58 protein-coding genes and 1 riboswitch (2 of these 59 running past the window's edge) are annotated in these 56,578 nt (G+C 58.4%); of the genes, 28 read left to right on the top strand and 30 right to left on the bottom strand.

Translation table 11 applies throughout. From position 1 onward, the window contains the following. Nucleotides 1-373, bottom strand: the 5' portion of a protein-coding gene (locus MUY35_RS16320) for a DUF938 domain-containing protein (RefSeq protein ID WP_248370248.1). The gene continues 272 nt to the left of window position 1, outside the view; the window shows 373 of its 645 coding nt (coding positions 1-373); the start codon lies at nt 371-373; the stop codon falls past the left edge of the window. Between the two features lie 78 nt (nt 374-451). Between MUY35_RS16320 and gloB the strand changes: the two genes are divergently transcribed. Both gloB and clpA read left to right on the top strand, forming a co-directional pair. Further along, a complete protein-coding gene (gene gloB / locus MUY35_RS16315) occupies nt 452-1,216 on the top strand; it encodes a hydroxyacylglutathione hydrolase (RefSeq protein WP_248370247.1) in 765 nt (254 codons plus the stop codon). A 158-nt stretch (nt 1,217-1,374) separates the two neighbouring features. Beyond that, nucleotides 1,375-3,699, top strand: coding sequence for an ATP-dependent Clp protease ATP-binding subunit ClpA (gene clpA, locus MUY35_RS16310; protein ID WP_248370246.1), 2,325 nt, complete (start codon nt 1,375-1,377; stop codon nt 3,697-3,699). Nucleotides 3,700-3,778: 79 nt separating this feature from the next. Here clpA and MUY35_RS16305 read toward each other — a convergent pair whose 3' ends face one another. The 3 genes from MUY35_RS16305 to MUY35_RS16295 form a co-directional block, all read right to left on the bottom strand. Beyond that, nucleotides 3,779-5,515 carry a peptidoglycan -binding protein gene (locus MUY35_RS16305; protein ID WP_248370245.1) on the bottom strand — a complete coding sequence of 579 codons (1,737 nt, stop codon included), beginning with the start codon at nt 5,513-5,515 and terminating at the stop codon, nt 3,779-3,781. A 3-nt stretch (nt 5,516-5,518) separates the two neighbouring features. Then, a complete protein-coding gene (locus MUY35_RS16300) occupies nt 5,519-6,718 on the bottom strand; it encodes a biopolymer transporter ExbB (protein WP_248370244.1) in 1,200 nt (399 codons plus the stop codon). 78 nt (nt 6,719-6,796) lie between these two features. Next, nucleotides 6,797-7,336, bottom strand: coding sequence for a gamma-glutamylcyclotransferase (locus tag MUY35_RS16295; protein WP_248370243.1), 540 nt, complete (start codon nt 7,334-7,336; stop codon nt 6,797-6,799). Between the two features lie 71 nt (nt 7,337-7,407). Here MUY35_RS16295 and MUY35_RS16290 point away from each other — a divergent pair, with 71 nt between their 5' ends. Then, a complete protein-coding gene (locus MUY35_RS16290; RefSeq protein WP_248370242.1) occupies nt 7,408-8,409 on the top strand; it encodes a DUF2125 domain-containing protein in 1,002 nt (333 codons plus the stop codon). 3 nt (nt 8,410-8,412) lie between these two features. Here the strand turns inward: MUY35_RS16290 and MUY35_RS16285 are convergent, their stop codons facing one another. The 5 genes from MUY35_RS16285 to MUY35_RS16265 form a co-directional block, all read right to left on the bottom strand. Then, a complete protein-coding gene (locus MUY35_RS16285; RefSeq protein ID WP_248370241.1) occupies nt 8,413-9,216 on the bottom strand; it encodes an extensin family protein in 804 nt (267 codons plus the stop codon). A gap of 34 nt (nt 9,217-9,250) precedes the next feature. After that, nucleotides 9,251-10,168, bottom strand: coding sequence for a prephenate/arogenate dehydrogenase family protein (locus MUY35_RS16280; RefSeq protein WP_248370240.1), 918 nt, complete (start codon nt 10,166-10,168; stop codon nt 9,251-9,253). Continuing rightward, nucleotides 10,165-11,304 (bottom strand): histidinol-phosphate transaminase, encoded by a 1,140-nt coding sequence (gene hisC / locus MUY35_RS16275; RefSeq protein ID WP_248370239.1) that lies wholly within the window; start codon nt 11,302-11,304, stop codon nt 10,165-10,167. The genes MUY35_RS16280 and hisC overlap by 4 nt, the downstream gene beginning before the upstream one ends. Before the next feature lie 181 nt (nt 11,305-11,485). Beyond that, nucleotides 11,486-12,106, bottom strand: a complete 621-nt coding sequence (gene rpsD / locus MUY35_RS16270; RefSeq protein ID WP_248370238.1) for a 30S ribosomal protein S4 — start codon at nt 12,104-12,106, stop codon at nt 11,486-11,488. Between the two features lie 166 nt (nt 12,107-12,272). Then, the gene (locus MUY35_RS16265) at nt 12,273-13,334 is read right to left on the bottom strand and encodes a Hint domain-containing protein (RefSeq protein ID WP_248370237.1); all 1,062 of its coding nucleotides are present in this window, start codon (nt 13,332-13,334) and stop codon (nt 12,273-12,275) included. A gap of 255 nt (nt 13,335-13,589) precedes the next feature. Here MUY35_RS16265 and MUY35_RS16260 point away from each other — a divergent pair, with 255 nt between their 5' ends. Beyond that, on the top strand, nt 13,590-14,756 hold the full coding sequence (locus MUY35_RS16260) for an alpha-hydroxy acid oxidase (protein ID WP_248370236.1): 1,167 nt from the start codon (nt 13,590-13,592) through the stop codon (nt 14,754-14,756). Nucleotides 14,757-14,771: 15 nt separating this feature from the next. Here the strand turns inward: MUY35_RS16260 and fliP are convergent, their stop codons facing one another. The 4 genes from fliP to fliF are packed head-to-tail and all read right to left on the bottom strand — an operon-like array spanning nt 14,772 to nt 18,043. Further along, entirely contained in the window at nt 14,772-15,533 is a 762-nt protein-coding gene (fliP, locus tag MUY35_RS16255) for a flagellar type III secretion system pore protein FliP (protein WP_248370235.1), read from the bottom strand. After that, on the bottom strand, nt 15,530-15,820 hold the full coding sequence (locus MUY35_RS16250; protein WP_248370234.1) for a FliM/FliN family flagellar motor switch protein: 291 nt from the start codon (nt 15,818-15,820) through the stop codon (nt 15,530-15,532). The genes fliP and MUY35_RS16250 overlap by 4 nt, the downstream gene beginning before the upstream one ends. After that, nucleotides 15,813-16,418, bottom strand: a complete 606-nt coding sequence (locus MUY35_RS16245) for a flagellar biosynthesis protein (RefSeq protein WP_248370233.1) — start codon at nt 16,416-16,418, stop codon at nt 15,813-15,815. Before MUY35_RS16245 ends, MUY35_RS16250 begins: the two co-directional genes overlap by 8 nt. Further along, nucleotides 16,415-18,043: a flagellar basal-body MS-ring/collar protein FliF gene (fliF, locus tag MUY35_RS16240; protein WP_248370232.1), complete on the bottom strand. Its 1,629-nt coding sequence runs from the start codon at nt 18,041-18,043 to the stop codon at nt 16,415-16,417. Before fliF ends, MUY35_RS16245 begins: the two co-directional genes overlap by 4 nt. A gap of 128 nt (nt 18,044-18,171) precedes the next feature. On the opposite strand from fliF, the gene MUY35_RS16235 reads away from it, so the two are divergent. The 11 genes from MUY35_RS16235 (at nt 18,172) to MUY35_RS16185 (ending at nt 28,801) form a co-directional block, all read left to right on the top strand. Next, nucleotides 18,172-18,669 carry a flagellar basal body-associated FliL family protein gene (locus MUY35_RS16235; protein ID WP_248370231.1) on the top strand — a complete coding sequence of 166 codons (498 nt, stop codon included), beginning with the start codon at nt 18,172-18,174 and terminating at the stop codon, nt 18,667-18,669. Between the two features lie 15 nt (nt 18,670-18,684). Then, nucleotides 18,685-19,095, top strand: coding sequence for a hypothetical protein (locus tag MUY35_RS16230; protein ID WP_248370230.1), 411 nt, complete (start codon nt 18,685-18,687; stop codon nt 19,093-19,095). Continuing rightward, nucleotides 19,092-19,700 (top strand): hypothetical protein, encoded by a 609-nt coding sequence (locus tag MUY35_RS16225; RefSeq protein ID WP_248370229.1) that lies wholly within the window; start codon nt 19,092-19,094, stop codon nt 19,698-19,700. Before MUY35_RS16230 ends, MUY35_RS16225 begins: the two co-directional genes overlap by 4 nt. Before the next feature lie 75 nt (nt 19,701-19,775). Next, complete coding sequence (motA, locus tag MUY35_RS16220; protein ID WP_248370228.1) at nt 19,776-20,642, top strand: flagellar motor stator protein MotA; 867 nt, start codon at nt 19,776-19,778, stop codon at nt 20,640-20,642. Next, nucleotides 20,642-22,804 (top strand): hypothetical protein, encoded by a 2,163-nt coding sequence (locus MUY35_RS16215; RefSeq protein WP_248370227.1) that lies wholly within the window; start codon nt 20,642-20,644, stop codon nt 22,802-22,804. Before motA ends, MUY35_RS16215 begins: the two co-directional genes overlap by 1 nt. A gap of 74 nt (nt 22,805-22,878) precedes the next feature. Continuing rightward, nucleotides 22,879-23,691, top strand: coding sequence for a transglycosylase SLT domain-containing protein (locus tag MUY35_RS16210; protein WP_248370226.1), 813 nt, complete (start codon nt 22,879-22,881; stop codon nt 23,689-23,691). Continuing rightward, nucleotides 23,691-25,772 (top strand): flagellar biosynthesis protein FlhA, encoded by a 2,082-nt coding sequence (gene flhA, locus MUY35_RS16205; protein WP_248370225.1) that lies wholly within the window; start codon nt 23,691-23,693, stop codon nt 25,770-25,772. Before MUY35_RS16210 ends, flhA begins: the two co-directional genes overlap by 1 nt. Next, nucleotides 25,769-26,542 carry a flagellar biosynthetic protein FliR gene (locus MUY35_RS16200; protein ID WP_248370224.1) on the top strand — a complete coding sequence of 258 codons (774 nt, stop codon included), beginning with the start codon at nt 25,769-25,771 and terminating at the stop codon, nt 26,540-26,542. Before flhA ends, MUY35_RS16200 begins: the two co-directional genes overlap by 4 nt. Beyond that, a complete protein-coding gene (locus MUY35_RS16195) occupies nt 26,542-27,636 on the top strand; it encodes a flagellar type III secretion system protein FlhB (protein ID WP_248370223.1) in 1,095 nt (364 codons plus the stop codon). The genes MUY35_RS16200 and MUY35_RS16195 overlap by 1 nt, the downstream gene beginning before the upstream one ends. Further along, complete coding sequence (locus MUY35_RS16190) at nt 27,633-28,061, top strand: hypothetical protein (protein ID WP_248370222.1); 429 nt, start codon at nt 27,633-27,635, stop codon at nt 28,059-28,061. The genes MUY35_RS16195 and MUY35_RS16190 overlap by 4 nt, the downstream gene beginning before the upstream one ends. Nucleotides 28,062-28,144: 83 nt before the next feature. Then, nucleotides 28,145-28,801, top strand: coding sequence for a 50S ribosomal protein L25/general stress protein Ctc (locus tag MUY35_RS16185; RefSeq protein WP_248370221.1), 657 nt, complete (start codon nt 28,145-28,147; stop codon nt 28,799-28,801). 57 nt (nt 28,802-28,858) lie between these two features. Here MUY35_RS16185 and MUY35_RS16180 read toward each other — a convergent pair whose 3' ends face one another. Further along, nucleotides 28,859-29,542 carry an FkbM family methyltransferase gene (locus MUY35_RS16180; RefSeq protein ID WP_248370220.1) on the bottom strand — a complete coding sequence of 228 codons (684 nt, stop codon included), beginning with the start codon at nt 29,540-29,542 and terminating at the stop codon, nt 28,859-28,861. A gap of 120 nt (nt 29,543-29,662) precedes the next feature. On the opposite strand from MUY35_RS16180, the gene pth reads away from it, so the two are divergent. From pth to MUY35_RS16165, 3 genes are read left to right on the top strand one after another with little or no spacing between them, the layout of a single operon-like run. Beyond that, the gene (gene pth, locus MUY35_RS16175; RefSeq protein ID WP_248370219.1) at nt 29,663-30,361 is read left to right on the top strand and encodes an aminoacyl-tRNA hydrolase; all 699 of its coding nucleotides are present in this window, start codon (nt 29,663-29,665) and stop codon (nt 30,359-30,361) included. Further along, nucleotides 30,358-31,380, top strand: coding sequence for a DUF2332 family protein (locus tag MUY35_RS16170; RefSeq protein ID WP_248370218.1), 1,023 nt, complete (start codon nt 30,358-30,360; stop codon nt 31,378-31,380). Before pth ends, MUY35_RS16170 begins: the two co-directional genes overlap by 4 nt. A 21-nt stretch (nt 31,381-31,401) precedes the next feature. Then, complete coding sequence (locus tag MUY35_RS16165; protein ID WP_248370217.1) at nt 31,402-32,568, top strand: serine hydrolase; 1,167 nt, start codon at nt 31,402-31,404, stop codon at nt 32,566-32,568. Between the two features lie 6 nt (nt 32,569-32,574). Here the strand turns inward: MUY35_RS16165 and trpB are convergent, their stop codons facing one another. The 15 genes from trpB to miaB all read right to left on the bottom strand — a co-directional run bounded on the left by trpB (nt 32,575) and on the right by miaB (nt 47,604). Further along, nucleotides 32,575-33,822, bottom strand: a complete 1,248-nt coding sequence (gene trpB, locus MUY35_RS16160) for a tryptophan synthase subunit beta (protein ID WP_248370216.1) — start codon at nt 33,820-33,822, stop codon at nt 32,575-32,577. Nucleotides 33,823-33,835: 13 nt separating this feature from the next. Beyond that, on the bottom strand, nt 33,836-34,480 hold the full coding sequence (locus MUY35_RS16155) for a phosphoribosylanthranilate isomerase (RefSeq protein WP_248370215.1): 645 nt from the start codon (nt 34,478-34,480) through the stop codon (nt 33,836-33,838). 5 nt (nt 34,481-34,485) lie between these two features. Further along, nucleotides 34,486-34,839: a LapA family protein gene (locus tag MUY35_RS16150; RefSeq protein ID WP_248370214.1), complete on the bottom strand. Its 354-nt coding sequence runs from the start codon at nt 34,837-34,839 to the stop codon at nt 34,486-34,488. 9 nt (nt 34,840-34,848) lie between these two features. Then, the gene (gene ihfB / locus MUY35_RS16145; RefSeq protein ID WP_091428481.1) at nt 34,849-35,130 is read right to left on the bottom strand and encodes an integration host factor subunit beta; all 282 of its coding nucleotides are present in this window, start codon (nt 35,128-35,130) and stop codon (nt 34,849-34,851) included. 280 nt (nt 35,131-35,410) lie between these two features. Beyond that, nucleotides 35,411-37,090 carry a 30S ribosomal protein S1 gene (gene rpsA / locus MUY35_RS16140; RefSeq protein ID WP_282569328.1) on the bottom strand — a complete coding sequence of 560 codons (1,680 nt, stop codon included), beginning with the start codon at nt 37,088-37,090 and terminating at the stop codon, nt 35,411-35,413. A gap of 239 nt (nt 37,091-37,329) precedes the next feature. Beyond that, nucleotides 37,330-37,959, bottom strand: a complete 630-nt coding sequence (locus MUY35_RS16135; RefSeq protein WP_248370213.1) for an NAD(P)H-dependent oxidoreductase — start codon at nt 37,957-37,959, stop codon at nt 37,330-37,332. A 103-nt stretch (nt 37,960-38,062) separates the two neighbouring features. Beyond that, complete coding sequence (locus tag MUY35_RS16130; protein ID WP_248370212.1) at nt 38,063-38,668, bottom strand: d(CMP) kinase; 606 nt, start codon at nt 38,666-38,668, stop codon at nt 38,063-38,065. Continuing rightward, the gene (gene aroA, locus MUY35_RS16125) at nt 38,665-40,017 is read right to left on the bottom strand and encodes a 3-phosphoshikimate 1-carboxyvinyltransferase (RefSeq protein WP_248370211.1); all 1,353 of its coding nucleotides are present in this window, start codon (nt 40,015-40,017) and stop codon (nt 38,665-38,667) included. Before aroA ends, MUY35_RS16130 begins: the two co-directional genes overlap by 4 nt. A 67-nt stretch (nt 40,018-40,084) precedes the next feature. After that, the gene (locus tag MUY35_RS16120; RefSeq protein ID WP_248370210.1) at nt 40,085-40,813 is read right to left on the bottom strand and encodes a tRNA (guanine(46)-N(7))-methyltransferase TrmB; all 729 of its coding nucleotides are present in this window, start codon (nt 40,811-40,813) and stop codon (nt 40,085-40,087) included. Nucleotides 40,814-40,895: 82 nt separating this feature from the next. After that, nucleotides 40,896-42,062 carry a methionine adenosyltransferase gene (gene metK, locus MUY35_RS16115; RefSeq protein WP_248370209.1) on the bottom strand — a complete coding sequence of 389 codons (1,167 nt, stop codon included), beginning with the start codon at nt 42,060-42,062 and terminating at the stop codon, nt 40,896-40,898. 5 nt (nt 42,063-42,067) lie between these two features. Beyond that, nucleotides 42,068-42,117: riboswitch (SAM-SAH riboswitch) on the bottom strand. 33 nt (nt 42,118-42,150) lie between these two features. Continuing rightward, a complete protein-coding gene (gene lnt, locus MUY35_RS16110; protein WP_248370208.1) occupies nt 42,151-43,677 on the bottom strand; it encodes an apolipoprotein N-acyltransferase in 1,527 nt (508 codons plus the stop codon). After that, nucleotides 43,670-44,572, bottom strand: coding sequence for a hemolysin family protein (locus MUY35_RS16105; protein WP_248370207.1), 903 nt, complete (start codon nt 44,570-44,572; stop codon nt 43,670-43,672). Before MUY35_RS16105 ends, lnt begins: the two co-directional genes overlap by 8 nt. A gap of 35 nt (nt 44,573-44,607) precedes the next feature. Beyond that, nucleotides 44,608-45,102 (bottom strand): rRNA maturation RNase YbeY, encoded by a 495-nt coding sequence (gene ybeY, locus MUY35_RS16100; protein ID WP_248370206.1) that lies wholly within the window; start codon nt 45,100-45,102, stop codon nt 44,608-44,610. Nucleotide 45,103: 1 nt separating this feature from the next. Beyond that, nucleotides 45,104-46,156, bottom strand: a complete 1,053-nt coding sequence (locus tag MUY35_RS16095) for a PhoH family protein (RefSeq protein ID WP_248370205.1) — start codon at nt 46,154-46,156, stop codon at nt 45,104-45,106. 116 nt (nt 46,157-46,272) lie between these two features. Beyond that, on the bottom strand, nt 46,273-47,604 hold the full coding sequence (gene miaB / locus MUY35_RS16090) for a tRNA (N6-isopentenyl adenosine(37)-C2)-methylthiotransferase MiaB (RefSeq protein ID WP_248370204.1): 1,332 nt from the start codon (nt 47,602-47,604) through the stop codon (nt 46,273-46,275). A 147-nt stretch (nt 47,605-47,751) separates the two neighbouring features. On the opposite strand from miaB, the gene MUY35_RS16085 reads away from it, so the two are divergent. Together MUY35_RS16085 and MUY35_RS16080 are read left to right on the top strand one after the other, a co-directional pair. Continuing rightward, nucleotides 47,752-48,615, top strand: a complete 864-nt coding sequence (locus MUY35_RS16085) for a glycosyltransferase family 2 protein (protein ID WP_248370203.1) — start codon at nt 47,752-47,754, stop codon at nt 48,613-48,615. A gap of 131 nt (nt 48,616-48,746) precedes the next feature. Further along, complete coding sequence (locus tag MUY35_RS16080) at nt 48,747-49,175, top strand: peptidylprolyl isomerase (protein ID WP_248370202.1); 429 nt, start codon at nt 48,747-48,749, stop codon at nt 49,173-49,175. Nucleotides 49,176-49,286: 111 nt separating this feature from the next. Here MUY35_RS16080 and irrA read toward each other — a convergent pair whose 3' ends face one another. Further along, nucleotides 49,287-49,703, bottom strand: a complete 417-nt coding sequence (irrA, locus tag MUY35_RS16075; protein ID WP_248370201.1) for an iron response transcriptional regulator IrrA — start codon at nt 49,701-49,703, stop codon at nt 49,287-49,289. Nucleotides 49,704-49,895: 192 nt separating this feature from the next. Between irrA and fabA the strand changes: the two genes are divergently transcribed. The 8 genes from fabA to MUY35_RS16035 form a co-directional block, all read left to right on the top strand. Beyond that, on the top strand, nt 49,896-50,405 hold the full coding sequence (gene fabA, locus MUY35_RS16070) for a bifunctional 3-hydroxydecanoyl-ACP dehydratase/trans-2-decenoyl-ACP isomerase (protein WP_248370200.1): 510 nt from the start codon (nt 49,896-49,898) through the stop codon (nt 50,403-50,405). A 56-nt stretch (nt 50,406-50,461) separates the two neighbouring features. Further along, nucleotides 50,462-51,691, top strand: a complete 1,230-nt coding sequence (gene fabB / locus MUY35_RS16065; RefSeq protein ID WP_248370199.1) for a beta-ketoacyl-ACP synthase I — start codon at nt 50,462-50,464, stop codon at nt 51,689-51,691. Between the two features lie 27 nt (nt 51,692-51,718). Then, the gene (locus MUY35_RS16060; RefSeq protein WP_248370198.1) at nt 51,719-52,507 is read left to right on the top strand and encodes an enoyl-ACP reductase; all 789 of its coding nucleotides are present in this window, start codon (nt 51,719-51,721) and stop codon (nt 52,505-52,507) included. 147 nt (nt 52,508-52,654) lie between these two features. Further along, entirely contained in the window at nt 52,655-53,482 is an 828-nt protein-coding gene (locus MUY35_RS16055) for an alpha/beta hydrolase (protein WP_248370197.1), read from the top strand. Next, nucleotides 53,479-54,450: a threonine/serine dehydratase gene (locus MUY35_RS16050; RefSeq protein WP_248370196.1), complete on the top strand. Its 972-nt coding sequence runs from the start codon at nt 53,479-53,481 to the stop codon at nt 54,448-54,450. Before MUY35_RS16055 ends, MUY35_RS16050 begins: the two co-directional genes overlap by 4 nt. A 12-nt stretch (nt 54,451-54,462) precedes the next feature. Continuing rightward, complete coding sequence (locus tag MUY35_RS16045; protein ID WP_248370195.1) at nt 54,463-55,668, top strand: endonuclease/exonuclease/phosphatase family protein; 1,206 nt, start codon at nt 54,463-54,465, stop codon at nt 55,666-55,668. Beyond that, the gene (gene pcaD, locus MUY35_RS16040) at nt 55,665-56,462 is read left to right on the top strand and encodes a 3-oxoadipate enol-lactonase (RefSeq protein WP_248370194.1); all 798 of its coding nucleotides are present in this window, start codon (nt 55,665-55,667) and stop codon (nt 56,460-56,462) included. Before MUY35_RS16045 ends, pcaD begins: the two co-directional genes overlap by 4 nt. Before the next feature lie 100 nt (nt 56,463-56,562). Next, nucleotides 56,563-56,578, top strand: partial view of a zinc-binding dehydrogenase gene (locus MUY35_RS16035; RefSeq protein WP_248370193.1) — the beginning only. 1,076 nt of this gene lie beyond the right edge of the window; the window shows 16 of its 1,092 coding nt (coding positions 1-16); it begins with the start codon at nt 56,563-56,565; its stop codon lies off the right edge, out of view.

Here is a 56,578-nt window from a genome sequence, read left to right as displayed (position 1 = left end):
GGGCTTTGATAAGATGCATCAGGTTCACCGTCACCGCCATCTCAAACGGCCCGGTGCGCCAGCTTGGCGCTGTGGCGTCCAGAACCTGCGCGACCCGCATGTTCAAAACCCCGTTCTTGGCGCGCCACGCATCAATGCTGATCAAACGCTGCGCATCAATATCGGTTGGTTGCCAGATCGTGTCTGGAAACGCCTGCGCATAGGCCACGGCATGTTCGCCTGTGCCCGACGCTATCTCCAGCGCCACGCCACCGGACGGCACAAAAGGTTCAATTGCGGCTAGAATCGGGGCAATGTTACGTGCAGCTGATGGCGCAGACAAACGTCCGTCATCGCGTTCCTCCGCGATTGAATGCGGCTTTTCTTCGGCCATTTCAGCCCCCCAGTGTACGAGCAGTATTGAGCCTTGCTCGCCTTTGGGCAAGAGTAGAGATGCAAACCGGAGAAACACATGCTTACGCTGGTCACAATCCCCTGTCTCGCCGACAATTACGCCTTTCTGTTGCATGACAATGCCACAGCCGAAACCGCCGTGATTGATGCCCCCGAGGCCGGACCAATCATCGCTGAGTTGACGACGCGCGGCTGGCAATTGTCCGAAATCTGGCTGACCCACCACCATTCGGACCATATTGGCGGGGTGGCAGATTTAGTGAAGGCCACGGGCGCACAGGTTGTTGGCGCAAAAGCCGACGCACACCGCCTGCCCGGCCTTGATCGCGCCTATGACGACGGCGACCGGTTCCAATTCGCGGGCCATGACGTGCAGGTGATGGACGTGTCGGGCCACACGGTCGGTCACATCGCCTTGCATGTTCCCGATGCGGGCGCTGTGTTCACCGGCGACAGCTTGATGGCGCTGGGATGTGGGCGACTGTTTGAAGGCACACCTGATCAGATGTGGGCCAGCCTGTCGCATCTGGCGAATCTTCCGCCGGAAACGCTGGTCTGCTCTGGCCATGAATACACAGCCTCGAACGCGGCCTTCGCCGCGACAATTGAGCCCGACAATCGGGCGCTAAAACAGCGGACCGAAGACATCGCAACCCTGCGCGCAGCAGACCAACCCACCGTGCCTTCGCGCCTGTCGGACGAACTGGCAACCAATCCTTTTCTACGCGCGCACTTGTCCGAGGTTAAAGCCGCCCTACATATGAAAGCCGTCCCAGACGCAGAGGTTTTCGCCGAAATTCGGCGGCGCAAAGACAGTTTTTGATCCCTAAATGCGCCTAATCACACCTTCGAGAGTGAAAATTGACAAGAAAAAGCTTGAAGACGCGCCAAGAAAACCGAACTTTAAACATATGAGGCGACGGTAAAGGCGGGATAACCGCCACGCGGAAGATCCCGCATTAGATACGAGGAGTGTTCAACGTGCCATCCTTTTCAAAACCGCTCGAAGAAGCCATTCACCACGCGCTTGCGCTGGCGAATGAACGAAAACACGAGCTGGCGACGCTGGAACACCTGCTTCTCGCGTTGTTGGACGAACCAGATGCCGCCCGCGTAATGCAAGCCTGCACAGTCGATCTGGATGTGCTGCGCAAGGTCCTGATCGAATTTGTCGATGAAGAACTGACAACCCTGATCACCGATGTCGAAGGCAGCGAGGCTGTGCCAACCGCCGCCTTCCAACGCGTTATCCAACGCGCCGCCATTCACGTGCAAAGCTCGGGCCGCACAGAAGTCACCGGCGCGAATGTGTTGGTCGCCATCTTCGCCGAACGCGAATCGAATGCGGCCTTCTTCCTGCAAGAACAGGACATGACGCGCTATGATGCGGTGAACTACATCGCGCATGGTGTTGCGAAGGATTCAAACTTCGGCGAAGCACGCCCTGTGTCGGGTGCACCGGAATTCGACGATGATGTGCAGGACGCCCAGCCCGCCGAAGAAAACGACAGCGCGCTTGCGAAATACTGTGTCGATCTGAACGCCAAGGCACGTGAAGGCGACATTGACCCCCTGATCGGCCGCGAATCCGAGGTTGAGCGCTGCATTCAGGTGTTGTGCCGCCGCCGCAAGAACAACCCGCTTCTGGTGGGCGACCCCGGCGTGGGCAAGACCGCGATTGCTGAAGGTCTGGCAGCCAAGGTTGTCGGCGGCGAAACCCCTGCAATCCTGTCCGAGACGACGATTTATTCGCTCGATATGGGCGCGCTTCTGGCAGGCACCCGCTATCGCGGCGACTTTGAAGAGCGTCTGAAAGCGGTGATGAAAGAGTTGGAAGACCACCCGGACGCGGTTTTGTTCATAGACGAAATCCACACCGTGATCGGTGCGGGCGCAACGTCGGGCGGGGCGATGGATGCGTCGAACCTTTTGAAGCCTGCGCTTCAGGGCGGCAAGCTGCGCTGCATGGGATCGACCACCTATAAGGAATTTCGCCAGCATTTCGAAAAGGACCGCGCGCTCAGCCGCCGGTTCCAGAAAATCGACGTCAGCGAACCCACGGTAGATGATGCGGTGAAAATCCTGCGCGGTCTGAAACCGTATTTCGAGGAACATCACGGCGTAAAATACACCGCCGAAGCGATCAAGTCGGCGGTGGAACTGTCGGATCGCTATGTGAACGACCGCAAGCTGCCCGACAAGGCGATCGACGTCATTGACGAAGCCGGGGCCGCGCAGCATCTGCTGATCGAAAGCAAGCGGCGCAAAACCATTGGTGTGAAGGAAATCGAAGCCGTAGTGGCCAAGATCGCCCGTATCCCACCGAAAAGCGTCTCGAAAGACGACGCTGAAACGCTGCGCGATCTTGAAAGGTCGCTCAAGCGGGTGGTGTTTGGACAGGACAACGCGATCGAATCGCTCGCCTCTGCCATCAAGCTGGCGCGGGCTGGATTGCGCGAACCTGAAAAGCCCATCGGCAACTACCTGTTCGCGGGTCCGACGGGCGTGGGCAAGACCGAGGTTGCAAAGCAACTGGCCGACAATCTTGGCGTGGAGCTTCTGCGCTTCGACATGTCCGAATATATGGAAAAACACGCGGTCTCGCGCCTGATCGGGGCGCCTCCGGGTTATGTTGGGTTTGATCAGGGTGGTCTGCTAACCGATGGTGTGGATCAGCATCCGCATTGCGTGCTGTTGCTGGACGAGATCGAGAAAGCGCACCCGGATGTCTACAACATCCTGCTTCAGGTCATGGATCATGGCGAACTGACCGATCACAACGGCCGCACCGTCAGTTTCCGCAACGTGGTCTTGATTATGACTTCGAACGCCGGGGCTGCCGAGCAAGCGAAATCCGCCATCGGCTTTGGGCGCGACCGTCGCGAAGGCGAAGACACCGCCGCGATCGAGCGCATTTTCACGCCCGAGTTCCGCAACCGTCTGGACGCCGTGATCAGCTTCGCCCCGCTTGGCAAAGAGGTGATCTTGCAAGTCGTCGAGAAATTCGTGCTGCAACTGGAAGCCCAGCTTCTGGATCGTGGCGTCAGCATCGAGTTGACGCGCGCCGCCGCCGAATGGATTGCCAACAAAGGCTATGATGATCGGATGGGTGCCCGCCCGTTGGGCCGGGTCATTCAGGAACACATCAAGAAGCCGCTGGCGGAAGAATTGCTGTTTGGCAAGCTCATGAAAGGTGGATTGGTTAAGGTTGGCGTCAAAAATGGCGAACTGGACCTGAGGATTGAGAAACCGAAAAGCCCGCAATTGGGGTCTCGTAAAAAGCCGCCACTGCTGACCGCCGACTAAGATCGAAGCACCGAACAACAGAAAAGGCCGCAGATTGCCTCTGCGGCCTTTTCTTTGAAATCTACGGCGATGTGCGGGTCTAGCGCTCGGTCAGTTTCAATTCGATCCTTCGGTTCTGCGCGCGTGCCTCGGTCGTGTCGGCCGCGTTGACAGGCCGATATTGCCCAAACCCGGTGGCCGCCAGACGGTCGGGCGGGAAGCCCAGATCGTTGATCATGTATTCAACAACCGACAGGGCACGGGCCTGGCTTAGCTCCCAATTGTTACGGAACCTACCATTTCTGGACAGCGGGACGTTGTCTGTGTGACCGTCGACGCGGATGATCCAATCAACTTCGTCCGGTATCTCGTCCGCAACCTCCGCTAGCAACGCTGCGACATTGGCGACCTGTGCTTTCCCTTCTGGCTGCAAGGCTGCATCCGCACTGGTGAACAACACTTCGGACGAAAAAATGAAGCGGTCGCCGACAATCTGAACCCCTTCCCGGTCGCCCAAAACCTGCCTGAGCTTACCGAAGAACTCGGACCGATACGCTGCAAGCTCTTTGGCCTCTGCCTCAAGCCGTTTGCGCTCGGCTTCCTCCAGCGCGGCCCGTTTGCTTTCTTCAGACGCCACCCGCGCAAGGGCTGAATTCAGCTCTGAGCCCAGTTTTTGGATTTGCACCTGCGCTTCTTCATCGCGCGCATTTCCGTCATCCAGTATGGCCTGAAGGCTTCCAAGCTGCGTACGCAGCGCGGCGACCTGTTTGTTTAGCAGGGCGATCTTGCGCTGACTTTCGGCGCTTTGGGCTTCTTCTTCCGCCAATGCCAGATTGGCCGCGGCCAGCAGGCGTGCGCGTTCTTCCGCCTCGCCCAGCGTTTCATCGATCTTCGTTTCGGCTTGAAGGCGCGCGGCAAGGGCGGCGTTTAGCTGCGCGCGCAAGTTGGCAGCCTCGGCCTGATCGGAAGCTTGTTCATCAAGCTGCAACATAGCGGACGCCAACCTCTGTTCCAGATCGATACCGGCGGCCTTCGCCGCAGCCAGCAAGGTCAACGTGTCTTCGGCCTGTTTGCGTTCCGCCTCAAGCGCAAGAGTCATCGCGGTCAGTTCTTCATCTGCCGTTTTCAACCGTTCGCGCAAGGCGGCAGCGGCGGCGGCTTCGGCCACGCGGCCCGCCTCTTCCTCGCTCAACGCAGCCGCGTTTTCCTCGGCTTTGGTTTCCATATCGGCGACCAGTGCTTCAAGCGCCTCGCGCTTGGCGGCGGCCAGACGGGCGGCTTCGGCGTTTGCGTCCACCTCGTCACGCGCTGTGGCCAAGGCCAGCGTCAGCGCCTCTTGTTCGGAAATCATCCGCGCCTGCGCGGCCTCAAGTTCGTCCACAGTCGCCGACAGGGCAGAACCTTCGGCAAGCGCCTGATCGCGCTGGGACAGCAGAGTCGCGACTTGCGCCTCGAAACTGGTGATTTTTGCGGCCTGTGCGGCCAAATCATCCGCCTGCGCTTCAGTTTGGGCGGTCAGTTGCGTGATCAGCGCGGCCTGCGCGTCCGAGACCGAACGTGCCTCGGCCAAGGTTGCATTCAGATTGCCCAGCTCGTTTTGCAATTCCGACGCGCGGGACCGTTCCAACCCCAACGCATCGGCCAGCCCGGCAACCTGACTGGACAGTTCATCAAGTTCGTCAGCTTGCCCGGAAATGGTTTCGCGAAGGATAAATTGCACGATCATGAAGATCGTCAGCACAAACATCAAAACCAGCAAAAGCGCCGTCATCGCATCGACAAAACCCGGCCAGATGGAGCCGCTCATCCGTTGCACCGATCGACGCGTCAGGGCCATGGCTTATGCCTCGTCCTGTCCACCGGCGACCTGGATCGAATGGATCAGCGTCGCCATATCACTGCGCAGGTCCGCCAGGCTTTCCTGACGACCCGCCTGCATTTCTTCCAAAATGCGCAAAAGCTGCACGTCGATGGACCGAAGGCGCATTCGGCTTTCCGCATCGGGCTGCGCTTCCGCATCTTCGCGTTGCGCCTGCAATGTCACAATCAAGCGTTCCTGACCTTCGGCCAATCGCATCAGGGCTTCGCCTTGCCCGTTGTCTTGGCCCAGATGCGTCGTCACCGCGTCCAACTTGTCGGCAAGTTGCCCAAGTCGATCATCCAGCATCGAGCGCTGCACGTCTGTCTGTGTGAACAGCGATTGCATGGCCTCGATCTGTTCGGCCAGCACACCCAGATAGGCTCCGGCGCTTGAGTCGTCAGATTCCCCGTCGCCCGAGGCAAAACTGATCTTGGTGATGGTGGACAGCCATTCCTCCAACTCGCGGTAAAACCTGTTCTGGCCGTGACCGGCAAACAGTTCCAGCAAACCCACCACCAGTGATCCCGCAAGACCAAGAAGCGAGGACGAGAACGCCGTGCCCATACCGCCCAGTTGCGCCTCCAACCCGGTCATCAAGCGGTTAAAAACCTCGGTGCCACTTTCACCTTCGCCGGGCGCAAGCGAGCGGATGGTTTCGACCACAGCCGGGACGGTCGTGGCAAGACCATAGAAGGTGCCCAAAAGGCCGAGGAAGATCAGTAAGTTGACGATATATCGCGTGATATCACGGGCTTCGTCAATCCGGGTCGCGATACTGTCAAGGATCGACCGAGACGACGACGCCCCGATCTGCAAATGAGACCCACGGTTCGACCGAAAAAGGGCGGCCAAGGATGCCAGCAATCGTGGCGCGCGATCCGGGTCGTGGCCGTCACGATCCTGCACATAACCTTCGATCCAGCCAACGGATGAAAAGACCTGCCAGACCTGCCAGAAACAGGCGAGCAGCCCGATGACGAAGACAAACAGGATGAAACCGTTCAGATAAAGGTTGGCCTGAAAGACGGGCAGCACACGAGGCAGTGCGAGAAACACACCAAAGCCCACCAACCCAAGCACCACCAGCATCAAGAAGATCTGGCGGATCGGGTGGGTGAAAGACGGCTCGACCCCTCGTTTTTTGGGCGCAGTCAGCGTCCCGCGATCCGACTGATCCATGCGGGCAATTCCTTGTCGCCATTGTTGTTGCGCACAGGATAGGCGCAACCGCTGCAGGTGCCAAGCATTGTCTGAACGCTAGATGTCGACCAGTGCGCGCACCTGTTGGGACAGCCAGCTTAGGTCTTGGTCTTCGATGCCCAGCTCGGTCAGATGCGCGGCGGTGTTGTATAGGTATTCGGTGTTCGGCCCCCGCCGGCCGACAGCGCGCGCGATGATCTGTGCCTGTTCATCAAGGTCGACCTGGCAATACTGCACATGGTGGGGGTCGATGACATAGGTGACCGCTTCCACCGCGCGCCCGTCCAGCAGCGTGATAGTCAACCGTTTCTCAAGATACGCCGAGGATACCAGCTCGCGCTCGCGCAGTTCGGCGAGCGTTTTGTCATAGCTTTTGGGGCAAGCCCGGAAGGCAAGACCCTGACAATGCGCGCCGTTCATTTCGTCCAGTGCAAGCACCAGACCGGGCGCATCTTCGGTCCCGCGATGGTGGATCGAACGCATGCAAAAGCTGCGGTGATAGCCGGGCAATGTGGCGACGATGGCCTCGGTATGGTCAAAGCCCGGGTTCCACATCAAAGAGCCATATCCGAAAACCCAAAGATCTTGCGTGCTCATTTCACTCGCTCTTCATCGCTAGTCGCTTTAGATACGCCAATAAACACGCAGAGCCACAAGAGGAAAGAGTGATGCGCAAATTGATCGTGATTACGCTTGTATTGGCGGGCCTGTGGGGCGGGTATTGGTTCATTGGCTCAAAAGCGACCGAACGCGCTTTCGGCGCATGGATCGCGGATCGTCAGTCCGATGGCTGGGTTGCCGAGGTCGAAGATCTGTCCACCCGCGGCTTTCCCAATCGGTTCGACACCATTTTCACCGGACTTGAACTGGCCGATCCCGACACTGGTTTGTCATGGATCGCACCCGAGTTTCAAATCCTCGCCCTGTCGTACAAACCCCATCATGTGATTGCGGCATGGCCGGGCAAGCAGATCGTTTCAACGCCCGAACAACGGATCGAGATTTCCGGCAGCAACGTAAAAGGCTCGATCATGGTGGCCCCGACCCCTGCCCTGACGCTGGAACGCAGCTCGATCGTGCTTGAGGGGGTGGAAATGTCGTCGTCTGCCGGATGGACTTCGGCACTTGAGCGAGGACAATTGGCGACGCGACAATTGGAGGACGGTGAAAATCGCCATGAAATCCACTTTGAGGCGGCCAACCTGACGCCTGCGTCGTCGTTCGTGCACTCCTTCGATGCCGATGACCTGCTGCCGCCTGTGTTTGAAGGCGTCACGCTGAAGGCAAATGTGGATTTCACCGCGCCGTGGGACCGGGCCGCCATCGAAGACGCGCGCCCGCAAGTGTCGCGAATTGATCTTGCCGAGTTGAAAGCCAAATGGGGGGAGTTGGAGCTGTGGCTAGCGGGCACTGTCGATGTTGACGACCGCGGCGCACCTTCCGGCAATGTCACCGTCAAGGCGCGCAACTGGCGTCAGATGATCGAGCTTGCCCGCGCCTCCGGCGCGCTGGCCCCCGAGCTTGTATCGACCGTCACCGGCGCGCTTCAATTCATCGCAGGGCTGTCAGGCGATGACGAAACACTGGACGTGCCTTTGCGTCTGTCTGGAGGCACGATGTTCTTGGGGCCGATCCCAATCGGGGCCGCGCCAGTCATTCGCATCAGGTAGGAGTCAGCGGCAGTAAGACCCGCTGCGATAGCGTGCGGTGTCCAGATGAAGGTGATCTTTGTGATAGCGATCCGAGTTGGGTCCAAGCACCGTTCCAAACGGCCCGCAGGCTGCTTTGTGCATTTTTTTCAGGACCTTACCTTGCACCGAGTCGCGCCATCCTTTCAGTACAGAAATCTCGGCCCCGCTTTTCAGTCGGACCCCGGCAATGTCAATCGCGCGCCCACGCCCGTGTTCACTGACCTTTGCGCCCGCTTTGTTGTTACGTGTGCGGCAGGCGTAATGCGCAACCACGCGCAGCGATGACGGGCCACCGCCCAAGCGACCAACTGCCGGGAACACACCTTTGCGTACCCATGTGTTCAGGGCTTTCGCGGTGGTGCAATCCATCACCGAAGGCTGGCTTAGCTTCACGCCGGACACCTCGGTCACGCGAACGGGATCTGAAATTCCACAGCCGCGGATTTTGCCCGGTATAGCCGAAATATTCTGCCCTTTGATCTCATTCACCCCGCAGATCCGCCCCTTGCGACCGGCGGTCGAAGGTTTGGGTGTCGACGCAGCGATTTTGCGGGCAAACCCCTTGGGGCGGATTTTCGGGCGTAATGATTTGCGGATTGCCAGCGATGTGGGCTGTATCGCTGGGGCGGCGGATGAGGCGATAACAACCTTGGTGCGCGGCCGGGGCTCGGGCCGCTCGGATATGTCGGGGGCAGAGGCAAACGCGGCCGCATTCACACCACACGCCAGCACCATCCACAGGGTCACTTTTCCAAAAACGCTTGGCCCGTTTAAACTCATTATCATCACTGCTCCTTTACACGTCCCCCGGATGTTGGGCTCAATCGTGCTTACCGGTTCGACCGAAATCAGGCGCGTCTGTATCTTGCCCGGCTTCAACGATATCACGGCGGATCGCGCGGGTTCGAGTAAAATAATCAAAAAGCGCGTCACCATCGCCATTTCGGATCGCTTGCTGCAGCGAAAACAGCTCTTCCGTGAAGCGGCCAAGGATTTCTAAAGTTGCATCTTTGTTGGCCAGAAATACGTCGCGCCACATGGTCGGATCGGACGCTGCGATGCGGGTGAAGTCGCGAAAACCCGCCGCTGAATACTTGATGACTTCGCTGTCTGTGACCCGCGACAAGTCATCCGCCACACCCACCATCGTATAGGCGATCAGGTGTGGCGTGTGGCTGGTCACGGACAACACCAGATCGTGGTGGTCCGCATCCATCACATCCACATTCGCCCCAAAGCCCTTCCACAAGTCGGTCAACCGGTTAGTGGCTTCTTCGTCTGTCCCGTTGGGGATCAGAATGCACCAGCGATTTTCGAAAAGCTCGGCAAAGCCCGAACGCGGACCGCTGTGTTCGGTGCCCGCCAGCGGGTGGCCGGGGATGAAATGGACATGGTCCGGCAAATGTGGCGCGACCGCTTCGATCACGGCACCCTTGACCGATCCGACATCCGTGACCGTCGCACCTTCTTGCAACTTTGGTCCGATTTCGGCGGCCACAGCGCCCATCACGCCCACAGGAACGGCAAGTACGACAAGATCGGCACCCTCGACAGCCTCACCGGCGGTGTCGACCACGCGGTCGCAAAACCCGATCTCGCGAACGATATCGCGGGTTTCAGGGGACCGCGCTGTGCCGACAATTTCGCCCGCCAAGCCAGCGCGACGCATGGCGTGCGCCATGGACGACGCGATCAGGCCAAGACCGATCAACGCGACACGGTTGTAAATCACACTCATTCCGGGCCCTCGTCGTCCATACGGTCTTCGTCCAGCAGCATCAGTCTTGATCCCGGCGCGCCGCCTTTGAAACGTCCGATCATATGGGCCACGCGGCGACAAGACGCTTCGTCGCCAATGGTGATACGCAAGCAATTCGGCAGGCCATAACCCGCAACCAAGCGCACAATGATCCCCTGTTCCTGCAAAAATTCATTGCAGGCTGTCGCCTCGTCCGCGCTGGCAAACCGGGCCAGAATGAAGTTGGTGCAAGAGGTATCGGACGGCACCCCAAGTTCGGCCAAGGCTTCGGCCAGCCACGACCGCAACCGTGTGTTTTCAGCCAAGCAGCGTGCCACGTATTCGCGGTCACGCAATGCGGCTTCGGCGGCGGCCTGCTGTGCCATCGACAGGTTGAAAGGGCCACGCACCCGGTTCAGCACGTCTATCACCTCGGCCGAGCCATAACCCCAGCCGATCCTCAACCCGCCAAGCCCATACATTTTCGAAAATGTCCGGGTCATGAACACATTGTCGTATTTCTCGACCAGCCTTGCGCCACCATCGAACCCGTCGACATATTCGGCATAGGCCCCGTCCAGTACAAGCAGCACATGATCGGGCAACTCGCGCGCCAGTCGGGCCAGTTCAGCATGGCTGACCATTGTCGATGTTGGATTACCGGGGTTGGTAACGAACACTAAACTGGTGCGTTCGGTGACGGCTTTCAAAATCTCGTCGATATCAACCATCCGGTCGCGTTCACGCACCTTGACAGGTGTCGCGCCCGCCGCGAGCGCCGAAATCCTGTACATCGAAAAGCCGTGCTCGGTGTAAATCACTTCGGTTTCGGGGCCCGAATAGCATTGGCAAAGAAAAGTGATCACCTCGTCCGACCCAACGCCGCAGATGATGCGATCTGGGTCCAACCCGTGGAATTCACCAATCGCACCACGCAACGCACTGTGGTCAGTGTTCGGATAGCGGTGCAGTTCGCGTCCGGCCCGCTGGAAGGCGTCGATTGCGTTTGGGCTGGGTCCAAACGGGTTCTCGTTCGAGCTTAACTTGATCACGTTCGCCACGCCGTCAATGCTTGAAGCGCCGCCCACATAGGGCTTGATCTGCATGATCCCCGGTTGAGGTTCCATCTTGGCCATAAGTTCGCTCCCCTACGAAGTGATTTACAGAGGTGACAGCATCATAGAAAGGCCGAAAAGTCCCGACCAGAAATTGCAACTGGTGCTGAGGCTTCGCTGCACCTGCATCCGCGCCTCGCACAAAAAAACCCGCCCAAAAACCTGGGCGGGTTCCAATACTTTGCGATGTCGTAAGACTTGCTTAGTTTTTCGCGTAGAATTCGACAACCAGGTTTGGCTCCATGATCACCGGATACGGCACGTCAGACAGGCCGGGCGTCCGTGTGAAAGTGGCAGTCAGTTTCGAATGGTCAACGTCCAGATAATCCGGCACATCGCGTTCGGGCAGCGCAATGGCTTCCATCACGACGGCCAGCTGCTTGGAGCGATCACGCACTTCGATCACGTCGCCTTCTTGAACGCGGTACGAAGGAATGTTCACTTTTTTGCCGTTCACGCGCACGTGGCCGTGGTTCACGAACTGGCGGGCTGCGAAAACGGTCGGCACGAACTTGGCGCGGTAAACAACAGCGTCCAGACGACGTTCCAGCAGGCCGATCAGGTTTTCACCGGTGTCGCCTTTGACACGTTCGGCTTCACTGTAGATGCGGCGGAATTGCTTCTCGGTCATGTCGCCATAGTAGCCTTTCAGCTTCTGCTTGGCGCGCAGCTGCAGACCGAAGTCCGACAGTTTGCCCTTACGACGCTGGCCGTGTTGGCCGGGGCCATATTCGCGACGATTGACGGGGGATTTGGGGCGACCCCAAATGTTTTCGCCCATGCGGCGATCAATTTTGTACTTGGCAGACGTGCGTTTGGTCACGGCTGATCTCCTTCATAAAAGTATCGAAGGGCGTTGTCCTTTGGCCGAAGCCCGACAGGCATCCCCTTGCAGGGGCCACCAACACCAATGAAAACCGGCCCCTTGCGGGACCGGACTTGGGGCTTATAGCGCCGTGAGTGGTGGAGTCAACGCTCTGATAGGCGACTTATGCGGTTTTTCCGCGCAAGATGGCCGCCTCGCCCCTGTTCAAGCTGCGCCGCGCAAAATGCCCATACGCCATGGGGTCGAAGTCCAGTTGCGGGAACATTTCGACGAGACGGTCGCGCTGGCCGGGGTCCAAAGAGTCCAGATCTGCATTCGCCGGGTGGAAACTTTCTGCCGGAACGCCGTTGGCCCATACGACCTCGTGGTTTTCCAAAAGCACATGGTGATACACGATCTCGCGGATCGTATAGTCAACGACGACCCGTCGTTCATCCACCAGATCGCGCGCCGAAATCAGAACTTCATCCTCGTTAAACAACTCGCGCGCGCGTTTGCCATTCAGCAAAATCTGGTGCTGGCCCGACACGACCAAATCCGCATCCGGCTGACCCGAGCGGATTGCCCCGGCCCGGAGTCGGATCGGCCGGAGTGCAGGCATCGCAAACATTCGCGCGCCGGTGATGCGTTTATTTCCGATCCACAACACTTTCTGGGTGCCATTGTCGCGGGTCTGCAATTCATCGCCTTCGCGCAATTCTTCAACGCAAACCTCGCCGCTATGGGTGCGCAACCGGGTGCCGGGAGCAAAGCAGATCACACCGGACGGCTGTTCCAGCAGTCGGTTTTGAGCACAGGGGGTCATACTGGCCCGCACCACCCAAAAATCTGTGTTTGCCGGTGGCATTTCGCCGAGGAACATCAGAAGAATCTGATCATCGACGCCGTCAATCAAGGTGACGACATAGCTTGCATGCCCATCCGTGACCTCGAAACCCATATTTAATTGCTGACTATCGACCGAATGTGACCCTAGGGGTCGTGAGGGGTCGATCGCTGCCCCGACCAGCTTGTGCACACTATGCGCAGCCCGCCTGCGTAGGTCTTGTTCTCCGCTTGCACTCTCAAGGTCGCGAAGTTCACGTGGTCCGTCGACGCGCAACGGTGACCCCGTCCAACGCCAATTCGACCCCACGCCAAGTGACGTCACCGGTGCCCCCGGCAATCCGTCCACTTCTGTTTGCGCCCATGAGATGACAAACGTGCCGTTAAAGCCCGTTTCCATGCCCGTTAACCTGCCATTTTTTGTTTTTATTACCCGAAGGCTAGCATGGGTGATTCGCTTTGTTAAGAAATTTGTCGCCTCCGCCCTGCACCATCGAAGGGCGCGGTGAAAACGCAACACAAGCGCGCTTGGCGAGGTGATTTGCTATTGCTTTCGCCATTTCTGACCGCGTCCTGATCAGCCAGCACGCCACAATTGCAATGGCCCAAGACAACTGGTAATAATTCTTTACCAATTTTCGCCGGAGCCTCAGCCATGCCTGTTATCACCGAGATCGAAGACCTTCGCCGCATCTATAAAAGGCGGGTTCCGAAGATGTTCTACGACTATGCCGAAAGCGGCAGTTGGACGGAACAAACCTTCCGCGAAAACAGTTCAGATTTCGACAAGCTCTATTTCCGTCAACGAGTGGCGGTCGACATGGACAATCGGTCCACACGCTCGACGATGATTGGGCGGGATGTCGCGATGCCCGTCGCGCTGGCTCCGGTTGGGTTAACCGGCATGCAATGCGCCGATGGGGAAATCAAAGCCGCCCGCGCCGCCGAGAAATTTGGCGTGCCCTTCACGCTTTCCACCATGTCCATTTGCTCGATCGAGGATGTGGCAGAAAACACGACCGCCCCCTTTTGGTTTCAGGTTTACACCCTGAAAGACGACGACTTCATGCAACGATTGTTTGATCGCGCCCGCGCCGCCCAATGTTCGGCCATTGTGATCACTGTGGATTTGCAAGTTCTTGGGCAGCGTCACAAGGATTTGAAAAACGGGCTGTCAGCGCCGCCCAAACTGACGCCTGCGTCGATTGCCAATATGATGACCAAGGTCCGGTGGGGCTTGGGGATGCTGGGCACCAAGCGGCGCTTTTTTGGCAATATCGTTGGACACGCCGAGGGCGTCGAAGATCCATCGTCGCTAAGCACCTGGACCGCGCAAGCCTTTGATCCGTCGCTGGATTGGGACCGTATCCGCCAGTTCAAAAAAATGTGGGGCGGCCCTTTGATCATCAAAGGCATCATCGAGCCAGAAGACGCCATTCAAGCCCTGAATGTTGGCGCGGATGCCATCATCGTGTCCAACCACGGCGGGCGTCAGTTGGACGGCGCGCTCAGTTCGGTCCGCGCATTGCCCGCAATCCTTGATGCGGTGGGCGATAAGATCGAGGTGCATCTGGACAGCGGCATCCGGTCAGGCCAGGACGCCCTGAAAGCTGTCGCGATGGGGGCAAAGGGCACTTATATCGGGCGCGCATTCACCTATGGTTTGGGCGCGATGGGGGAAGAAGGGGTGACCAGAGCGCTTGAGGTGATCCATAAGGAAATGGAAATCTCGATGGCATTCTGCGGCCACACCGATATCAACACTGTGGACCGGTCGATCCTGCATATTCCGAAGGGTTTCTCAGGTGACTGGGAAACGTAGCGCTGCGACGCAGCGTCAGAAGTAGCTTCGCACCAGCGCGCCAGACAGCAACGTCCACCCATCCGCCACGACAAAAAAGGCCAGTTTGAAGGGCAGCGATACGATGGCGGGCGGCACCATCATCATGCCCATCGACATCAGGATTGCCGCGACAACCAGATCGATGACGAGAAACGGCAAGAACACAAGAAACCCAATCTGAAACGCGCGTTCAACCTCGGACAACAGGAACGAAGGCACCAGAAGCGACAAAGGCGCCTCGTTTCCGATCTCAAGACCCGCAGTCTGCTCGCGCAGCATCGCCAGATGTTCGAAGGTTTCTGGGTCGATACGGGCGGCCATGAATATGCGGAAAGGCTCGATCGCTGCCATGAAGGCGGGTTCAATCTCCAACGCGCCTTCGGAAAAGGGCAGCCCACCTTGGGTCCAAGCCTCTAAGAACACAGGCTCCATAATGAAATAGGTTAGGAAAAGTGCGAGGCTGACGATCAGCATGTTCGGGGGTGATTGTTGCAACCCAATGGCTTGTCGCAGGATGGACAGCACCGTCACGATGAACGGGAAGCATGTCACCATAACCGCCAGACCCGGCACAAGGCTCAGTACGGTCACCAGCACCAGAACCTGGATGGTCCGGGTCGCCAGCGATCCGTCTTCCCCGAGCGAAAGGGTGATGTCCTGCGCGTTTGCCACACCAGTCGTGGCGACAAAGATGACCACAACTAGGGTCAACAGACCCCACCAATTGGACCATTGGGCGTCCCCGTCGCGCGTCATAGGCCGGATTTCAAGTCAGCGATCTCGGTCAGGCGGACGGCCAGACGACCTTGTGGATCGCCCTCCATCTCTTCCAGTTCGCCGCGAGCGATCAGCTTGTCCCCCACGTAAAGTTCAACCGGGTCTTCGATCCGCTTGTCCAAAGGCAAGACAGTGTCCTGTGACAGCTGCAGTAATTCTTTTACCGTGGGGCGCGCACGCCCAACCGAGATCGTAATCTCGATTGGAACTTGCACGAATGGGCTGGCGGCGGCGGGCGCATCACGTGGGGTTTGGGGATCAGCCATGGTCGAATGCCTTTTCGTTTATGTCATAAAGTGCGTTGACCGCGCCTTTGATGCGCGCAAGTGCCGAGGTCAGGTCGATGCACCGCTCGGACAAGGCGGAACGCAGAAAAACCTGACCGTCAGGCAAAGTGTCATCTTCGAAAATTTCCAGCGGCGTCGCATTGACGCGCCCCATGAGGTGATCCAGCATCGGGCGGCTGCCTGCAGATACGCGCACTTCGATTGGGGTGTCAGCAGCCTGTTCGGCTAACGGCAACAGTTCATCATTGATGACGTGACCCAGCGCTTCTTGCACCACTTCTGGCAAAAGCGTGTCGACGATCGCGCGCAATAGCGGCTCGAGCGAACCCAAAACATGGCTTCTTGCCTCGTGGAAGGTAAACCCGAGGTCTTCCAGATTGCGGGCAAACTCTGCTTCAATCCGACCTTTGTCGCCGTCCGATTCCTTCAGCGCGTCGTCCCAACCGGCGCTATATCCCGTCTCATAGGAGGTTAACCGGATCTTTTCCAGTTCAGCCTCAGCAATGCGCTGCGCACCGGACGGCGCGCCAGACAAGTTGGCCAAATCGAAATCCTCAAGGGTCAGGGGTTTGTTCATCGCGCGACCTCCTCATCCTCTTCCATCCAGCCACGCAGGATTTCAACGGTGTCAGATTGTCGTTCAGCGATCAGATTGCGCAGACGCTCCACCGGGTCGGGGCCGGTCATGTCGGCAAGGTCTGTGGCGATGATCTCGGTTCCTGTCGATCCGCCCAGCACCGCTGGCAAATCGGACGAACCCGCGGGGTCTGGCTGCGCCAATGCCGGCGCAACATTAGGTGAACCAGAAGCCTCAAGCGGCCCCGGCAATTCCGCCGCCGCGCCCGTGCTGGCCAAGGCTGGGCGCGACGCGAGGATCGGGCGCAGCACAAACAGCCCAAGCACAAGCGTGACGACTGCCAGCACAACCATCTGCACCAAAGACATAACATCAATCGCCAAGCCGGACAGAAACCCGTTTGCGGGCGCGCTGCCAGAGATGGGGACAGGTTCGAACTGCAATGATTTTATCGTGATCTGATCGCCCCGCGCCTCGTTGAACCCGACCGCGCCAGCAACCAATTCGCGCAAGCTGGCCAGCTCATCTGCACTGCGTGCTGTCCAGACCTCATCTCCGTTTCCGTCCGTTGTCATTATGCCGTCGATCAGCACGGCGACAGTCAGGCGTTTGACCGCGCCGGGGGTCGTGACCACCTCGCGCGTGGTTTCTGACACTTCATAATTTATGCGCTCCCGTGTTTCCGACGTGTTGGACGAGGAGTTACCGCCAGCCGCCGCGTCTCCATCCGGCAGGTTCGACGCCACCGTAACGCCCGCACTTTCGCTGTCTTTGGCGGAATTTGATGTCTCCAGCGTGTCGGTCGACACGGCCACGCGCGCCTCAGGGTCAAATCGCCGCTCAAGAATGGATTCCTGCTCAGTTGCAGTTTCCACGTTCAACTCGACCACGGCGTTGCCGAAGCCGACTCGCGCCTCCAGCAACCGTTCAACGTTCTGCTTCAAAACCATAGCGCGATCAGAGGCGAGGCTCGGCAGGTCTGATCGATCGTCCCAGCTGGCAATGAGTCCGCCCCGGCTGTCAATGATCGAAACGCGATCCGGCGACAGGCCCGGCACGGCGGATGCCACAAGAAATTTCAGGGCTTTCGCCTGCGACCCAGGCAGCGTGCCGCTGGCCGTGGTCACCGTCACCGATGCCGACGGCTCGTTGCGTTGACGAAACTGCTGGGTCGATGTGTTGCCAATGTGCACGCGCGCATTCTGGATCATCGGGCTGGCAACGATCGTTCGCGCCAATTCACCTTCTTTTGCGCGCCAATAGGCTGCGTCAAACATTTGCGAGGTTGTCCCGAACCCGCTGAGCCCATCCAACAGTTCGTACCCCTTGCCGCCATTGGCGGGCAGGCCTTCGCTGGCAAGGGTCATGCGCAGACTATCGCGTTGGGCGGTGTCGACGAAGATCGATCCACCACGAATGTCATAGACAACGCCCCGCGCTTCCAGCGCTTTCACGACATCACCCGCCGCCCCGCTTTCCAGACCAGCATAGAGAAGCGTCATTTGCATCGACGTTGCCATGCGCGACAGCCCGATCACCGCCACAAACATCGCCAACGTGGACGCCACCACTATCAGGCGTTTCCGCATATCCAAACTGGCCCATACCGAGGCGATTTGCTGCAAGACGCAACTCCTTTAATCGAGCGGGCTTCTGCCCCCGTCACAATTCACAGTCTTCGCCGATTGCCCTTAACAATTGGTTAGTGGCCGGCGGCTTATAACGATTCGAACAAAATTCTCTGGGTGTACCCATGGCCGATACCGAACAGACCATCGAAACCGACGCAGACGCGCCGAAAAAGAAGTCCAAAAAGGGGCTTCTGTTCGGGCTGTTGCTGGCGCTTGCCTTAGGCGGCGGCGGGTTCTTCGCGACATATTCAGGGTTAATTGGCGGGGCATCGGATCACGAAGCCACACCAGAACACGACAAATCGGTCGCCGACCTGCCAGCGGTTGCCTTCGTTGAATTAGAGCCGCTTGTGATATCACTTGGCGCTTCGGGACGAAGCCGTCATCTGCGGTTTCGCGGGTCGCTCGAAGTTGTGCCAGGCTATGAGGCGGACGTCACCAACCTGTTGCCGCGCGTCATTGACGTGCTCAATTCATATCTCAGGGCGGTCGAGGTCGCGATGCTGGAAGATCCCGCTGCGCTGATCAAGCTTCGCGCACAGATGCTGCGGCGCATCCAGTTGGTCACCGGCGAAGGTCGGGTGCGTGATTTGCTGATTCTTGAATTCGTCCTCAATTAATCGGGAGGAGAGAGTATGGACATTTTCGCTGACATCATGTTGGGCATCGGTGCAATAGGTGCCGCAATCTATTGCATGGTGCTTTCCAGGCGCTTGCGCCGGTTTAACAATCTTCAAAACGGCATGGGCGGGGCGGTCGCGGTGCTGTCAGCACAAGTTGACGACATGACAACGTCGCTGAATAACGCCCGAGACGCGGCTGGCCAAAGTGCAGCGGTTTTGACCGACCTGACCGAGCGCGCCGAGGCATCGGCCCAGAAGTTGGAGCTGATGATGGCCAGCCTGCACGATTTACCGGACCATGACCGCACGCCAACGCCTGATGCGCAGCCGTCGACTCCTTTGCCAGCCCCCCCGCAGCGTAAGAGCGCTGACAATGCGCCGCTCATGTTCTTCAGCCATCGCGTTATGGAGGCGGCAGAATGACACGCGCACGAAAAGGCCAAAAGGCAGCACGCCGCCGAGCTGTCGGCCGCCGCACACTCCTCACGCTCGCGCTGCTGTTGGGTGCATCGGGATTGATGCGATTAGGTGGGTTGGGGATCGCCGTCGCCGATGATGTGACCGACTTGCTGCGCGGCACATCAGCCCGCCATGATGAAATGCCCGCCTGCACTACAGAAGCTGACATCGAGGCCGTCTTGTCCGCCCTCCAACAGCGGGAAACGTCCTTGATCGAAAAGGAAACCGCGCTTGAGGCTCGTCTGGAAACCCTTGCCGAAGCCGACCAAAACCTGACGGAAAAAATGCAGGCACTGGTGGTCGCCGAAGACCGTCTGGCATCCACGATGGCGCTTGCGACGACAGCGGCATCAGACGATCTGGCGCGCCTGACTGCCCTTTATGAGAACATGAAACCAAAACAGGCGATTCCCCTGTTCGAAACGATGGACCCGGAATTCGCCGCAGGTTTCCTGTCGCGGATGAAGCCAGCAGTCGCCGCCCAAATCATGGCTGGGCTGGACCCGCAAGCAGCCTATGCAATTAGCGTCGTTTTTGTCGGCCGTAATTCGGAAGTGCCAACAAACTAGGAAACAGTTGCGGTTTATTAACCCCAAACTGCCAGTTTGACGTGACAGTGGCGTAACCAGTTCAAGGAGGTCAGAATGATCGGTTTTGTCGGCATCGGGCTAATTTTTGTGATGGTTTTTGGCGGCTATCTGGCCGCCGGTGGTAAGATGGGGATTATCCTGAAATCCCTTCCGTTCGAGTTTACGATGATCGGTGGCGCAGCCGTCGGGGCCTTTTTCATTTCAAATGACATGTCCGCAATCAAACAAACGCTAAAGGATATCGGCAAGGTCTTCAAAGGTCCGAAATGGCAACCTGCCGACTACCGCGATCTACTGTGCCTTTTGTTCGAATTGATCCGTCAGGCTCGACAAAACGCGGTCGCGTTAGAGGAGCATATCGAGAGCCCGCAAGACAGTGCGATCTTCGCTCGTTATCCCAACATTCTCGCGGATCACGAGGCGGTGGAACTAATCTGCGACACCCTTCGATCCGCTTCAATGAACTATGACGACCCCCATCAGGTCGAGGAAGTTCTTGAAAAGCGGATGGATGCCAATCTGCATCACGCGCTTCATTCCAGTCACGCGCTTCAGACGGTCGCAGACGGCCTGCCCGCCCTAGGGATTGTCGCCGCCGTATTGGGGGTGATCAAGACAATGGGATCAATCGATCAACCGCCTGAAATTCTAGGGAAAATGATTGGTGGCGCGTTAGTCGGGACGTTTCTGGGTGTTTTTCTGGCCTATGGTTTGGTGGGCCCTTTCTCAGCCAAGGTGAAAACAGTCGTCGAAGAGGATGCCCATTTCTATCAACTGATCCGCGAAGTGCTGGTCGCCAACCTCTACAATCATTCGGTCAACATCTGCATTGAAGTTGGTCGCCAACACACACCCGGACATCACCGTCCCAGCTTCTCGGATCTTGAGGCTGCTTTGAAAGAAACAAAGCGGGCGGGCTGATGCGTATTTCGGCTCTCCTCTCGTGCTTCATATGCTGTTTGCCGGCTGTCCTGACGGCGAAAGAGATCACCGTCAGATCGGGCGAACATGCGGACTTTTCCCGGTTGGTCGTCTATGTCGATCAAGCCGACACACCCATTTTCACGCGCACCGAAACGGGCTTCAGGCTGACAACAGGCAACAATACGGACTGGTTCCGCACGACGGGCGTCTTTGATTTGATCCCGCGCCAACGTATTACTGATCTGACGTCCCCTGCGGGTGGGATTCTAGACATCGGGGTGCAGTGTAACTGTAGCGCCCTGACAGAAACGTTGCCAGGTGGGCAATTCGTGATCGACATCACCGATACGCCACCGCCCAGCAATGACGTTAATTCGCAAAGTGAGGTTCAAAAGGCAGATGCCGACAAAGCACCCAAACCTCTGCTCAGCGCTCAATCTGCCCGGCGTGGGCTTCCGATTGCCGCAGATGTGGCTTCAGGCGGCCTAACTGAAACGCGCAACCAACCCGAAGAAAACTATGAAAATGTCAAGTCAACAAGTCAGGCCTCGGCCGCTGAGTCCCACCCACTGACCGAAGAAAAGCTGCTCAGACAACTGGCACGGGCCGCATCACAAGGGCTGGTAGTCGCTCCAACCACCCCTGCGCCGCCTGATGTCGATCCGCAGCCAAACCCGCAGTTGGCCGAGCGACCACAGCAGTCCGAACCATTGGCGCTGCCGCGATTCCCCAATGAGCACATACGCGTTCAGACCTCAGTCGATCGGGATCTAGGCCGGTCGAATGGTCGGCAGGCGGCCACGGACACCGGATTAGCGTGCTTTCCGGTCGAATCTTTCGCGATCGCCGACTGGGGTGTGGGTGCCGACAGCCCGTTAGATTTCGCAGCGCACCGGGCAGATCTGGTGACGGAATTTGACAAAACTGACCCCGGAACTTTCGAGCAATTCCTGCGCCATCAAATCTATCTGACCCTAGGGGCGGAGGCGCAAACCTACATGAACGTTTATGATGGGACGTTGGTTGACGACGCCAACCTGCGACTTATGGCAGACATTGTGGAAACTGGCGCGTCAGCAGATTTCGCCCGTATGACGGCACAGCTGACATGCGACGGTCCGGTTGTGCTTTGGGCTGTATTGTCCCATCCCCGCCTGCCTCGAAATCAGAACATCAACAGGGCCGCTGTGATATCGGAGTTTTCTGTCTTACCGCGCCATCTCCGTGTTCATCTCGGTCCCATGTTGATGCGCAAGTTTCTGGCCATTGGGGACACCGAAACTGCAATCGAAATTAACGGCATCATCCAACGCGGCGCACAGCCAACAGATACCGCCCACGCCCTGTCTGAAGCTCAGCTTTCTTTGGCAACCGGAAACAAGACGCAAGCCCGCGAAACGCTGGCCAAGATTGTCGACACCGACGACCATAATTCTGTCGAGGCGATGCTTTTGCTTGTCGAAAACCAAATCAAAAATCGGCAAGGCATACCGAACCGCACATTGGAGCTTTTGGCTTCGCTTGCACTTGAACACAAGAATACCGAAAAAGGGGCCGACCTTGCCATAGCGGAAGGTAGGGTACTGATCCATGTTTCGCGTTTCAACGAAGCTCGGGCGAAGTTGGGAGACATGAAAAACTTTCCGGACCGTCACAATGACGGGCACGTCGCGATATTGAACGAATTCGGCTTGGCTCTAACGAAATCGGCGTCAGATGGGACTTTCCTTCGATTCACAATCGGGCAGCCGTTCTGGCCTGAGGCCAGCGAAGCAACGCGTGTTTCGATGGCCAACAGATTACTTAACTTGGGGTTCCCAACGGGTGCGAAAGAAATACTCTTGAAGCAACCATCCGCGCCGGGACGTGAGGCGCGATTACTGATCGCAAAGGCCGCCCTTGCCGACGGCGACGCCAAGGTCGCGCTTGGCTACCTTGCTGGGTTGACCAGTCCCGAGGCTCAGCGATTGCGAACAGCGGCGCTAAGCGCTACCGGCCAGTTTGCCGCGCCGGCGCCACAATCAGATGAGATGCCGCCCAGTGATGACAACGATCAGAATGCAGAAACGTCGCTCACCGCATTTCGCGCCCTGATTGATGGCAGCCGAGAAAACCGAGAAAGAATTGAAAACGCCCTGAAAAAAACTCCGACACTTTAGGCGGTGTCGTGGTTACTGCTTGTTAAGCATGGGCCACTAGGTTGGGTGGCACACAGAAGCAGGAATGCGCGACGATGCCCATCCGGAACACTTTCGCCAACCTTCAGGGCAAGACATATCGGTCGATGATGCGCCAGGCATTGTTAAATCTCGCCGTCCTTTGGACGTGCCTGTTCATGGCCACGGCAACCTCGTCGGCGTCAGGCTTACCAGCCATCGGCGAAGTCTGCGAGCGCGCAGCAGAGGTCGCCGCGCTGCAGTCCGGCGTGCCAGTGTCAGTTCTGAAGGCCATTTCGCTGACCGAGACTGGCCGCAACCATTCCGGTGAACAGAGATCATGGCCCTGGACAGTGAATATGGAGGGCGCGGGCACATGGTTTGACACGCTGCAAGACGCGAAAACGTATGTCTACCGCCATTTCAAAAAAGGCGCGCGCAGCTTCGACGTCGGTTGTTTCCAGATCAACTACAAATGGCATCACCAGCATTTCACCTCGCTGGACGAGATGTTCGACCCACAACGCAACGCGCTTTATGCGGCACAGTTTCTATCAGAACTATATCAGGAATTTGGCGACTGGAGGTCCGCTGCAGGTGCATTCCATTCGCGTACGCCGGGCCTCGCAGACCGCTACAAACAGCGGTTTGCAGCAAATCGGGCGCAGTATTTGGCGCAAGAGTCTGCTCCAGCCAAGTTTCCCCGTTCAGCAGCTACAAAACCACCGGCGATCATAGCGCGGGCCTCAGCAGACACCGTGTCACGTGAGAACAGGTTCCCGCTGCTCACGCAAAGCGGCGGCGTCACCCTGCTTGGATCGCTCGTTCCGCAAACTCCGGCCACCGGATTCGGAAGCTTGCTGACCATGGCACCAAGGGGATTATGGTAATGCCCGCTCTTAAGGACATATTTCACCCGACCATTCTGCTTGCGCTGGCGTTGATGGCGATCATCGTGATGATGATCCTGCCGATGCCCGCTTGGGTGCTGGACGTTGGGCTTGCCGCATCGTTCGCGCTGGCGATCCTGATGTTTACTGTGACGCTTTTCATCGAGCGCCCACTGGATTTTTCGGCGTTTCCAACTGTGCTTCTGGCTTCGCTGATGCTGCGTTTATCCCTCAACGTATCGTCCACCAAGCTGATCATCGGACAGGGTCACACCGGCACCTCTGCCGCTGGCAGTGTCATTGAAGGCTTTGCCAGTTTCGTCATGGGCGGCAGCATCCTGCTTGGGCTTGTCGTTTTTTGCGTGCTCTTGATCGTGAATTTCATCGTGATCACCAAAGGCGCGGCCCGCATGGCCGAGGTCGGCGCCCGCTTCGCACTGGACGGCATGCCCGGCAAGCAACTTGCGATCGACAGTGACATGTCCGCGGGCGCAATTGATCATACCGAAGCCAAAGCGCGTCGCGAAAAAGAACAGGCTGAAACCACCTTTTTCGGGTCGCTGGATGGCGCATCAAAATTTGTAAAGGGCGATGCGGTCGCCGGTCTGCTGATCACTTTCCTAAATCTCGTGATGGGGTTGGTCATTGGTGTGTTCGTGCACGACATGGAAATCGCACACGCTTTCCAGACTTACGCAATCCTGACGGTTGGCGACGGGCTGGTTACACAGATCCCGGCGGTGGTTATTTCCATCGCCTCGGCCCTTCTGTTGGCGCGCGGGGGCACCTCTGGGTCAACCGACCTCGCGTTGTTCTCGCAGCTCGGAAAATACCCGTCGGCACTGGCTACGGTGGGGGTGCTGATGGCACTGTTCGGATTCGTGCCGGGCTTGCCATTTGTGCCTTTCATGCTGGGCGCAATTGCCTTGGGGGCGGCCTCTTGGAAAGGCCATCAGGTCCAACTTGCAGAGGCGCAAAAGGGCGAGGCCGAATTGGTCGATATCGACACATCCCCGCATAAGGAAAGCCTTGGGGACATCCTCGATCTGGATGACATTCATGTCGAATTTGCGCCTGATCTGGTGTCGATGGTGCTGGACCCTGCCACCGGGCTGGATGCCCGAATTGCGAGCATTCGAAATCACATTGCCAGCTCGTTTGGATTGATCCTTCCCGAAATTCGACTGACGGACAACAGCACGCTTCCATCAGGCACTTATGCAATCAAAATTCAGGGCGTCGAACAGGTCCGCAATATCTTGCGGGCAGACAGTGCGCTGGTCATCCTGTCCGGTGACGACGACGTTGTGCCTGACGGCGAAGACGTGAAAGAACCCGTTTATGGAGCACCCGCCCGCTGGATCAGCGAAGACGCGCAGGAAGATGCCGTGCTGTCGGGCTGCGCCGTTATTGCACCGACGGAGGTGCTTGCAACCCACCTGCTTGAGGTGATGAAGCGCAACTTCCCGCGGCTATTGGGGTTCAAGGCGTTGCGTCGGCTTCTGGATGAGTTCGTCAACCTGTCCGACGCTCCACGGGCTGAAGCCAACCGCCGCATGCTGGACGAACTTGTGCCCGAAAAAGTCCCGCTTGACCTACTGCATGCGGTGTTGCGCTTGTTGTTGGAAGAACGTGTGTCGATCCGCAACCTACCCCTAATCATTGAAAGTATCGCAGAGGCACGCCCGACATTCCCGTCGCCGGATGCGATCTGTGAATATGTTCGTCAGCGCCTTGGATTCCAACTGATCGCAGACCTGAAACGCGAGGATGGCACGGTACCGTTGGTCCAGCTTGCCCCGGAATGGGAAGCGACGTTCCAATCGCACCAACTTGACAGCGATCGGGGCAGTGATGTCGCTCTGCCGCCCGAAGAATTCAATCGCCTTGCAAATTCGGTCGCCGACAAGATTGCGCGGGCGGGCGAGAATGGGATTTATCCGGCTGTTGTGACCTCATCGCGGCGGCGACGCTTCTTGAAGACGGTCCTGTCCGCCAAGGGCATCGCGAACCCCGTTCTTTCATTCGAGGAAATCGGCACAGACGCAAAGCCGTCTTTGGTCGGGATGATCCCGGCATGATCGAGGCGTTGGCGCAGATATCCGACCTTGCCCAGCAACTTCTGCAACACGGCATGGTTGTCTTTCTTAGGGTTGGCGCGGCGATGGCTGTTCTGCCTGCATTTGGCGAGAAATCGGTTCCCGCCCGGGTACGCCTGTTTCTGGCATTGGCCTTCACGGTGATTGTCGCCCCCAGCGTCGCGCCCGATTTTGCGATGGAAACGATGTTGCCCAGCCTTGGCCTTCTTTATATCTCCGAGCCTGTGATCGGACTGGGTTTTGGCATCGCCATCCGTCTGATGATCATGGCGCTTCAGGTCGCAGGCAGCATCGCGGCGCAGTCAACGTCTTTGGCGCAGTTGATGGGCGGAGCGAATGCCGACCCGCAACCGGCGATCGGACATGTTCTGGTGGTGGCTGGCCTGGCGCTGGCGGTCATGCTGGGCCTGCACGTCAAGCTGGCGGAAGGTCTGATCCTGACCTATCGCGTGTTTCCAGTCGGGCAGTTTCCAGAGGCGCAGGCTTTTTCTGATTGGGGTATCGCTCAGATCGCCGGGGCTTTTTCGCTGGCCTTCACGCTGGCAGCCCCGTTCGTCATCGTCTCGCTGCTGTATAATGTCGCGCTGGGGGTCATCAACCGCGCCATGCCACAGTTGATGGTCGCCTTTGTCGGCGCACCTGCGATCACCGCGGGTGGCTTAATCCTGCTGCTACTTACGGCCCCTTTGTTGCTGCCCATCTGGCAAGCAGCACTTGAGGCAAGACTTGCCAATCCGTTCGGAGGCTGGTGATGTCCGACACCGAAGACGACGACAGCAAGCAACACGAACCAACCCAGAAGAAGCTGGACGATGCCCGAAAGCGCGGCGAGGTTGCGCGTTCTGCCGACCTGAACACGGCGATGTCTTACATGGCGCTTTTGGTGGTTGCGACATCGGTTGGGGCGGCCAGCTTGAAAGGCCTAGGTGAACTTCTTGCAGGTGTCCTTGCCCGGTCCGACCAGATCGCAGACAGCGTATTTCGCAGCGGTGCCCCCTTTTCCGGAACACTTCTCGCGGGCATCGGCCAACAAGTGGCGCCATGGCTGTTTGCGCCAGCGGCAGCCGTTCTGATCCTGACGATCGCCACCCGAAGCTTTATTGTCGCACCTGAAAAGTTACAGCCGAAGCTGAACAGGCTGTCCCTGATCTCAAACGCCAAGAACAAGTTCGGCCGATCCGGCTTGTTCGAGTTTTTCAAAAGCTTCGTCAAACTGACGATCTATGCGCTTGTGTTGGGTGTGTTCATCTGGGTGAACCTGCCCGAAATGCTTGCGACCATGTCGCTGAGTGCGGGCATGACAACCGTTGTCCTGCTGAAGTTGTGCGTCAAGTTTTTCGCGCTTGTCCTGTTGATCTCGCTTATCATCGGCGGCATCGACTATTTCTGGCAACATCACGAGCATTTGCGCAAAAACCGCATGTCCCACAAAGACCTGATGGACGAAATAAAACAGAACGAGGGTGACCCACATATGAAGGCGCAACGCCGCCAAAAGGGTTATGACATCGCGATGAATCAGATGCTGGCTGACGTGCCCGAAGCTGACGTGATTGTGGTGAACCCCACACATTATGCGGTGGCGTTGCAATGGTCTCGCATGGCAGGCGAAGCGCCCATTTGCGTTGCCAAAGGTGTGGACGAGATAGCTGGGCGTATCCGCGAGGCCGCAAATGAAAACGGCGTACCGATTCACAGCGACCCGCCAACCGCGCGTGCGCTTTTTGCGACCGTTGAGATCGGTGAAGAAATTCCCCCCGACCAATACAAGGCCGTCGCGGCCGCCATCCGATTTTCCGAGAAGATGCGCAAGCGGGCGCAAGGTATTTTTGGGGATAATGGATGAGCGACCAACTTACAGCCTTGAACGAATTGGCGGCCATGCAACACGACGCCGCAATGGCCGACCTCTCACGCCACAACCGAGCCATTCAAGCGTTGGACACCCGCATTTCAGAACTGCGCGCGCGGCTGTATTCGACGCCATCAACCGAACAGGGCGACGCCTTACCGCTATCCTTGACGAGCGGGCATTATGACACCTGGCAACGGTGGGCCGAGCGGGAGTTGGCGAAGCTCAACACCGATCTGGCACGCGCGCGCGCTGAACGCGAAGCTTTCGTCGCGGCCGCGCGGCTGGCCTTTGGGCGAAAATCAGCAACCGACGCCCTTTTGAAACAACAGAAGGACGAGAAACGGATCGCAGCCCGGAAACGGTTGGAACACAACGTGTCAGACGATCAGTTGGGCAAGAAACCCCTTTCCTTTTGACCATCCCCGGTCTATAGGCACGGCTTCAACTGCGGGGCTTACACCCTTGGAGGATTCCCGCATCAACAAACTGGAGAATTTCCATGGCAAAACAGATTCCTGATCTAGTCGCCACGGTACGGACGGGGACAGGCAAGGGGGCCGCTCGTCAAGCTCGCCGCGAAGGCTTCGTACCCGGTATCGTGTATGGTGGTGGTGAAGACCCGCTGCCGATCAACATCCCCTTCAACGAGCTGCTGAAAAAGCTGCGCGCTGGCCGCTTCCTTTCAACCCTTTGGAACCTGAAGGTCGACGGCGAAGATGACTTCCGCGTCATCTGCCGGAACGTTCAGCGTGACGTCGTGAAAGATCTTCCAACCCACCTCGACCTGATGCGGCTGCACCGCAACACGCGGATCAGCTTGTTCATTCACGTTGAGTTCACCAACGAAGAAGAAGCGCCTGGCCTGAAGCGTGGCGGTGTTCTGACCGTTGTGCGCCCGGAAGTCGAACTGAACGTCATGGCGGGTGAAATCCCCGAGCAGATCGTGGTCGACCTGACGGGCCGCGAAGTCGGCGACGTCATCCACATCTCGGATGTGGACCTGCCCAAAGGCGCGAAAGTCACCGTTGACCGTGACTTCGTGATCGCCAACATCTCAGCACCAAGCTCGCTGCGTTCGGCTGATGAGGAAGAAGAAGAGACCGAAGAGGTCGCAGCAGACGAAGTCGAAGCGACTGAAATGAAGTCTGAAGAATAAGATCGTCCGTTTGGATGATTGGAAAGCGGGCCCTTTGGGGTCCGCTTTTTTTGTGGCTCAATCCGCGGTGAGCCTTTGGAAAACAACAACGTTTCCGCGCGACCCCCATGGCATATAGGCAAAACCAGCCCGCGATAGCCCATCGAAAATCTTTTGAATGACCCGCGGGCTGTATAGCTGCGGATGGATTTCCATGATCACAAGGCGCACCGTTTCGACCCAGTCTTGTTGCGCCAACGCGACCTCTGCGCCCTCAACATCCATCACAACGAAGCTTGGCTCGCAGGCTTGGAAAAGATCGCGCAGTTTCAGCGCGGGCACGTCTATCAGTTGGGATTTCTTTCCCGGAGAACCTTTCAGGATTGATGATGCCCAAAAGGCTGCTCTGGCTTCGAACGAAACCGAGTCTTGTGTGAAGTCATCGGCAACAACAGCGCCGTGCAGCACCCGAAGGTCAACGGCGTCGTTCAGCGCAAGATTTTTGCCGATCACATGCACCATTTCTGGATTGGCCTCGACCGTTGTCACGTTTTGCGCCCCCACGACCTTTGCCGCCTGCAACGCCAAATAGCCCGCACCGCCACCCAGATCCAGAACGCGATCGCCGGGCTTCAGGTGTCGTTTGATCCCGGCCAGTTCTTTCGCCTCATAATGGCCCTGTTCAATCGCTGTCTCAATCGCCGAATTGAGGCAGTGCTTCGGGATTTCCAGAGTGAAGCCGTCTAGGTGAAATCGAGGCAAAACGGACTCCTTTTGCTGGCGTGTAATGCAGTGATTGCAACCCGTTAATGGGACCTTTACCCTGTTCGAACCCTAGAATGTTAGGGGATCGCGCGAAATGTCCAGAAGAAAGGCCTGCCGATGAAAATCTTCGTGGGACTTGGTAACCCCGGCCCGAAATACGCGGGCAACCGCCACAATGTCGGATTCATGGCGCTGGACCGAATCGCCGAGGATCATGGCTTCGCACCGTGGCGCGGCAAGTTTCAAGGCGCCATGTCCGAAGGCCGTTTGGGCCGTGAGAAGGTTCTTCTTCTGAAGCCTGAAACCTTCATGAACCTGTCCGGCCAGTCGGTCGGCGAGGCGATGCGGTTTTATAAGTTGACACCGGCCGACGTAATCGTATTCCACGACGAGTTGGACCTTGCCCCCGGCAAGTGCCGCGTCAAACAGGGCGGCGGGCACGCGGGGCACAATGGGCTGCGGTCCCTTCATGCCCATATCGGCGCTGACTACACCCGCGTGCGCATCGGTATCGGGCATCCGGGCAACAAGAATGCGGTCTCATCTTATGTCCTGCGCGATTTTGCCAAGGCCGACGAAGGCTGGCTGGACGATGTGCTGCGCGGATGTGCGGACGGGGCTGTCGACTTGGCCGAAGGCGACAGCGGGAAATTCATGAATGCCATCGGGCGACGCGTGAATCCGCCCCGGTCTTCGACCAACAAGCCGAAACCGGACGCGCCCACAACCGAAGCGCCTGCCCCGAACCCCGAAAAACCGGCCAAGGTCGTCGACACCCGCAACCCACTTCAGAAGCTGATGGACAAGTTTTCATGAGCCTGCGCGATGCGTTCGAGGTTCAGGCATGCAACAACGAACGATTGGACTCGCCTTTTACCGCGCGCGTATTGCGCCTGATCGCAGAACGACTTCGCCCGGGCACGCCGCTGTCCGACCGGATGTTCAACTGGCCCGGAGATATGGGGGCGTTTGCCGACAGTGTCCCGCTGCGGTTGTTGGCGGGCCTGCACGCGTTGGTTCTGACCGGAAAATGCGCGGACCTTGTCGCGGTCTATCCGCCGAAAACTGCCCCGGACGACGCCACCCTTTGGGCCGCGGTCGAAGTCGCCATGCGCGACCACCCCGATGTGCTGAACCAATGGCTCGACAACCCGCCGCAAACCAACGAGGTGCGCCGCGCTGCGATTTTGATCGCCGCTGGCCACTGGTTGGCGGCGCGGTATGACTTGCCGATACATATGTATGAACTGGGCGCGAGCGCGGGGCTGAACCTGATGTGGGATCGTTTTGCGCTGGCCCTGCCCGGCGGACAGATCGGCACGCGCGACCCTGCCATCACGCTGACCCCCGATTGGCGCGGTGACCAACCCGATGGCAAGCCACCGACAATCGCAGCCCGTCGCGGAGTTGACCTGATGCCGATGGATGCGGGCGACCCTGACGATGCGCTTAGGCTTGTTTCGTACTTGTGGGCGGATCAGCCGGAACGGCTAGCGCGCACCCGCGCCGTCATGCAGGTACTTGATGCGCAGGTGGATGCGGGCGATGCCGCTGCATGGTTGGAAGCACAGCTTGAACACGCATCACCCGATCATCTGACATTGGTCTATCACACCATCGCGTGGCAGTATTTCCCGCCTGAGACACAGACCTGCTGCACTGCGGCCATCCGGGGTGCGTCGCAAAACGGACCTGTTGCGCATCTGTCGATGGAGGCTGACGACCGGCGCGGCGAAGGTGCGGCCATCACCCTGAACTTATGGCCCGAAGGCGAAAAGTTGACGTTTGGTCGTGTCGATTTCCATGGACGATGGGTGGATTGGACGCCACCTTAGTCGGAAAAAATGAGAAGTCACATGCGTAGCATTCTAAAGCGGCTGATGCAGGCCGTGCTGGTCATTGGTTTGTTGATTATCGTGGCGGCGATCTGGAAACGGGAAGAGGTCGGCAGGCTGCTGGCGGTGAACTCATTGTTTTCCGAGGAAAAGATCGTTCAGAATTTTTCGAATATGGATCGTGCATTTCTGACCAAACCAATGTCGCGTGGCGATGGTCCAGCCTCAGCCTTGCGCGCCGGGGAAACCATCACCCTGCCCGAAGGCGCGCAACAGTGGCTCAGTGACCGGGCCGTGACCGCGCTGGTGGTGTTGCAAGACGGCAAGCTGCGCCACGAAAGCTATCACCTTGGCACATCGCCCGAAGATCGCCGCATCAGTTGGTCGGTTGCCAAAAGCTTCCTGTCCGCGCTGACCGGCATTGTTTTGGAACAGGGCGCGATTGCATCGCTGGACGATCCGGTCGAACAATATGCGCCCGCGCTTCGCGGCAGCGCGTATGAGGGCGCATCGATCCGCAATGTTCTGAACATGTCCTCGGGCGTGGTCTTCAACGAGGATTATCTGGACTTCGATTCCGACATCAACCGCATGGGCCGCGTTCTGGCCTTGGGTCAGTCAATGGATGAATTCGCCGCTGGCCTGACCGAAACCTTCATTGGCCCCGGCGAGACTTGGAGATATGTCTCGATCGACACGCATATTATCGGCATGGTGATCCGGGGCGCGACAGGGCAAACAATTCCTGACTTGCTTGAGAAACATGTGGTGCAGAACATGGGGTTCGAGGCCGATCCCTATTACCTGACAGATGGTTACGGCGCGGCCTTCGTGCTGGGCGGGTTGAATCTGCGCGCCCGTGACTATGCCCGCTTTGGACAGATGTTCCTGCAAGGTGGCACATGGAACGGTAGCCAGATCGTGCCGGCTGACTGGGTTGTGCACTCCACACGCCCATCAGCACGCACGGCCCCCGGAGAAGAACAATACGGATACCAATGGTGGATCGCGCCCGACGCGCCCGAGGGCGAGTATTTCGCCCGCGGCATTTACGGGCAGTACATCTTTATCGACAGTGCCCGCAACGTGGTGATTGCCGCCAACGGGGCGGATCGTGGGTTCCGCGAAGACGGCGCCCACGACGCCAATGTCGACATGTTTCGCGCGATTGCCGCGTCGATGGACTGACTTGCGTTAGTCCGCAGCACGGCCTTCGGTGTCGGACATATCAAAGCCCAGATACTTCGCGACGGTATAGATATCTTTGTCACCGCGCCCACACATATTCATGCAGATAATGTGGTCTTTGGGCAGGTCCGGCGCGATCTTGGCGACATGCGCCAAGGCGTGACAGGGTTCGAGCGCAGGGATGATCCCTTCCGTCTCGCAACACAGTTGGAATGCGTCCAGTGCCTCTTTGTCAGTGATGGCAACGTATTCGGCGCGACCGATTTCGTGCAGCCACGAGTGTTCCGGCCCGATACCTGGGTAATCCAGACCGGCCGAGATAGAGTATCCATCAAGGATTTGCCCGTCATCATCTTGCAACAAAAAGGTACGGTTGCCGTGCAGCACGCCCGGGCGTCCGCCGGTTAGGGAGGCACAATGCTCCATGTCGTCATTGACGCCTTTGCCGCCAGCTTCCACACCAATAATGCGAACGCTGTCATCATCAAGGAACGGGTGGAACAAGCCGATGGCGTTCGATCCGCCACCAATCGCCGCAATAATCGTGTCGGGCAGGCGGCCTTCGGCCTCTTGCATCTGCTCTTTCGCTTCCTTGCCGATGATCGACTGGAAATCGCGCACCATTGCGGGATAAGGGTGCGGACCTGCCGCTGTGCCAATGCAATAGAACGTGTCTGACACGTTCGTCACCCAGTCACGCAGCGCGTCGTTCATCGCGTCTTTCAACGTGCCGCGACCCGAGCTGACGGGGATCACTTCTGCCCCTAAAAGGCGCATGCGAAACACGTTCGGGGCCTGGCGCTGCACGTCATGAGCGCCCATATAGACGATACATTTCAGACCAAACTTGGCGCAGACCGTCGCCGTGGCAACGCCGTGCTGCCCTGCCCCGGTTTCCGCAATGATCCGCTTTTTACCCATCCGACGGGCCAGAAGAATCTGACCCAGCACATTGTTGATTTTGTGCGCGCCGGTGTGGTTCAGCTCGTCCCGTTTCAGATAGATTTTCGCACCACCCAAACGTTCGGTCAGGCTTTCGGCAAAATAAAGCGGGCTGGGCCGGCCAACATAGTGGGTCCAGAGGTATTGCATCTCGGCCCAGAAACTATCGTCAGTCTTGGCTTTCTCATATTCCGCCTCAAGGTCGAGGATCAGCGGCATCAAGGTTTCAGACACGAAGCGCCCGCCGAAATCACCGAACCGGCCCTTTTCGTCCGGGCCGTTCATGAAGCTGTTGAAAAGATCGTTGGCCATGGGCTCACTCCCCCTATACGGCAGCCTGTGCGGCGGCGCAAAAGGCCGCGATTAGCCCCTCATCCTTGATCCCCGGCGCGGATTCAACCCCTGACGACACATCCACTTGCTTTGCGCCCGTCAGCCGGGCTGCCTCGGCGACATTTTCCGGCGTCAGACCACCGGCCAACATCCACGGACAAGGCCAGTATTTCCGTTGCACCAACCGCCAATCAAACGTGACCCCATTGCCACCGGGAAGGTCCGCCCCCTTGGGCGCCTTCGCGTCAATCAGCAATTGATCGGCGACCGAGGCATATTGGTCGATCTGCGCCACGTCGTCCGGTCCTGCAATGCCAATGGCCTTCATCACCGGCAGACCGAAACGGGCTTTGACATGCGCCACCCGTTCGGGGCTTTCCGATCCGTGCAGTTGAAGTATGTCCACCGTCGTTTCTTGGACGATCTGGTCAAGCGTCGCGTCATCTGCATTTACAGTCAGCGCGACCTTGGCCACGCCAATCGGCACATCAGCCATCAATGCGGCCGCGTCAGGCAGGCTGACATGGCGCGGGCTTTTTGGAAAAAACACAAAGCCAAGATAGCGCGCACCAGAACTGGCCGCGACCTTGACGTGCTGCGGTTCCTTCAAACCGCAGATTTTAACAATTGCGCTCATTGTGCTCAGCCAGCGTCGTCGATCAAAGCCAACACATCGTCACCGGTGCGGGCCTTGGGTTGGTCGCGCAGGTTTTTGACCTCACGTGCCAGTTGGTCGCGTTCCTTGCGGGTGCGCGCGCCTTCGGCACGGATCTTGTGTTCGCGCAGCCATTCCCAAATGAAGCCGATCAGAACCCCGGCGATCACGCCCGCGAAGATCACCACGAACAAAGGCAGCGTCAGCGACCAGCTCCAGCCCAGAAAGCCAGACAGTTCCTCTGGCAGCAGGTGCACGGTAACGAATGCTCGGTTTGCCAGAGCGACGGTGATCAGGGCAACCGCTAGGGTCACCAGAAATGCGTAACGAATGTATCGCATAGATACCTCTTACTTGCCGTTCAAACGGTCCCGAAGAAGCTTGCCGGTCTTAAAGAAAGGCACGTGCTTTTCCTCGACCTCGACCGACTCACCCGTCCGGGGATTACGCCCAATACGAGCATCCCGCTTCTTGACGGAAAATGCGCCAAAGCCGCGCAGTTCGACCCGGTCTCCTTTGGCCATCGCTTCGATAATCTCTTCGAAGATCGTGTTTACAATACGCTCAACGTCGCGCTGATAAAGGTGCGGGTTTTCATCCGCGATCTTTTGGATCAGTTCCGACCGGATCATTCTAGGCCCCCCAAAATTGGCTATGTAATGGATTTTGCATCCTTATTCCGTCGGATTATAGGAGCAAACAGCCGCGCGAGATACAAGCATTGCCGCGTTCAAGAGGTGATTTTGGCGTGAATCGTATCATTTTCTTGGGATTTCTCGCCAGATGCCGCGCCAGCAAATGGTCCAGCGCCAGGTTGCCGCAGATTGTTGCGGTGCAGCGTGAGCTGTTGATTCGACGCAAAACGGCCCCGCACATCGTACGGGGCCGTTCGTGTTTTTAACGGTGCGGAACTTAGTCGTCCTGCTTCAGCGCTGCACCAAGGATGTCGCCCAGCGATGCGCCGGAGTCCGAGGAGCCGTATTGTGCGACGGCTTCTTTTTCTTCGGCAATCTCGCGTGCTTTGATCGACAGACCCAGACGACGCGACTTGCTGTCCACGTTGGTCACGCGGACGTCCATCTTGTCACCAACCTGGAAACGCTCGGGGCGCTGCTCGGCACGGTCGCGCGACAGGTCCGAACGACGGATGAAGGATTTCATGCCTTCATACTCGACTTCGATGCCGCCTTCTTCGATCGAGGTCACTTCAACAGTGATGATCGAACCGCGCTTCACGCCGCCAATGGCGTCTGCAAAGGGGTCGCCGTCCAGGGCTTTGATCGACAGAGAGATACGCTCTTTGTCGGTATCAACTTCCGAGACAACAGCTTTGACGATGTCGCCCTTCTTGAAGTCCTGAATGGCTTCTTCGCCACGCTGGTCCCAAGAGATGTCGGACAGGTGAACCATGCCGTCGATTTCGCCGTCGAGGCCAATGAACAGGCCGAATTCGGTGATGTTCTTGACTTCGCCTTCGACCTCGGTGCCCTCGGGGTGTGTTTCTGCAAACACTTCCCATGGGTTGCGCATGGTCTGCTTAAGACCAAGCGAAACGCGGCGTTTGGCGCTGTCGATTTCCAGCACCATGACTTCGACTTCTTGCGAGGTCGACACGATCTTGCCGGGGTGAACGTTCTTCTTGGTCCACGACATTTCGGACACGTGCACCAGACCTTCGACGCCCGGCTCAAGCTCAACAAACGCACCGTAGTCGGTGATGTTGGTCACGCGGCCAGTGTGGGTTGTTTCCAGCGGGTATTTGCCAGCAACCAGATCCCACGGATCGTCTTGCAACTGCTTCATACCAAGCGAGATGCGGTGGGTTTCCTTGTTGATCTTGATGACCTGAACCTTGATGGTTTCGCCGATCGTCAGGATTTCCGAAGGATGGTTCACACGGCGCCATGCCATGTCGGTAACGTGCAGCAGACCGTCAACACCGCCAAGGTCAACAAACGCACCGTATTCGGTGATGTTCTTGACGACGCCGTCAACCGCTTGGCCTTCGGTCAGATTACCGATGACTTCAGCACGCTGTTCGGCACGCGATTCTTCCAGAATTGCACGACGCGACACAACGATGTTGCCACGACGACGGTCCATTTTCAGGATCTGGAACGGCTGTTTCAAACCCATCAGCGGGCCAGCGTCACGCACGGGGCGCACGTCAACTTGTGAGCCGGGCAGGAACGCCACAGCGCCGCCCAGATCGACGGTGAAGCCACCTTTGACGCGACCGAAGATTGCACCTTCGACGCGTGCGTCGTCGGCATATGCTTTTTCCAGACGATCCCATGCTTCTTCGCGGCGGGCCATCTCACGCGAGATAACAGCTTCGCCACGCGAGTTTTCGGCGGAACGAAGGAAGACTTCTACTTCGTCACCAACTGCGATTTCAGGGGCTTCGCCGGGGTTAGCGAATTCTTTAATGTCGACGCGGCCTTCCATCTTGTAACCTACGTCGATGATGGCTTGGCCGGCCTCGATGGCGATGACCTTACCTTTGACAACCGAACCCTCTTCGGGGGTGTCCATTTCGAAGCTTTCGTTCAGGAGGGCTTCGAATTCCTCCATAGTTGCTTTAGCGCACATATGCGTTTTGTTCCTTTACAAGTTCTATTCGGGCCATGCGGTTGGCTCCGCAGGTCTTGGATTTTCCAATTTGGTCAACGGGTTAACCACAATACAAAGAGGGCCGGAGCCTCCGACCCTGCTCGTATCCCTGTGATCGCGGTGTTTTCACCTTGTCGACAGGGGCGGGATTTACGCGGATTCTGTCAACAAAGCAAGGGCGATGCGCGGAATTGATCGCCCCTTCCTCCGATTGCTGCTTAGTCGATCCGCGTCATCAGCTTATCTTCCGGTTTACGTACCTTTTTCAGGGGTAGCAGCCAGTCGCCGCTTTCGTCGCGATATCCAAGCGGCAACAAGACGACCGACCGCAAGCCGCGTGACTTAAGGTCTAGGATCTTGTCGACCTTATCGGGGTCAAACCCCTCCATTGGGGTGCAATCGACCTCTAACTCAGCCGCGGCCACCAAAGCGAACCCAAGCGCGATATAGGCCTGACGGGCTGCGTGTTCGTAATTGTCGCGGTCGTCGCGCGGCAGATAGCTGGCTTTCAGCTTGTCGTAATACCGCGACAAAAGCGGGTTTTCTCCGCCACGCTCGTCTTCCATCTGGTCAAGCACGGCGTCAATGCGATCAGCGGTATAGTTGTCCCACGCGGCAAACACCAAAAGGTGCGAGCCGTCGGTGATCTGGGTCTGATCCCAGGCAACTTTCTGGATTTCAGCGCACTTTTCTGGATTGGTGACGACAAACACTTCAAAGGGCTGTGTGCCGCTAGAGGTCGGCGCCAATCGGATAGCCTCCAGAATTTGGTCGAGCTTTTCGTCCGGGACCACTTTCGACGGGTCCATTTTCTTCGTGGCATAGCGCCAGTTCAGTTTATCAAGCATATCGTTCCTGCCTAGTTCCATTTGGGGCACACCCCGGTTCGACCCTGACGTATGCGCGCGTCGTCGCGGATCAACCTCAAGCGAGGAAAATGGACCGATTGACTTAACGGCAGGTGTTGATCACGGCCACTGCTTTGGCCACGGCTTGCGCGATCGACATCTCGGACGTGTCGATAATTACAGCGTCGTGTGCGGGTTTCAACGGAGCCTCGGCGCGTTCGGTGTCGCGTTTGTCGCGGGCGACCACATCCGCAAGAACGTCGGCGCGGGTGGTCTTGGCGTCTTTTTCGGACAGTTCAAGATACCGACGCTCTGCACGCACTTCAGCGCTGGCGGTGACGAACAGTTTTACGTCCGCGTCCGGGCAGATAACAGTGCCAATATCGCGCCCGTCCAGCACCGCGCCGCCATCGCGCGCGGCGAAATCGCGCTGAAATTCGAAAAGGGCTGCGCGCACGTCGGGCAATACGGCAACGCGGCTTGCCGCCTGTGCGACCTCTTGGGTGCGCAAGTTGCCCTGCAAATCGTCGGGGCTCAGCGACTTGGCGGCAGCAACCGGATCGCCACCAGCCAGAACCTTTGCCCCAACCGCGCGATACAAAAGGCCCGTGTCCAAATGGGCGAAGCCAAAATGCGCGGCCACAGCCTTTGAAATCGTGCCCTTCCCGGCGGCTGCAGGGCCATCAATGGCAACTGTGAAGCGGGTCATGTGTTTGCCCTTACCATTTGTGCGCCCAGCCCCGCCATCAGGGGTTCGAACACCGGGAAGCTGGTGGCGATGGGGCTGCCATCGTCCAGATGGATGGGCTTTTTCGACGCAAACCCAAGGCAGGCAAAGCTCATCGCGATGCGGTGGTCCAGCACGGTGGCAACAGTCGCGCCGCCGGGAACGCCCTCGGGGCCGAGGCCTTCGACCGACCACCAATCCTCGCCTTCATCGACGGTCACACCAGCGGCGCGCAGCCCCTTGGCCATGGCGTCGATCCGGTCGCTTTCCTTCACGCGCAATTCATGCACGCCGGGCATTTCGGTTTTGCCAGTTGCGAAGGATGCGACAACCGACAGGATGGGGTATTCGTCAATCATGCTGGCCGCCCGCTCTGGCGGAACCACGATCCCTTGCATGTCGGGCGAGAAGCGCGCGCGCAGGTCAGCGACGGGTTCGCCGCCCTCAAGCCGTTCGTTTTCAAACGTCAGGTCCGCACCCATGTCCTGCAACGTATAAAACAGACCCGCACGGGTGGGGTTCAGGCCGATATTGGGCACCAGCACGTCCGATCCGGGCACGATCAGTGCCGCGCAAACTGGAAACGCCGCCGAACTTGGATCGCGCGGAACCGTGATGGTTTGCGGGCGCAGTTCGGGTTGGCCTGTAAGCGTAATCTTGTGGCCTTCCTCAGTCTCCTCAACCGTGATGTCCGCGCCGAAGCCCGCAAGCATCCGTTCGGTGTGGTCGCGGGTGGCTTCCTTTTCGATCACCACGGTTTTGCCGGGCACGTTCAGGCCAGCCAGCAGCACGGCCGACTTCACCTGCGCGGACGCCATCGGCGTAACATATCGCACAGCAACCGGGTCGCGCGCGCCTACAATGGTCATCGGCAACCGGCCACCGTCGCGTCCAAAACTTTGCGCACCAAACAGCGCCAGGGGGTCCGTCACACGCCCCATCGGCCGCGATCGCAAAGAGGCATCACCCGTGAAAGTCGCCGTGATCGGCTGGGTCGCCATCGCCCCCATGATCAAGCGCACGCCCGTGCCTGCGTTGCCGCAGTCAATCACGTCCTCGGGTTCAGCAAATCCGCCAACGCCCACACCGTTCACACACCATTCGCCGTCGCCCAGCCGCTCTACATCGGCCCCGAAAGCGCGCATGGCGTCTGCGGTGCCCAGCACATCGTCACCTTCCAGCAGGCCCGTAATGTGGGTTTCGCCGATGCACATTGCCCCGAAGATCAAGGACCGGTGGCTGATCGACTTATCGCCGGGCACACGGGCCTCGCCTTTCAGCGGGCCGGATTTGCGCGAGGTCATGGGGATGGCGGGACCGTGTCCGGACATGTGTCTACTCCTGTAATCTGCGAATGCTGATAGCGCAGACATTGGCGCGAAACCAGACCCCGCCGCGTCAGAGCCTGCGGAATGTCAGATAGTGCGGTGTCCGCCCCTCGCGCAGCGCCTTTTGCTCGTATCGGGTCGAAATCCAGTCGCTCCACGGCGCGCGCCAATCCGAAGGGCGTTCTCCCAGCCATTCGAACCCGGCGCGCGGCACCTCTTCCAGCGTTTGCCGGACATAGTCGGGAATATCGGTGGCCACGCGGAACTCGGCCCCCGGTTTCAGCACGCGGTGGAAGGGTTCAAGGTATTCCGGCGTCACGAAGCGCCGACGGTGGTGCTTTTTCTTGGGCCACGGGTCGGGATAAAGCAGAAAGGCTTTGTCGATGGATTGATCCGGCAGCACGTCAAACAGATCGCGCACATCGCCCGGGTGGACCGCGACATTCTCGCACCCTGCCGTGCGGATCTTCCCCAGCAGCATGGCGACGCCGTTGATATACGGCTCGCATCCGATAATGCCGACATCCGGGTTCATCGCGGCCTGATGCACCATATGTTCGCCACCACCAAAGCCGGTTTCCAGCCAAACGGTTTTGCCGCCGAACAGGGCTTCAAGGTCCAGCGGTGTGCAATCCGGGTTCGCCTCCCAATCTACCGCGCCGGGGCTAAGGGCGGCGAGGTCTTCCTCAAGATACCCTTGCTGGCTGTCGCGCAGGTGCTTGCCTTTCAGGCGGCCATAGAAATTGCGCCACGGCGCACCCGAGCGGTGATGGGTTTTGGAAGCATCATCTTGTGTCATGGCCGCGCCTATGCCGTGCAAAGGGCGGCCACGTCAAGTGACGGGCCGCCCTTTGGCGTTGGTTGTTCGGGATGAGCCGTCGTCAAACTGCCTTTTTCAGCGCGTCGACCAGATCGGTATTTTCCCAGCTAAAGCCGCCATCTGCATCCGGTGCGCGGCCAAAATGGCCATAGGCTGCGGTGCGTTCAAAGATCGGCTTGTTCAGGCTAAGGTGTTCGCGGATGCCGCGCGGCGTCAGGTCCATGACCTGCCCGATTGCCTTCTCAATTTCTGCTTCATCGACTTCACCGGTGCGGTGGGTGTCGACCAGAATTGACAGCGGATGCGCCACCCCGATGGCATAGGACAGCTGCAGCGTGCAACGCTTCGCCATCCCTGCGGCCACGATGTTTTTCGCAAGATAACGCGCGGCATATGCGGCAGAGCGGTCAACCTTGGTCGGGTCTTTGCCCGAGAACGCACCGCCGCCATGCGGTGCAGCGCCACCATAGGTGTCCACAATGATCTTACGACCGGTCAAACCGGCATCCCCGTCCGGGCCGCCGATCACAAATTTACCGGTCGGGTTCACGTGCCAGACGGTGTCGTCCGTCAGCCAGCCGTCGGGCAGAACATCCTGGATATAGGGGGCCACACGCTCGCGCACATCGTCAGGCGTCATGGATGCGTCCAGATGCTGGGTCGACAGCACAAGCGATGTCACTTCCACCGGCAGGTCGTTTTCATAACGCACGGATAGCTGCGATTTCGCGTCAGGGCCCATCCAACCCTCGGTGCCATCTTTGCGCACCTCGGCCAAGCGACGCAAAATGGCGTGGCTGTATTGCAAGGGGGCTGGCATCAACGCGTCGGTTTCGACAGTGGCATAGCCAAACATGATGCCTTGGTCGCCTGCACCTTCGTCTTTGTTGTCAGCCGCATCCACACCTTGGGCGATGTCGGCGGATTGGGCGTGCAGATAGCTGTTGACCTTCAGGTTGGCCCAGTGAAAGCCTTCCTGTTCATACCCGATGTCTTTCACACATTCGCGTGCGATGTCTTCAACGCGCTGAATGACGCTTGCCGGGCCGCGCACCTCGCCGCCGATCACCACCCGGTCGGTGGTGGCAAAGGTTTCGCAGGCGACGCGGGCGTGGGGGTCTTCTGCCAGAAAAGCGTCAAGAACAGCATCCGAGATGCGGTCGCAGACCTTGTCTGGGTGCCCTTCGGATACGGATTCCGAAGTGAAAACGTGGTTTTTGCGAGTCATGAAAGCGCTCCGATGTTTAAGTCCACACCACGTCAGGAAGCCGTTGTGGCGGAATATTTCTTGGCGTTACACGGCAAACCGATTGCGGTCAACGCGCTTTAGCGACGCGCCGGATCATCAGCATGCACAATGCAACAGCGATCAGCACTGCCAATGGCAGGTCTCCATGGCGGGAATATGGCGTGGGATAGTCGGCCCCCGGCAATGGGGCATCTAAATAGCCAGCCTCGCCGAGCAAGATCGATTCGCGCAGATCGCCGCGCGCATCGATCACCGCCGAAATGCCAGTGTTCGCGACGCGGATGACCGGAAGGCCGAATTCAATCGCCCGAAAGCGTGCTTGGGCAAGGTGCTGATAGGGCATGGAATATTCGCCAAACCACGCATCATTTGTAGCGTGCAAAAGCCAGTCAGCGCGCGTCTCGGCCCCGCGAATGTCGCGCGGAAAGACGGCCTCGTAACAGATCAGGGGCAGCGCCAAGCCAGCAACGCCCATGTCCATCACCTGCGGCCCCTGCCCGGCGGAATACCCGTTCCCGGCCTGCGAAGCGAAGGCACTGATGCCGAAGCGTTCCAACCAATTGCCCAGCGGTATGTATTCCCCAAACGGCACCAAATGGTGCTTGTCATAGGTCGCCTCCACCTGCCCAACGGCATCAATCAGAGCGAGGCTGTTGTAGTATTGCATCCCGTCCCCGCGCTGCACGCCGAACAGCACTGGTGTGCCCTGCGCGGCGTCCGCAATGGCGTCGCGCACCTCTTCGGCCCATTCCAGCAAGGTTGGCACGGCGGTTTCGGGCCAGATCACCAGATCGGGTCTGGGTTGTCCGGGTGCAGGATCGGCGGCGGTGAACTCAATCTGGCGGCGGACGAAATCAAACGCGTATCGGCGATCCCATTTCAGGTGTTGCGGGGCGTTGGGTTGCACCAGTCGCAGGATGACATCGCGATCAGCTGGCAAAGGTTGATTGCCCCGATGAATGCTGACGAGCAGTGCAACGCCCACGATCACGGCAAAAAGCGCGAAATGAGCCACTTGCTTACGCGACCCGCGGGGTTGAGACGCTATATGCACTATTAAAGCTGACAGAAAGAAGGTCAGCGCGCCCAAACCACTCGCGCCGATGTAAGTCGCAAGCTGTGCGAAGGGTGTTTCGATCCACACATGCCCCGGACTGCCCCATGGAAAACCGGTGAACAGCCGCCCTCGGAGCATTTCGCTGGCAGTCAGTGCAAGCGCGAGGGCCAGCCAGCGCTGCGAAGGGCGCGCGAAGCGGTGCGCCACGCCAGCCGCACACCCCCACAAAAGCGCAAGACCAGCAGCCATGAAAAACAGCGCGAAAGGGGCCATCCAGCCATGGCGCGCGGCATCGACCAGAAAGGGTTCCACAAGCCACGACAGGGTCAAGCCGAAATAGCCGACGCCCAACCCCCAAGCGCGCAATCCGGCCTGACGGGTTTGGTCGGCTTGCAAAATGATATGGAATGCGAGCGCGAAACCGATCAGCGTGAAGATCGGCCAGTCGAACGGCGCTTGGCCCAGCGCGGCCACCGCGCCCAAGACGGCAGAGGCAAGGACGGGTCCAAGACCTGCCGCGCGGCTGAACTTAGTCATCAGGTTGCGAAGGAATCCGAACCCGAAGGCGTTTGATCCGGCGCGGGTCGGCGTCGACCACTTCGATCTCGGGCCCGGCGGGGTGCGAGATCACTTCGCCGCGTGCCGGCACATGGCCCGACAGCACAAAAACCAGACCGCCAAGGGTGTCGACTTCTTCATCGTCAATCTCGTCGCCACATAGCCCTATCCCGATCTCGGCCTCGAATTCGTCCAGCGGGGCTTTGGCCTCGACAACGTAACATCCCGGCTTTTCCTCGATCCACAAAGCGCCTTCTTCAAGGTCGTGTTCGTCTTCGATTTCACCAATCACCTGTTCGATCAGGTCTTCAATGGTCACCAGCCCATCGACCCCGCCATATTCGTCAATGACCAGTGCCATGTGTATCCGCTCGGTTTGCATTTTTTGCAGAAGAACACCGATTGGCATGGATGGTGGCGCATACAGAAGTGGGCGCACCAGCTTGTCCAGCGCGAAGGTCTGCGTTTTGACGCCAGCGCTGCCATTGAACCCATAGTTCAAGGCAAGGTCTTTCAAGTGCACAAGCCCAATAGGTGTATCAAGCGTGCCGTCAAAGATCGGCAAACGCGTCAGCCCGCTTTCACGAAACAGCGCGACCAGATCATCTTTTCCGATGTCCATTGGGGCCGAGGTGATTTCGGCCTTGGGAATCATGACGTCTTCAACGCGCATACGTCGCAGATTCATCATGCCTGGCGTTACAAATGGGGGCACGCCGTTCGTCACGGTGGGTGCATCTTGAGACGGCTCACTGGTCGTGTCCGAGGGGCTTAAAACCCCCACGATACGACCGAAAAAGCCGGTCCTGCTACTTTCGGTTTCTATCGGCGCGCTTTGCGCTGCTTCAGAAGAACCGTCTTCGGTGTCGCCCATCTTTCCTTTTCCACAATCGCGCAAAATCGCGCAGGTTATCCTTTATATGGGTTGCAAATGCCCATCTTGCCAAGGATTTCAACCTCTAGACCCTCCATTAGGGCCGCATCTTTGTCGTCTATGTGATCATAACCCAACAGATGCAATATCCCGTGAACCAATAAATGGCTCACATGGGTGGGGAAATCCTTACCCTGCTCGGCGGCTTCACGCGCACAGGTCTCGAACGCGATGGCAATATCGCCCAGTTCCGGGTCGGTGGGCGGCTGCGGAGGGCCGCCAGCTTGATCTGACGCCCGTTCCTCAGATGGCCAAGACAGCACATTCGTAGGCGCGGGCTTATCGCGAAAGTCAGCGTTCAAAACAGCGATGCGCGTATCGTCGCAGGCAAGCAGGCTCACCTCGAACGCGTCCCCAAAAGGTGGCGTCAGGCTTAGATGCGCAAAGGTTGCGTTCGCGGCGCGCTCGGCCAACACCTCAAGCCCCGCTGCATCCCAGCGGTCATCTTCGACTACCACATCAACGATCATATCAACGGTCGCGCTGCTCGCGCTGAGCTTTCTTGACCATCGCCACCTGCGCCGCGTCGTCATAAGCCTCGATGATTTTGGCAACCAACGGGTGGCGAACAACGTCTTTCGACGTGAAATAGTTGAACGCGATCTTGTCGATGCCTTTCAAAAGCCCCTCGGCGTCACGCAAACCGCTGTCCACCCCACGCGGCAGGTCGATCTGCGTGCGGTCGCCGGTGATCACCATACGCGAGCCTTCGCCCAGCCGGGTCAAAAACATCTTCATCTGCATGGTCGTTGCGTTCTGCGCTTCGTCCAGCACGACATAGGCGTTTGACAAGGTGCGCCCGCGCATGAAGGCTAGTGGCGCAATCTCGATCCGCTTTTCTTCGATCAGCTTGGTGACCTGCTTTGCGGGCAGAAAGTCATTCAACGCGTCATAAAGCGGCTGCATGTAGGGGTCGACCTTGTCCTTCATGTCGCCGGGCAGATAGCCCAATTTCTCGCCCGCCTCGACCGCCGGGCGGCTGAGGATCAGACGGTCCACATGGCCACCCAGAAACATGTTCACGCCAACGGCCACGGCAAGATACGTCTTACCAGTGCCTGCAGGGCCGATGCCAAAAGCCAACTCGTTCTGAAACAGGTTCTGAACATAGGCTTTCTGTGCCTCGGTGCGTGGCTCAACGGTTTTCTTGCGCGTCTTGATTTCGACCGCGCCACCTTTGAACATCTCGATCTGGTCACCATCACGGGTTCCGGTTCCAGCGTCAGACCCTCCCATTCGAATCTCGGCGTCGATATCGCCGGGTTCGATCGCCTTACCGCTTTCCAACCGCTTATAGAGCGCTTGCAGCACCTCGGCCGCCTTAGTGCGGGCACTTGTTTCGCCGTATACAGACAGCTGATTGCCGCGACGCACAATCTGCACGCCCAGATGGCTTTCGAGATGGGTCAGATTTCGGTCAAACTCGCCGCACAAATCAATCAGCAGCCGATTGTCGGGAAATTCAAGCAGCGTCTCTTCGGCGGTGTCGGCGTCGGGGGCTGCGGTCAGGTTGTCAAATCCCAATACGGGCTCTCCTGGTCAAATCCTATAAGGTGATGGTGCCAAGTGCGGAAGGCGGGCGCAACCCCCCGTAGGAAAACTTCACGATTTCGACATAATGTTAGTAGGGCGCGTGAACCTCAACCAACCAGTTCGCCAGCCAGCGAATTGGTGCTGCTTTCGACGATCCGCACGCGCCTTAACTCGCCAACCTGCCCATCCGGGGCGGCGACATGCACAGCATGAAGATGGTCAGACTTGCCAACCATCTGGCCTTCAAGACGCCCCTTCTTCTCAAACAGAACACCGACCTCTTTGCCCACCATTGCGTGTTGGGCGGCGTGCTGTTGTTCAGTCAGCAGCGCCTGCAAGCGATGCAGACGGTCGGTCGCGACGGCTTCATCCACCAGCGCACGTTCGGCAGCAGGGGTGCCCGGACGGGTTGAATATTTGAAGCTATAGGCCTGCCCATAATTCACCTCGCGGATCAGGGTCATCGTATCCTCAAAATCCTGATCGGTTTCTTCGGGGAACCCCACAATGAAGTCGCCAGACAGCAAAATGTCGGGCCGTGCAGTGCGGATGCGTTCGATCACGCGCAGATAATCTTCGGCTGTGTGGCTGCGGTTCATCCGTTTCAGGATCTTGTCTGACCCCGACTGAACCGGAAGATGCAGGTATGGCATCAGCTTATCGCAGGTGCCATGTGCCTCGATCAAATCATCGGTCATGTCGTTGGGGTGGGACGTGGTGAAGCGGATACGCGCCAGCCCGTCAACATCGTTGAGCGCCCAGATCAGGCGGGCCAGCGACCAGTCGCCACCCTCGCCCGCACCGTGATAGGCGTTGACGTTTTGGCCCAGCAACGTGATTTCGCGCACGCCGCGTTCGACCAGTTCGCGCGCCTCGCGAAGAATACGGTCGACCGGGCGGCTGACCTCGGCCCCGCGGGTATAGGGCACGACGCAGAAGGCGCAAAACTTGTCGCAGCCCTCCTGCACCGTCAGGAAGGCCGACGGGTTGCGTTTGGCTTTCTGGGCATTGGGGCGCCTGGGCAGATGTTCGAATTTGTCTTCTTCGGGGAAGTCCGTGTCCAGCGCCTTTTCCCCTTTCGCCACCTGCTCCATCATCTGCGGCAGACGGTGATAGGTCTGCGGGCCGACGACAAGGTCGACCAGCGGCTGGCGGCGCATGATCTCTTGCCCCTCGGCCTGTGCAACACAACCCGCGACGCCGATTTTCAGGTCGGGGTTATCTATCTTCAGGGCTTTCAGGCGACCCAGCTCGGAATACACCTTCTCAGCCGCTTTTTCGCGGATATGGCAGGTGTTCAGCAGGATCATATCCGCGTCAGCCGGCGTGTCGGTTTCCACATATCCATCCGCGCCCAGCGCTTCGGCCATGCGTTCACTGTCATAGACATTCATCTGGCAGCCATAGGTGCGAATGAAGAGTTTTTTCGGGTCGGACATGACGCGCATTTCCCACTGGATGAGGTTTTGGATCAGGTCCTGTGTCCTATAGCAAAGCGTATCATGCCGCAACGCTTGCAAAAGGCTTTGAATTCATAGCATTTTGGCGCGAAAGCCGCAGAATCTTGTGGCGGGAAAGAGTGAGTGATGCGCTATCAAGGCCTGACAGATTTTCTGACCACCGGCGGCAAGGCTTTGGCCAAAGGCCCCGTGGCGATGATTTTTGTCGAGGATCTGGTAGAGGTTGAAAGCACCATCCAACACCACCAAAACGCCGGGTTCGCCCAGCTTTTGGTGTTTGCCCCCGACGCGCTGGAACTGCCTGACGCGGTCGAAGCCAAAATCCACCGCATTCCTTATGGCTTGGCGCGTGAAGGGGCTTTGGAACACGCGGTCAACAAGATCATCGATGCCGCGCCCGGCACTTGGCTGTATTATTGTTACAACGCCGAATACCTGTTCCACCCGTTTTGCGAGACGCGCTCGATTGGCGAACTGCTGGCTTTCCACACCGAAGAACGTCGCGGTGGTGTTCTGACTTATGTTGTCGACCTTTACGCCGACGATTTGGGGCAATTCCCGAACGCGGTCGCGCTGGATCATGCGTACTTGGACAAGTCGGGCTATTACGCGCTTGGACGCCTTGATGCAGATGGCAACCCGCTTGACCGCCAGCTGGATTTCTTTGGTGGGCTGCGCTGGCGATTTGAAGAACACATCCCAACCGCACGCCGCAAGATTGATCGCATATCGATCTTCCAAGCCAAAAAAGGGCTTAAGCTGCGCACGGACCGCACCTTCAACGACGAAGAATACAACACCTATGCCTGCCCATGGCACAATAATATCACCGTCGCGATTGCCAGCTTCCGAACCGCGAAGGCTTTGAAAACCAACTCGGGCTCGACCTTCGAGATACCGACATTCAAGTGGCACAACTCGACCCAGTTTAAGTGGACGTCGCAACAGTTGCTGGACTTTGGGCTGATGGAACCGGGGCAGTGGTTCTAGGCGGCGGTTTATGGAGGCATAATCCGCCTCTCTTTACATCCCATCTCAAATCTTTAGGGTCTGAGCATCATACGAGCACCCGTGCAGCAAGCGGCCTCGTCCATTAATCCCCCTTACATCGCGAGGCATCTATGACCGAGGTCACCACCGGCGCAACTGTGCGCATCCATTACACTGGCACGCTTGAAGACGGGACTGTCTTTGACAGCTCAGAAGGCCGCGATCCGTTGGAATTTACCGTCGGGTCGGGCATGATCATTCCCGGCCTAGATAAAGCGCTGCCCGGCATGGCGGTGGGCGAGCAGAAGAAAGTGACCATCGCCCCAGAAGAAGCTTATGGTCCCCGCCAGGACGAAGCCCTGCTTGAGGTGCCGCGCAGCGACATTCCGGCGGAAATTCCGCTTGAGGTTGGTCTGCAGCTGCAGATGACAGGGCAACAAGGTCAGCCCATTCCGGTGACGGTGACAGAGATGTCTGACGAAAGCGTAACGCTGGACGCCAACCACGCGCTGGCAGGTCAGACCCTGATTTTCGATTTCGAAATCGTCAGCGTGGGCTAAGCGCCGTTGAGAAAGTAGGGCGCGCGCTCTTTGCGCGCGTTCGAGGGGCTTTGCCCCTCACCCCCAGGATAATTGGGGCCAAAAGAAACTGCTTAGTGTAGTCGCTGGGTGTTATTTGCGACGCAGGCGGATCACCACATCAACTTTGGCGATCTCGGTCCCTTCGGGCGCTGTGGGCAGGCGCGCGATTTTCAGATCTTCGTTCGGGGCATCCATCAATTCTTCTGTGTCTTCCCAGAAGAAATGCGGGTGGTTTGTTACGTTGGTGTCAAAGTAACTGCGCGCACCGTTCACGGTGATTTCGCGCAGAAGTCCCGCTTCGGAAAAAACGCGAAGCGTGTTGTAGACGGTGGCAAGGGACACTCTTTCATCACTGTCGCGCGATGCTTCAAAAAGACTTTCAGCTGTCACGTGGCGATGCTGGCCATCGCCAATCAGAAGTTGCGCCAAGGCAAGGCGCTGCCGCGTCGGGCGCAGGTCCGCGCTTGCCAGCCAGGTCGCTTCCATTTCGTGGTCGATATCATCCATTGGTCTGTTATCTGGTCCGCAGTGATCAAAAGTCCCTGTTGAATATAGGCGCTCAACCGTCAAAGCGCCAATTAATTCTGATCTGGCAGTGTGGCCACGTTGCCGCGCCGCTTTCGGCCCACCCTTGCGTCTGGCTTGGGCCGGGTGATAGAGGGAGAAGGGAAGGAACACACAAGATATGGGGCGGCGGGAATGGCGGATTATCCGACGAGTTTTGACAAGGAAGATCTTCTGAAATGTTCGCGGGGCGAGTTGTTTGGCCTTGGCAACGCGCAGCTTCCGGCCCCGCCCATGTTGATGATGGACCGCATCACCGACATTTCTGGCGACGGTGGCGAACATGGCAAGGGCCATGTCATTGCCGAATTCGACATCACACCAGACCTCTGGTTCTTTGACTGCCATTTTCCCGGCAACCCGATCATGCCCGGCTGCCTTGGTCTCGATGGACTGTGGCAGTTAACCGGCTTCAACCTTGGCTGGCGCGGCTGGCAAGGACGCGGCTATGCGTTGGGTGTGGGTGAAGTCAAGCTGACTGGCATGGTTCGTCCAGACCGGAAAATGCTGACCTATCGGATCAACTTCACCAAAGCCATCCAGACCCGTCGCTTGACCATGGGGGTTGCAGACGGGATTGTGGAAGCTGATGGAGAGGTTATTTATCAGGTCAAGGACATGAAAGTCGCCCTGTCAGAAAGCTGACGGGACAAGAGATCAGGCGCCGGAAAGTCGGCGCCACCACGCGAAGGAGTGCGCATATGCGTCGTGTCGTCGTTACCGGTCTGGGCATCGTCTCGGCCATCGGCAACAACAAAGACGAGGTTCTGTCCTCGCTTAAAGCCGGCAAATCAGGCATTTCTGCCAATGCGGATATGGTGGAACACGGGTTCCGTAGCCAGATCGCAGGCAAGCCGGATATCGACATCGCCGCGCATGTGGACAAACGCACGCTTCGGTTCATGGGACCGGGCGCGGCCTATGCGCATATTGCGATGACGCAAGCGATTGCCGATGCGGGCCTTGCCGAAGACGACGTTGTGAACCCCCGCACCGGTCTGGTGGCGGGCTCGGGCGGACCATCGACCAGCGCGATGTTTGCAGCGCATCAGACGGCGCTGAAAACCGGCGCGACGAAGCGGATCGGCCCGTTTGCGGTGCCGAAATGCATGGGCTCGACCATTTCCGCGAACCTTGCGACGGCGTTCAAGATCAAGGGCATCAACTATTCGATCACTTCGGCCTGCTCGACGTCGCTGCATTGCATCGGCAACGCGGCTGAGCAGATCATGATGGGCAAGCAGGATGTGATGTTCGCGGGCGGCGGCGAAGAGCTGGACTGGACACTGTCCTGTCTGTTTGATGCGATGGGCGCGATGTCGTCGAAATATAACGACACACCAGAAAAGGCATCCCGCGCCTTTGATGCCAACCGCGATGGGTTCGTCATCGGTGGCGGTGGCGCGATTTTGGTTCTTGAAGACCTTGGACATGCCAAGGCGCGCGGTGCGAAAATCTATGCCGAAGTGACCGGATACGCCGCAACATCGGACGGCCACGACATGGTCGCCCCGTCAGGTGAAGGCGGCGAACGCGCGATGCGTCTGGCGCTGGATATGCTGCCCGAAGGGCGCAAAGTTGGCTATATCAACGCGCACGGCACCTCGACCCCTGTTGGCGATGTGGGAGAGGTTGAAGCGGTGCGCCAGGTCTTTGGCGAAGGATCAACGCCGCCGATCAGCTCGACCAAGTCGATGACTGGCCACAGCCAAGGCGCCACTGGCGCGCAAGAGGCTGTATATTGCCTGTTGATGTTGGAGCACGACTTCATCACGCCCTCGATCAATGTCGACGAGCTGGACCCGGCGATCAAACCGGAAGAGATCGCGACATCGCTGGTCGAGAATGCCGGTTTGGACACTGTGATGACCAACAGTTTTGGGTTCGGCGGGACCAATGGGTCGATGCTTCTAAGCAAATACCGCGACTGATGTTTGAAACAGATTTGAGGAACTGACATGGCAGGGCTTATGCAAGGAAAACGCGGCCTCATCATGGGGGTTGCCAACAATCGTTCGATTGCTTGGGGCATTGCGCAGGCGATGGCGAATGAAGGGGCTGAACTTGCGTTTTCCTATCAGGGCGACGCGTTCGGACAGCGTGTCGCGCCGTTGGCCGCATCTGTCGGGTCGGACCTTTTGGTTGATATGGACGTGACCGACGATGCCGCGCTGGACAAAGGCTTTGCCGACCTGTGGTCGAAATGGGATAGCATCGACTTTCTGGTCCACGCCGTCGCTTTTTCCGACAAGAACGAACTGACAGGCCGCTTTGTCGACACCAGCCGGGCGAACTTCAAACACTCGATGGATATCAGCTGCTATTCCCTGATTGAGGTCGCGCGCCGTGCCGCACCCCATATGACCCAGGGCGGCACGATCCTGACCCTGACCTATGGCGGGTCAAACCGCGTGACTCCGTTTTATAACGTGATGGGTGTGGCAAAAGCGGCGCTTGAATCATCTGTTCGCTATCTGGCGAATGATCTTGGCCCGGATGGGATTCGCGTCAACGCCATCTCGCCCGGCCCGATGAAAACACTGGCTGGTGCGGCCATTGGCGGCGCCCGCAAAACCTTCCGCCACACAGAGGCGAATTCGCCCATGCGTCAGAATGCGACGCTGGAAAGCATCGGCGGCACGGCGGTCTATCTGACCTCGGATTATGGCGCGTGCACGACGGGTGAGATCATCACGGTCGACTGTGGCTTCCATGTGCTGGGCATGCCGCAGCCCGAGAACCTCTGACCTGCCGCCCGATACCTTGAACTGACAACGTAAACACCCGTCAATCTGGGCGGGTGTTTTGCGTTTATCGACCCCACGCCTTCTGCTTGCGCCCCTTCCCCATCCGGTGCTTACTGTGACCGAAACAGGTTGCGGACGGGATCGAACATGCAAAATTTCACTGCACGGGATGGCTTGACACTTGCCTATCGGGACGAGGGCGAGGGATTGCCAGTTCTGGCACTGTCCGGGCTAACTCGAAATTCAGATGACTTCAACTTCGTGGCCCCATATTTATCGCGTATCCGTTTGATCCGTATGGATTACCGCGGACGTGGCGCATCGGATTGGGGGCCGCATCAGACCTATACCGTTCCGCAAGAAGCGGATGACGCATTGATGCTGCTGGACCATCTGGGGATTGACCGCGCAGCGATCCTTGGCACGTCGCGTGGCGGATTGATTGCAATGGGGATCGCGGCGGCTGCGAAAGACCGTCTGCTGGGTGCCTGTCTGAACGATATCGGTCCGGTGATCGACCCGCGCGGGTTGGATTACATCAAGGGCTTTTTGGGCCGTCGCCCCTCGGCGCGGTTTTTCAAGGATGCCGCCGAAGGGCGCGCGCAGATCATGGAGGAGTCAGGCTTTCACAACGTCCCGATGGAGCGCTGGGAGGCAGAAGTCCGCCATCTTTTCACCCAAACCGAAACGGGGCTTCAGATACGTTATGACCCTGCTTTGCGCGATGCAATTATTGAGTCGGGCGCTCAACCCGCACCGGATCTCTGGCCCTATTTCGACGCGCTGAACGATCTGCCGCTGGCGCTGATCCATGGCGAAAACTCAGACATTCTGATCGATGAGACGGTCGACGAAATGCGACGGCGCAACCCCGACCTGCGCTATGGTCGCGTGACGGATCGCGGCCATGTGCCGTTTCTGGACGAACCCAAAGCGCTGGAGGTGATCCATGACTGGTTGGAGGATATGCGGTGAACATCGGCGAAATCCGCGCCGCCTCCGCCCGTCTTGAAGGGCATGTGCGACGCACGCCGCTGCTGACCTCTCCTTTTCTGGACGAGATCGCAGGCAAACGCATTTATGTGAAGCCCGAATGCCTGCAACACACCGGCAGCTTCAAGTATCGCGGTGCGCGCAATGCGATTTCGAAACTGGACGACGCCCAACGCGCGCGCGGGATCATCGCCTATTCCTCAGGCAACCACGCCCAAGGGATCGCGCTGGCCGCCAGCCAGGTCAACGCGCCATCCGTGATCGTGATGCCATCGGACGCCCCGCGCCAAAAAATCGACAACACCCGCGCGCTGGGGGGCGAAGTGGTGCTGTTCGATCGTGAAAGCGGCAACCGTGATCAAATCGGCGCAGAAATCGCAGGGGAACGCGGACTGACGCTGATCAAACCTTTCGACAATGCCGATGTGATCGCCGGACAAGGAACCGTCGGTCTGGAAATTGCCGCGCAAGCCCGCGCGGCGGGTGTGGGCGCAGCGACGGTTTTGGTTCCCTGTGGCGGCGGCGGGCTAACATCGGGGATCGCGCTGGCGCTGGACGCAGATGCTCCAGGCATGCGCGTCCACCCGGTCGAACCAGAAGGGTTTGACGACGTCGCGCGATCACTGGCGTCAGGGCGCATCGAACAAAACACGCGGCGATCCGGGTCGGTTTGCGATGCGATCATCACACCGTCGCCCGGTGATCTGACCTTTCCGATCATGCAAAAACTGTGCGGACGGGGTATGGTGGTCAGTGAAGATGATTGCCTGCGCGCCATGGCCGCCGCGTTCAACTGTCTGAAGATCGTGGTTGAACCTGGTGGGGCCGTGGCATTGGCCTTGGCTCTGTTTCACCGTGACAAGATTGATGGCGACACGGTGATAGCGGTCGCGTCCGGCGGCAACGTAGACGCGCCAATATTCGCCAACGCGCTTAACCGTTTTGCCTGATCGGAGGGCTCTATGACAGACTTCACAATCGCCTCGTTCAACGTCAAAAATCTGATCGGCGCAGATCAGGAATATTACGAATTTCAACGCTACACACCCGAGGAATACGCGTGGAAACGCGACTGGATGGCCGACCAGATGATGGCGCTGGACGCCGATATCATCGGCTTTCAGGAGATCTTTGAAGAAGACGCCCTGCGTGATGTGATTGGTGAAGCAAACAAACGCACTGCCATTTTGAACGCAGCCACCATCCCGGATGAAAGCAAGGGCTATCATCGCAAGGCAATTTTTCGAAAGCTGGCTATCCGGCCATGGGATCAGGATAAACTGGCCTTCGCGCCGAACGCGGCCGATGCTGGCCCCGGCCAACGTCGCCCCGGCGTCGCAATCCTGTCACGGTTTGGCTTCGTTGAGCCCCCGCAGGTCATTCAGGATATGCCCGAACCACTAACGATCCCTTTCACACCCCTGCGCGGGCTCGAAGGTGACGCGGGCCACTACACACTGACCCGCTTGTCGCGCCCTATCCTGCGCGCGCGCATACCCATCAATGGGCAGGTTGTGACCGTGTTCAACTGCCACCTGAAATCGAAACTGGGCGAGTTCATCCGCCCCCCCGGGGCAGATTTCGCCCCCGAAGAGGATCTGACCAATTATGACCCCGTTGGCCGCGCCCTTGGGGCCGCCCGCGCCGCCATGCGCCGCATGGCCGAGGCTTGGGTGTTGCGCAGCTTCATCGTCGAAGAATTGCGGATGGGCAATCCAGTTGCGGTTCTGGGTGACTTCAACGATGGCGAACATGCGGTGAGTTCCGAGATTGTCTCGGGCGAGGTGCCATTCAAGAACTATTCCTGGATGCTGCGCCATGACGCCAAATCCGAACACGACCGCTATTCAAAAAAGGAAAATGTCCAGATCACGCGTGCGGTAGAAGCTATGCGCCTTCACTCGGCCGAAAAACTGTTCGTGCGCAAATCGCTGCGCGACATGGTCTATACCTCGGCCTTTGGCGGGGTATTTGAAAGTATCGACCAGATATATCTCAGCCGTCATTTTCACCCGGAAAACGATCAGCGCATCGCGGATATGACCTATTTCAGTGTGTTAAACGACCACATCACCGATGGCTCGCACCCTGAAGCGCCGTATAACAAGCTGGCGTCCGATCACGGGCAAATCATGGCCTATCTGACCATGCGCGGGGGCGATGAATGATCGTCATTCCCGACGCGGTTGGCCCCGACCTGCATGTGGTCGAAAGCGGCCCGCCGGACGGCCCCGCTGTGGTGTTCGCCCATGCGTTGGGGTCAGACCTGACCATGTGGGACGCGATTGTTCCACTGCTTCCTTCTGGCCTGCGACTGATCCGTCTGGACATGCGCGGACATGGGCAAAGCCCCTGCCCTGACGGGCCATATCCAATGGGTGATCTTGTGGTCGATGCAGCGCGTAGCCTCGACAGACTAGATGTGTGCGATTGCGTCTTTGTCGGCCTGTCCATTGGGGGGATCATCGCGCAGGGGCTGGCGGCCGAACGGCTGGACCTTGTGCGCGGGCTGGTCATCGCAAACACTGCGGCCAAGATCGGCACCCCCGCCATCTGGGCCGACCGGATTGCGGCGGTGCGTAAAGACGGGATCGAAAGCGTTGTCGAGGCTAACATGGAGCGCTGGTTTTCCCACGCCACCCGTCGCGATCACCCTGAAATTGTCAACGCAGCGCGTGCTCGGCTGCTTGCCACGCCGCTCGCGGGCTATGTGGGCTGCATGGAGGCCATTGCCGACACCGACCTTTACGAAAGCACCGCGCGGCTGCGACTGCCCACACTGGCCATCGCCGGATCCGAAGATGGCTCCGCCCCCGCCGATCTTGTGCGCGAAACGGCCGCTCTGATCCCCGGTTCGCGGTTCCATTTGATCCGCGGCACGGGCCACATGCCGCCCGTTGAAAAGCCCGACGAATTCGCGCGTATCCTGACGGAATTTCTGGGCGGCATCGGGCATCTGTGAACCAACCGCAGACTTCCGTTCTAGACAGGTCAGTTATTCCGGCTTGGCAAATGCCCCAAAACTGCGCAACCATGCCCCAGAACACAAGCAGGAGACCCAGATGGAGAAGATCAAGG

Origin of the sequence: Aliiroseovarius sp. S1339, from assembly GCF_023195695.1 — a bacterium.
In the GTDB taxonomy this organism is placed as follows: domain Bacteria; phylum Pseudomonadota; class Alphaproteobacteria; order Rhodobacterales; family Rhodobacteraceae; genus Aliiroseovarius.
The sequence above is the reverse complement of the archived record's forward strand: the minus strand, read 5'-3'. Positions and strand labels throughout refer to the sequence as shown.

Bases quoted from the DNA above. Each gene is read 5' to 3' on its own strand.
- gloB (WP_248370247.1), top strand. From the start codon at position 452: ATGCTTACGCTGGTCACAATCCCCTGTCTCGCCGACAATTACGCCTTT.
- MUY35_RS16305 (WP_248370245.1), bottom strand. From the start codon at position 5,515: ATGGCCCTGACGCGTCGATCGGTGCAACGGATGAGCGGCTCCATCTGG.
- MUY35_RS16300 (WP_248370244.1), bottom strand. From the start codon at position 6,718: ATGGATCAGTCGGATCGCGGGACGCTGACTGCGCCCAAAAAACGAGGG.
- MUY35_RS16295 (WP_248370243.1), bottom strand. From the start codon at position 7,336: ATGAGCACGCAAGATCTTTGGGTTTTCGGATATGGCTCTTTGATGTGG.
- MUY35_RS16290 (WP_248370242.1), top strand. From the start codon at position 7,408: ATGCGCAAATTGATCGTGATTACGCTTGTATTGGCGGGCCTGTGGGGC.
- MUY35_RS16285 (WP_248370241.1), bottom strand. From the start codon at position 9,216: ATGATAATGAGTTTAAACGGGCCAAGCGTTTTTGGAAAAGTGACCCTG.
- MUY35_RS16280 (WP_248370240.1), bottom strand. From the start codon at position 10,168: ATGAGTGTGATTTACAACCGTGTCGCGTTGATCGGTCTTGGCCTGATC.
- hisC (WP_248370239.1), bottom strand. From the start codon at position 11,304: ATGGCCAAGATGGAACCTCAACCGGGGATCATGCAGATCAAGCCCTAT.
- MUY35_RS16265 (WP_248370237.1), bottom strand. From the start codon at position 13,334: ATGGAAACGGGCTTTAACGGCACGTTTGTCATCTCATGGGCGCAAACA.
- MUY35_RS16260 (WP_248370236.1), top strand. From the start codon at position 13,590: ATGCCTGTTATCACCGAGATCGAAGACCTTCGCCGCATCTATAAAAGG.
- fliP (WP_248370235.1), bottom strand. From the start codon at position 15,533: ATGACGCGCGACGGGGACGCCCAATGGTCCAATTGGTGGGGTCTGTTG.
- MUY35_RS16250 (WP_248370234.1), bottom strand. From the start codon at position 15,820: ATGGCTGATCCCCAAACCCCACGTGATGCGCCCGCCGCCGCCAGCCCA.
- MUY35_RS16245 (WP_248370233.1), bottom strand. From the start codon at position 16,418: ATGAACAAACCCCTGACCCTTGAGGATTTCGATTTGGCCAACTTGTCT.
- MUY35_RS16235 (WP_248370231.1), top strand. From the start codon at position 18,172: ATGGCCGATACCGAACAGACCATCGAAACCGACGCAGACGCGCCGAAA.
- MUY35_RS16230 (WP_248370230.1), top strand. From the start codon at position 18,685: ATGGACATTTTCGCTGACATCATGTTGGGCATCGGTGCAATAGGTGCC.
- MUY35_RS16225 (WP_248370229.1), top strand. From the start codon at position 19,092: ATGACACGCGCACGAAAAGGCCAAAAGGCAGCACGCCGCCGAGCTGTC.
- motA (WP_248370228.1), top strand. From the start codon at position 19,776: ATGATCGGTTTTGTCGGCATCGGGCTAATTTTTGTGATGGTTTTTGGC.
- MUY35_RS16215 (WP_248370227.1), top strand. From the start codon at position 20,642: ATGCGTATTTCGGCTCTCCTCTCGTGCTTCATATGCTGTTTGCCGGCT.
- MUY35_RS16210 (WP_248370226.1), top strand. From the start codon at position 22,879: ATGCCCATCCGGAACACTTTCGCCAACCTTCAGGGCAAGACATATCGG.
- flhA (WP_248370225.1), top strand. From the start codon at position 23,691: ATGCCCGCTCTTAAGGACATATTTCACCCGACCATTCTGCTTGCGCTG.
- MUY35_RS16200 (WP_248370224.1), top strand. From the start codon at position 25,769: ATGATCGAGGCGTTGGCGCAGATATCCGACCTTGCCCAGCAACTTCTG.
- MUY35_RS16195 (WP_248370223.1), top strand. From the start codon at position 26,542: ATGTCCGACACCGAAGACGACGACAGCAAGCAACACGAACCAACCCAG.
- MUY35_RS16190 (WP_248370222.1), top strand. From the start codon at position 27,633: ATGAGCGACCAACTTACAGCCTTGAACGAATTGGCGGCCATGCAACAC.
- MUY35_RS16185 (WP_248370221.1), top strand. From the start codon at position 28,145: ATGGCAAAACAGATTCCTGATCTAGTCGCCACGGTACGGACGGGGACA.
- pth (WP_248370219.1), top strand. From the start codon at position 29,663: ATGAAAATCTTCGTGGGACTTGGTAACCCCGGCCCGAAATACGCGGGC.
- MUY35_RS16170 (WP_248370218.1), top strand. From the start codon at position 30,358: ATGAGCCTGCGCGATGCGTTCGAGGTTCAGGCATGCAACAACGAACGA.
- MUY35_RS16165 (WP_248370217.1), top strand. From the start codon at position 31,402: ATGCGTAGCATTCTAAAGCGGCTGATGCAGGCCGTGCTGGTCATTGGT.
- trpB (WP_248370216.1), bottom strand. From the start codon at position 33,822: ATGGCCAACGATCTTTTCAACAGCTTCATGAACGGCCCGGACGAAAAG.
- MUY35_RS16155 (WP_248370215.1), bottom strand. From the start codon at position 34,480: ATGAGCGCAATTGTTAAAATCTGCGGTTTGAAGGAACCGCAGCACGTC.
- MUY35_RS16150 (WP_248370214.1), bottom strand. From the start codon at position 34,839: ATGCGATACATTCGTTACGCATTTCTGGTGACCCTAGCGGTTGCCCTG.
- ihfB (WP_091428481.1), bottom strand. From the start codon at position 35,130: ATGATCCGGTCGGAACTGATCCAAAAGATCGCGGATGAAAACCCGCAC.
- rpsA (WP_282569328.1), bottom strand. From the start codon at position 37,090: ATGTGCGCTAAAGCAACTATGGAGGAATTCGAAGCCCTCCTGAACGAA.
- MUY35_RS16135 (WP_248370213.1), bottom strand. From the start codon at position 37,959: ATGCTTGATAAACTGAACTGGCGCTATGCCACGAAGAAAATGGACCCG.
- MUY35_RS16130 (WP_248370212.1), bottom strand. From the start codon at position 38,668: ATGACCCGCTTCACAGTTGCCATTGATGGCCCTGCAGCCGCCGGGAAG.
- aroA (WP_248370211.1), bottom strand. From the start codon at position 40,017: ATGTCCGGACACGGTCCCGCCATCCCCATGACCTCGCGCAAATCCGGC.
- MUY35_RS16120 (WP_248370210.1), bottom strand. From the start codon at position 40,813: ATGACACAAGATGATGCTTCCAAAACCCATCACCGCTCGGGTGCGCCG.
- metK (WP_248370209.1), bottom strand. From the start codon at position 42,062: ATGACTCGCAAAAACCACGTTTTCACTTCGGAATCCGTATCCGAAGGG.
- lnt (WP_248370208.1), bottom strand. From the start codon at position 43,677: ATGACTAAGTTCAGCCGCGCGGCAGGTCTTGGACCCGTCCTTGCCTCT.
- MUY35_RS16105 (WP_248370207.1), bottom strand. From the start codon at position 44,572: ATGGGCGACACCGAAGACGGTTCTTCTGAAGCAGCGCAAAGCGCGCCG.
- ybeY (WP_248370206.1), bottom strand. From the start codon at position 45,102: ATGATCGTTGATGTGGTAGTCGAAGATGACCGCTGGGATGCAGCGGGG.
- miaB (WP_248370204.1), bottom strand. From the start codon at position 47,604: ATGTCCGACCCGAAAAAACTCTTCATTCGCACCTATGGCTGCCAGATG.
- MUY35_RS16085 (WP_248370203.1), top strand. From the start codon at position 47,752: ATGCGCTATCAAGGCCTGACAGATTTTCTGACCACCGGCGGCAAGGCT.
- MUY35_RS16080 (WP_248370202.1), top strand. From the start codon at position 48,747: ATGACCGAGGTCACCACCGGCGCAACTGTGCGCATCCATTACACTGGC.
- irrA (WP_248370201.1), bottom strand. From the start codon at position 49,703: ATGGATGATATCGACCACGAAATGGAAGCGACCTGGCTGGCAAGCGCG.
- fabA (WP_248370200.1), top strand. From the start codon at position 49,896: ATGGCGGATTATCCGACGAGTTTTGACAAGGAAGATCTTCTGAAATGT.
- fabB (WP_248370199.1), top strand. From the start codon at position 50,462: ATGCGTCGTGTCGTCGTTACCGGTCTGGGCATCGTCTCGGCCATCGGC.
- MUY35_RS16060 (WP_248370198.1), top strand. From the start codon at position 51,719: ATGGCAGGGCTTATGCAAGGAAAACGCGGCCTCATCATGGGGGTTGCC.
- MUY35_RS16055 (WP_248370197.1), top strand. From the start codon at position 52,655: ATGCAAAATTTCACTGCACGGGATGGCTTGACACTTGCCTATCGGGAC.
- MUY35_RS16045 (WP_248370195.1), top strand. From the start codon at position 54,463: ATGACAGACTTCACAATCGCCTCGTTCAACGTCAAAAATCTGATCGGC.
- pcaD (WP_248370194.1), top strand. From the start codon at position 55,665: ATGATCGTCATTCCCGACGCGGTTGGCCCCGACCTGCATGTGGTCGAA.